This is a genomic window from Serratia sp. MMO-28 (assembly GCF_037199905.1).
In the GTDB taxonomy this organism is placed as follows: Bacteria; Pseudomonadota; Gammaproteobacteria; order Enterobacterales; family Enterobacteriaceae; genus Chania; species Chania oryzae.
Genome location: NZ_JBBCVB010000033.1, coordinates 1 through 57,671 on the forward strand (window position 1 = coordinate 1; position 57,671 = coordinate 57,671).

At 46.8% G+C, this 57,671-nt stretch carries 37 protein-coding genes and 4 pseudogenes (1 of these 41 running past the window's edge); 32 read left to right on the forward strand and 9 right to left on the reverse strand.

All coding sequences use genetic code 11. From position 1 onward, the window contains the following. From WG891_RS22675 to WG891_RS22695, 5 genes are all read left to right on the forward strand, one after another. Nucleotides 1-247 (forward strand): diguanylate cyclase regulator RdcB family protein (locus WG891_RS22675; RefSeq protein ID WP_337264566.1); only part of this gene is annotated, 247 nt, incomplete at its 5' end. Further along, on the forward strand, nt 244-1,320 hold the full coding sequence (locus WG891_RS22680; RefSeq protein WP_337264565.1) for a patatin-like phospholipase family protein: 1,077 nt from the start codon (nt 244-246) through the stop codon (nt 1,318-1,320). The genes WG891_RS22675 and WG891_RS22680, both read left to right, overlap by 4 nt. After that, nucleotides 1,317-2,630: a hypothetical protein gene (locus WG891_RS22685; protein ID WP_337264564.1), complete on the forward strand. Its 1,314-nt coding sequence runs from the start codon at nt 1,317-1,319 to the stop codon at nt 2,628-2,630. Before WG891_RS22680 ends, WG891_RS22685 begins: the two co-directional genes overlap by 4 nt. A 1,491-nt stretch (nt 2,631-4,121) precedes the next feature. After that, entirely contained in the window at nt 4,122-4,733 is a 612-nt protein-coding gene (locus WG891_RS22690) for an inovirus Gp2 family protein (RefSeq protein ID WP_337264563.1), read from the forward strand. Between the two features lie 282 nt (nt 4,734-5,015). Then, on the forward strand, nt 5,016-6,440 hold the full coding sequence (locus tag WG891_RS22695; protein WP_337264562.1) for a YfjI family protein: 1,425 nt from the start codon (nt 5,016-5,018) through the stop codon (nt 6,438-6,440). 82 nt (nt 6,441-6,522) lie between these two features. Here the strand turns inward: WG891_RS22695 and WG891_RS22700 are convergent, their stop codons facing one another. The 6 genes and pseudogenes from WG891_RS22700 to WG891_RS22725 all read right to left on the reverse strand — a co-directional run bounded on the left by WG891_RS22700 (nt 6,523) and on the right by WG891_RS22725 (nt 12,260). Beyond that, on the reverse strand, nt 6,523-6,969 hold the full coding sequence (locus WG891_RS22700; RefSeq protein WP_337264561.1) for a helix-turn-helix domain-containing protein: 447 nt from the start codon (nt 6,967-6,969) through the stop codon (nt 6,523-6,525). A gap of 422 nt (nt 6,970-7,391) precedes the next feature. Further along, nucleotides 7,392-7,541, reverse strand: a pseudogene (locus tag WG891_RS22705) (ATP-binding protein); the annotation flags it as partial. A 31-nt stretch (nt 7,542-7,572) separates the two neighbouring features. Next, nucleotides 7,573-7,771 (reverse strand): annotated as a pseudogene (locus WG891_RS22710) (hypothetical protein); the annotation flags it as partial. Between the two features lie 162 nt (nt 7,772-7,933). After that, a complete protein-coding gene (gene dapA / locus WG891_RS22715) occupies nt 7,934-8,809 on the reverse strand; it encodes a 4-hydroxy-tetrahydrodipicolinate synthase (RefSeq protein WP_337264560.1) in 876 nt (291 codons plus the stop codon). A gap of 950 nt (nt 8,810-9,759) precedes the next feature. Continuing rightward, entirely contained in the window at nt 9,760-10,989 is a 1,230-nt protein-coding gene (locus WG891_RS22720) for an MFS transporter (RefSeq protein WP_337264559.1), read from the reverse strand. Then, nucleotides 10,986-12,260, reverse strand: a complete 1,275-nt coding sequence (locus WG891_RS22725) for an ATP-grasp domain-containing protein (RefSeq protein WP_337264558.1) — start codon at nt 12,258-12,260, stop codon at nt 10,986-10,988. The genes WG891_RS22720 and WG891_RS22725 overlap by 4 nt, the downstream gene beginning before the upstream one ends. Nucleotides 12,261-12,949: 689 nt before the next feature. On the opposite strand from WG891_RS22725, the gene WG891_RS22730 reads away from it, so the two are divergent. The 5 genes from WG891_RS22730 (at nt 12,950) to WG891_RS22750 (ending at nt 25,758) form a co-directional block, all read left to right on the forward strand. Further along, nucleotides 12,950-18,976, forward strand: coding sequence for an AMP-binding protein (locus WG891_RS22730; protein ID WP_337264557.1), 6,027 nt, complete (start codon nt 12,950-12,952; stop codon nt 18,974-18,976). Nucleotides 18,977-18,986: 10 nt separating this feature from the next. Beyond that, nucleotides 18,987-21,176, forward strand: coding sequence for an amino acid adenylation domain-containing protein (locus WG891_RS22735; protein ID WP_337264556.1), 2,190 nt, complete (start codon nt 18,987-18,989; stop codon nt 21,174-21,176). Nucleotides 21,177-21,198: 22 nt separating this feature from the next. Then, a complete protein-coding gene (locus tag WG891_RS22740; RefSeq protein ID WP_337264555.1) occupies nt 21,199-23,580 on the forward strand; it encodes a beta-ketoacyl synthase N-terminal-like domain-containing protein in 2,382 nt (793 codons plus the stop codon). A 125-nt stretch (nt 23,581-23,705) separates the two neighbouring features. Next, nucleotides 23,706-25,031, forward strand: coding sequence for a M20/M25/M40 family metallo-hydrolase (locus WG891_RS22745; RefSeq protein WP_337264554.1), 1,326 nt, complete (start codon nt 23,706-23,708; stop codon nt 25,029-25,031). Next, on the forward strand, nt 25,015-25,758 hold the full coding sequence (locus WG891_RS22750; protein ID WP_337264553.1) for a thioesterase domain-containing protein: 744 nt from the start codon (nt 25,015-25,017) through the stop codon (nt 25,756-25,758). The genes WG891_RS22745 and WG891_RS22750 overlap by 17 nt, the downstream gene beginning before the upstream one ends. 114 nt (nt 25,759-25,872) lie before the next feature. Here WG891_RS22750 and WG891_RS27120 read toward each other — a convergent pair. Next, nucleotides 25,873-25,983: pseudogene (locus WG891_RS27120) on the reverse strand (helix-turn-helix domain-containing protein); the annotation flags it as partial. A 577-nt stretch (nt 25,984-26,560) separates the two neighbouring features. Here WG891_RS27120 and tssL point away from each other — a divergent pair. The 20 genes and pseudogenes from tssL to WG891_RS22855 all read left to right on the forward strand — a co-directional run bounded on the left by tssL (nt 26,561) and on the right by WG891_RS22855 (nt 54,952). Continuing rightward, nucleotides 26,561-27,241, forward strand: a complete 681-nt coding sequence (gene tssL / locus WG891_RS22760) for a type VI secretion system protein TssL, short form (RefSeq protein ID WP_337264552.1) — start codon at nt 26,561-26,563, stop codon at nt 27,239-27,241. A 148-nt stretch (nt 27,242-27,389) separates the two neighbouring features. Then, the gene (locus WG891_RS22765; protein WP_337264551.1) at nt 27,390-29,771 is read left to right on the forward strand and encodes a type VI secretion system Vgr family protein; all 2,382 of its coding nucleotides are present in this window, start codon (nt 27,390-27,392) and stop codon (nt 29,769-29,771) included. Between the two features lie 10 nt (nt 29,772-29,781). Next, the gene (locus tag WG891_RS22770) at nt 29,782-30,807 is read left to right on the forward strand and encodes a DUF4123 domain-containing protein (protein WP_337264550.1); all 1,026 of its coding nucleotides are present in this window, start codon (nt 29,782-29,784) and stop codon (nt 30,805-30,807) included. After that, the gene (locus WG891_RS22775) at nt 30,804-33,542 is read left to right on the forward strand and encodes a T6SS effector BTH_I2691 family protein (RefSeq protein ID WP_337264549.1); all 2,739 of its coding nucleotides are present in this window, start codon (nt 30,804-30,806) and stop codon (nt 33,540-33,542) included. Before WG891_RS22770 ends, WG891_RS22775 begins: the two co-directional genes overlap by 4 nt. Before the next feature lie 12 nt (nt 33,543-33,554). Continuing rightward, nucleotides 33,555-34,661: a putative type VI secretion system effector gene (locus WG891_RS22780; RefSeq protein ID WP_337264548.1), complete on the forward strand. Its 1,107-nt coding sequence runs from the start codon at nt 33,555-33,557 to the stop codon at nt 34,659-34,661. A 517-nt stretch (nt 34,662-35,178) separates the two neighbouring features. Further along, complete coding sequence (locus WG891_RS22785) at nt 35,179-35,583, forward strand: hypothetical protein (RefSeq protein ID WP_337264547.1); 405 nt, start codon at nt 35,179-35,181, stop codon at nt 35,581-35,583. Nucleotides 35,584-35,655: 72 nt separating this feature from the next. Further along, nucleotides 35,656-35,925 (forward strand): PAAR domain-containing protein, encoded by a 270-nt coding sequence (locus WG891_RS22790; protein ID WP_337264546.1) that lies wholly within the window; start codon nt 35,656-35,658, stop codon nt 35,923-35,925. Nucleotides 35,926-35,930: 5 nt separating this feature from the next. Continuing rightward, complete coding sequence (locus WG891_RS22795) at nt 35,931-37,073, forward strand: hypothetical protein (protein WP_337264545.1); 1,143 nt, start codon at nt 35,931-35,933, stop codon at nt 37,071-37,073. Then, entirely contained in the window at nt 37,070-40,384 is a 3,315-nt protein-coding gene (locus WG891_RS22800) for an ImcF-related family protein (protein WP_337264544.1), read from the forward strand. Before WG891_RS22795 ends, WG891_RS22800 begins: the two co-directional genes overlap by 4 nt. After that, nucleotides 40,384-42,147, forward strand: coding sequence for a type VI secretion system baseplate subunit TssF (gene tssF, locus WG891_RS22805; RefSeq protein WP_337264543.1), 1,764 nt, complete (start codon nt 40,384-40,386; stop codon nt 42,145-42,147). The genes WG891_RS22800 and tssF overlap by 1 nt, the downstream gene beginning before the upstream one ends. Then, entirely contained in the window at nt 42,111-43,196 is a 1,086-nt protein-coding gene (gene tssG / locus WG891_RS22810) for a type VI secretion system baseplate subunit TssG (RefSeq protein ID WP_337264542.1), read from the forward strand. The genes tssF and tssG overlap by 37 nt, the downstream gene beginning before the upstream one ends. A 65-nt stretch (nt 43,197-43,261) precedes the next feature. Continuing rightward, nucleotides 43,262-43,777, forward strand: a complete 516-nt coding sequence (tssJ, locus tag WG891_RS22815) for a type VI secretion system lipoprotein TssJ (RefSeq protein WP_337264541.1) — start codon at nt 43,262-43,264, stop codon at nt 43,775-43,777. A 10-nt stretch (nt 43,778-43,787) separates the two neighbouring features. After that, complete coding sequence (locus tag WG891_RS22820; RefSeq protein ID WP_337264540.1) at nt 43,788-44,705, forward strand: hypothetical protein; 918 nt, start codon at nt 43,788-43,790, stop codon at nt 44,703-44,705. A gap of 366 nt (nt 44,706-45,071) precedes the next feature. Beyond that, nucleotides 45,072-46,559 carry an ATP-dependent nuclease gene (locus WG891_RS22825; protein ID WP_337264539.1) on the forward strand — a complete coding sequence of 496 codons (1,488 nt, stop codon included), beginning with the start codon at nt 45,072-45,074 and terminating at the stop codon, nt 46,557-46,559. A gap of 155 nt (nt 46,560-46,714) precedes the next feature. Beyond that, complete coding sequence (locus WG891_RS22830; RefSeq protein ID WP_337264538.1) at nt 46,715-48,652, forward strand: SIR2 family protein; 1,938 nt, start codon at nt 46,715-46,717, stop codon at nt 48,650-48,652. Nucleotides 48,653-49,104: 452 nt separating this feature from the next. Beyond that, nucleotides 49,105-49,599, forward strand: a pseudogene (locus tag WG891_RS22835) (transposase); the annotation flags it as partial. 210 nt (nt 49,600-49,809) lie between these two features. Then, nucleotides 49,810-51,462 (forward strand): ATP-dependent nuclease, encoded by a 1,653-nt coding sequence (locus tag WG891_RS22840; RefSeq protein ID WP_337264537.1) that lies wholly within the window; start codon nt 49,810-49,812, stop codon nt 51,460-51,462. After that, complete coding sequence (locus tag WG891_RS22845; protein ID WP_337264536.1) at nt 51,459-52,574, forward strand: UvrD-helicase domain-containing protein; 1,116 nt, start codon at nt 51,459-51,461, stop codon at nt 52,572-52,574. Before WG891_RS22840 ends, WG891_RS22845 begins: the two co-directional genes overlap by 4 nt. A 103-nt stretch (nt 52,575-52,677) precedes the next feature. Further along, nucleotides 52,678-53,703 carry an IS110 family transposase gene (locus WG891_RS22850; protein WP_337264535.1) on the forward strand — a complete coding sequence of 342 codons (1,026 nt, stop codon included), beginning with the start codon at nt 52,678-52,680 and terminating at the stop codon, nt 53,701-53,703. Between the two features lie 337 nt (nt 53,704-54,040). Then, nucleotides 54,041-54,952 (forward strand): IS5 family transposase, encoded by a 912-nt coding sequence (locus WG891_RS22855; RefSeq protein WP_337264534.1) that lies wholly within the window; start codon nt 54,041-54,043, stop codon nt 54,950-54,952. 758 nt (nt 54,953-55,710) lie between these two features. Here WG891_RS22855 and WG891_RS22860 read toward each other — a convergent pair. Continuing rightward, a complete protein-coding gene (locus WG891_RS22860; protein ID WP_443006280.1) occupies nt 55,711-55,953 on the reverse strand; it encodes an AlpA family phage regulatory protein in 243 nt (80 codons plus the stop codon). Nucleotides 55,954-56,357: 404 nt separating this feature from the next. Here WG891_RS22860 and WG891_RS22865 point away from each other — a divergent pair, with 404 nt between their 5' ends. Both WG891_RS22865 and WG891_RS22870 read left to right on the forward strand, forming a co-directional pair. Next, a complete protein-coding gene (locus tag WG891_RS22865; RefSeq protein ID WP_337264533.1) occupies nt 56,358-56,642 on the forward strand; it encodes a hypothetical protein in 285 nt (94 codons plus the stop codon). Next, nucleotides 56,642-56,890: a hypothetical protein gene (locus WG891_RS22870; protein ID WP_337264532.1), complete on the forward strand. Its 249-nt coding sequence runs from the start codon at nt 56,642-56,644 to the stop codon at nt 56,888-56,890. The genes WG891_RS22865 and WG891_RS22870 overlap by 1 nt, the downstream gene beginning before the upstream one ends. A 3-nt stretch (nt 56,891-56,893) precedes the next feature. Here the strand turns inward: WG891_RS22870 and WG891_RS22875 are convergent, their stop codons facing one another. Then, nucleotides 56,894-57,671, reverse strand: partial view of a tyrosine-type recombinase/integrase gene (locus WG891_RS22875; protein WP_337264531.1) — the 3' portion only. 425 nt of this gene lie beyond the right edge of the window; only the last 778 of its 1,203 coding nucleotides appear in the window; its start codon lies off the right edge, out of view; it ends in the stop codon at nt 56,894-56,896.

Consider the following 57,671-nt stretch of genomic DNA (forward strand, 5'->3'; position numbering starts at 1 on the left):
GCTGCGGGATGCTGACGTTACGGCATCAGAACGTAAGAACAGCGATTTCTGGTTGGCTGTTCCTGATACCCATTTCGGTGAAGGCCTGGCCTATCTGGGAGACTGGTGTGACTCTCACTATCACCCCGTCGTGTCTGCCATCACACAAACCGATCAGGTGCTTCCACTGGGAATGCCCACTCGCAGCACGGCAGAACGGTTGGCGAGCGCGATGGTTGACGAAGTCTTTGGAGGTGTGCAGCCATGAGCCATGTCGGTAAAACAGGGTTGGTTCTGTCGGGGGGCGGTGCGGTCGGTGCCTATCAGGTCGGGGTGATAAAAGCCCTTCATCAGTCGGGCGTGGCGATAGACCTGATTTCCGGTGCCAGCATTGGCGCATTGAACGGGGCCATTCTGGCTTCGGCCCCTTCAATACAGGCCGGGATCGAGCGGTTGGAAGAGGTCTGGCAAACTCTGGCCAGTACCTCCCCACTTCGGGGGAATCCCTCTGTATACCTCAATTATCTGCTGTCAGCCGGGGTGTTATTGACCGGAGGACGTCAATGGACGTTATTGGTCAAAAGCATCGGTACCTTGGCGAAACAGGTGAATCTCACACTGCCCGCTTTTCTGCAGCAGAATGAGGGGCTCCTGTCGGAACAGCCATTGACGCGTTTGATGGATCGCTATCTTGACCTGGATGCCTTACAGAAAGGGCTGCCGCTGTATGTGTCTGTTTACGAAACGCACGGGGGAACAGTGGATCTGTTTAATTACCTGCTGGCAGAAACCGGTTTGCGGGATACCGCACCGTCACGTTTTCTTCATGTGCAGGCGGTGCCGGTAGAGCAACAGAAAGCGGCATTATTGGCCTCGGCAGCATTACCGTTGCTGTTTAAATCCCAGGAGGTCGGAGGCAAACGCTACAGTGACGGCGGTATAGGGGGATGGCAAAAAATGCAGGGTAATACCCCGGTGACACCGTTGATCGAAGCCGGGTGTGATCGGGTGATTGTCACGCATTTGAGGGACGGCTCGTTATGGGATCGGCATGACTTCCAGGAAGCCACAATACTGGAGATCCGCCCACAGTCGACTCTGGCACGCAGCAAAGGTGCCTTCTCTGGCGTGAGGGATCTGCTGGGATTCCACCCCGACACTCTCGCAAGCTGGATTGAACAGGGATACCAGGACACGTTGAAAAGCCTGGAGAAGATCATTGCGGCCTTGCAGGCATGTTCTGCGCTGGCGATGGCGGAACAGCAACTCGAACTCAGCATGCAGAAAAATGCGCAGGTAGACGAAACCCTGGCCACAACGTTATCAAGATTAAAACCATGAGTGCTCCACAAACTTCTACCAAGTATGACGAGTCTTCAAACATCAAAAAACATCAAGGAATAGGTATTATCACTATGTTGATTAAAAAAACCATTGGCGTCTCGGTAGCATTATTACCTTTTATTTCTCGTCCGAAGACATTAACAAGTACTTTTATAAAAAATACAAAGCAAATAAATAACGTACCTTTACGTTTAGCCCTACCCTGTTTAGTGCTTCTAACAGGATGCGATGGAGATATTAACACTGTCAAAAAGCAAGTCTATCCTCAAATAGATGCATCCATGACTATTGGTCAGGCACTTGAAACAAGAAAAGACTGTGAAAACGGAAGTTGGGACTCCTACAAAGATGACCGTGGGCGAAAAATAATTCAGTATACCTGCAACTTACCACAGAGATATCTGGACATGTTCAAAAACTCTGTTTCAACCAAGTATAATCTTGCCAAGGATAATGAAAAACTACAGCAAGACATTGCTATACTTGAAAGCAGAAAGAACGATGTTCCAACATTGCTGTCTTATATCAAGCTTAACTACAGTGATTTTAAGAATCTGGATACTGTTGATAACACCACCTTTAGCGAAGCGTTAAATACGTTTAGTAATCTCTCAACATGGTCAGAAACCACACTGACTGTCCCATCGAAAGAAGACGTCTGCAGAAATCGAACTTCGTGTGAGCCCTATTACTCCACAGTGGTATCAATATTCACAATGTTTAATAATTTTTATCAGCAGATCGGTTACAACAAATCCTGGAGTTACCCATGGAGTTACCACCTTGTCCCACTACCATCAGATAGCGATATCCGTGACATAGTAGGCGACGGTTACTCTGTAAAAAAAACTGAAATAACGCGTATTTTTTCAAACTTAGTCCTCCAACTGAGTCCGCACGACAATCAATACTACCCTCATCTATCATTTGATGACATTACAGCACACTATTCAGCACTTATTCCTAAAATTAATACTTTACTTGACGAAGATATATCGAAAAGAAAAAACAAGTTCGATACGTGGGCGCAAAAAGTAAATCAATCTATTGATGATGCAAATTACTCATCAGTCACAGAAAAGTTTTATTGGTACCTAGACAATAATGATTTCCCGGCAGAGAATGGTGGTACTCTTACTTTTACCAAAAATGGAAAGTCAGAGAGTTACCTAATGAAAAATAGCAGTCACTACCTCTCCGTCGCTTACCAAAATATAGCGCTAGATGAAATACCCAAGATCTACATGTCTGCTATGGGAACTCACTACTACAACACTTGGCTGATTACCTCCGGTGGAGGGATCTAAATCAAGAAGTTTACTTAGGCGAGAGAGCCATTAACGCTTTCAGTAATGGGAATTATAATTATGACATTAATTTTACAGAAAATAATAACAATGAACTCAACAATCTTGATGTCCCTAGAGGATAAGTCCATCGACAAAGAGGATTATAATGAAAGCATGGATTGAACAGTTATAATAAAGTCAACGAACTCTGGTCTATTAGGCCAGGGTTCGATAAATAAATCTTTATCTATCTAACAGTGTACACATTTACTTATTACAATCGAAATAAGAGCGTATGATAACCTTCAATTAATCAGCACATGATACTGGTTAATAATGCTAAATTCATTTAACATCTCCTGAAAAAAAATAAGAGACATGTCTGGATACTCATGTATCACACCTGACTTTTAATGCTTATTTTTTAGTATTAGCAATAACTAACTCGAGAGTACTTTATTGTATTTTTTTGAGCATTAACTCCAGAGCAAAATCAATAGCGGCGTGCAATACAGAGAAAAAACCAATAAATATCACCATGAGTTATATGTCGGTTTGTTTAATATATATTATATATACCAAGGAGAAACATTATTAATAAAGAGTAAGTTTATTATATGAGTGATTAAGAATACGTTTACAGGTAAAGTTGTTAGTTTAAATTAAATCAACATATTATTTTGATATAGATTATCATACACCAATAAAAATACTTATATAAATCCAATTATATAACTCATCAAACACCTAACTAAAATAAAATCACAATGTATGCTCTTACCAACAAAATTGGTTAGATAAAACACAACAAGCTAATTGCTAATATTTATAAAAACATTAGCAATTAGCTATTCTTGAAGTGAATACAACCACATTAATTACACTCTAGTAATAGCTTCCAATAGTCATCTTTCAACAATTGTGACTTCTAACATAGTTTTTAAATGTTTATATTTATTATATGTGCATTGCTTACTTTCAGTAATTTACCACTCCTCTACTTTTTGTTTTTCATGTCTGTAAAGGGATTGTTAGCATCATCCACCAGGATAATATTAAACGTAGATAACAGATTAGGCCAGATAACAAACCCATATATTAAAACATTACCAGTAACTCTCTAGACGTTTACCTACTGACTGGTAACACATTCTTTCTTATTATTTTAAACTGCTCTACGTGGCGTACAACGCGTTTAAAGGCTATAGCGGCATTATACTCTGTTTAATGACTTCTGATAGAAGGTATCAATAGGTAAATTTATAAGAGAGAAGTTTAATGAACTGTGTGAATTAACTCTTTTATACATTCACATTTTACAACTCCCAACACTTAAGTAACGGAAATCAGACTCACTGAAGCCTTCGTATTATCCGGCTATCGCCTATCCAGCGATTACAAAAAAAAATTCACAACCACAGTCTTTAGTCAATAAATGATTACTGTGCTGTGATAGTCATAAGTCCTCCAACGTTAATAACCCTATTCAATCATTAAGGAATAAGACAAATGAGATTAATTACCAGCCATGGCCCTCTGTGCAAACATTATCTGGATAGACTCGAACACATTATCGAGAAAGCCCTAGAGTGCCATCATCGTATATTGGCGGTACGTGTTGATTTAAGACTACCGGATACTGACATTGATATCGATACAGACGCGGCCATCGACTCGGCGATGATATCCCGCAATATGGCGTCATTAAAAGCTCAAATTAAAGCTGACCTGAATAGGAAAAGAAAAGCTAATAAACGGGTTCATCCTTGTATCCTCCACTACGTTTGGGTCAAGGAAATTAACCAAGAAGGGAAAAAGCATTACCATGTTTTGCTATTGCTTAATCGAGATGCTTACGCTTTCCTTGGCGATTACCGCAAAGAAAACGGCACTTTATCTTCCATGATTTGCAAAGCCTGGATTAGTGCATTGCGATTAGAATATCCAGAGAACAAATCTTTAGTTTATTTCCCTCAAAACCCTTGTTATTACCTTGACTACCAAAAAGCATTTAGCGAAAACCCATTTAGCAACATTATCTATCGCGCAAGTTATATGACAAAATTTCAGTCTAAGTGCCGAGGAAAAGATGAACGTTCATTTGGTAGCAGCCAGTTTTGATTGAAGATATTCGATGGTAAAGACAGAGTAAATACTGTCGAGTTAACATATTGAATCTTTGCCTTGTTCAAGCAGGCATTGACAGTTGCCGATAGAGGAAATTGATTGAAATGCCAGGAAAGTACTCTAGTCAATGACGGAAGGAGGTAAATTCCCATTTAAACGACATCGCCTCATTTAGTCCAAAGAAAACTAACTGCCTTGGGGTGTATTGACGGCATAAAAATATAAAAGTAAGTTGCTCCTGTTGCTCCCCGTCCGGGGACTTAAATGGAGTTTTTTATGAATTATATGCCCGAAAACACCGATTTCCCAAAAGAGCATTTTCCACCGCAACTTAATGGTGTAACTGAAGTCATCTCTGGCAGGACTCAGGCTCCTGTTGAGTTGATTATGGGGACATGCTTGAGTGCGATGTCGCTGGCATCTCAAGCATTGGTTATATTTCAGTATAGCGACGGACGAGTAAGTCCGGTCTCACTGTATAATGTTGTCATAGCTGAATCAGGGGAGAGAAAAACAGCCGTTTTTAATCAAGTAATGAAACCCATACTTGATTTTGAAAAACAAGCACAAAAAGCGTATTTAGAACAGGTTAATCTGTATGACGCAAACTTGCAGGCATGGAAGGCTATCAATAAATCAATCATTAAACTTATCAGGAAAAATGAAGAGCAAAGACTTGATAATACTGCTGAACAAGAAAGGCTAAGAGTACACTATACAAAGAAACCAGAACCACCGAAGCTTCCTAAATTGATTTACAATGATGCTACATATGAAGCTATCGTAAAGGGACTGTCAGAGAACATAGGGTCTGCAGGTTTATTTTCAGATGAGGGTGGTGGGGTTTTAAATGGGAGAGCACTTAATAATTCACCTTTCTTTAATCAACTATGGGATGGTGCCTCATTTGATATTGAACGTAAAGATCACCGACTTGTCATCAACGACAGTCGGTTTGTAATGCTAATATTAACGCAATTAAATGAGTTTGACAGCTTTATAAGAAAGCGAGGAGAACGTACCATAGGTAATGGTTTCTTTGCTCGGTGCTTATGGTCAGTAACAACATCGACACAAGGGCAGCGGAATTATCAGTCAGGAATTAAAAGTGATGATGACGACCTGGAACATTTTTATAAGCGGATTAATGAGCTATTAACTTTAACAGCAGAAAATACGCCACCAAAGATTTTACATTTCTCACATGAGTCGGAGGTTTATTTTACTGAGTTTCAGCGTCATATTGAAAACCAAATTATGATAGACAAAAATAAACACAATGCCTTACCTGGCATACTATCTAAAATACCGGAGAATGTCGTCAGACTAGCTACCCTTATTCACTTCTTTTGTGAGTTTGAAGGCAAAGAGATCGATAAATGCACATTGGAACATGTCATTTTTGCTGTCAAATACTATTATGGCCAGATTGTAAATTTATTAACTCAAGTGGTTGGTAAAGAAGATAGAGATGCAAAGATACTCCATCATTGGTTATTAAAAAACCCGATAATTCCAGGAAACGTTAGTCAGTGTATGGCTAAAACACGAGTCAGACGTTATGGACCGTATCAGCTAAGAGATGGTACGCGTCTTGACAGGGCACTGAAGATACTTGAGGAACATGGGCATATTTCTATTAGTAGAGAAAGGAATCACAATGGAAGCATTACTCAGATGATAAATATAAACAGGGATTGATTTTATTATATATTATACCCTGCTATTTTCTGCTACGAATAGCAGAAAATAGCAGGAATCTTAACAGATGAAATTTTGAGAATTAGCGACCTTTTGGTTTATTCAGCGGGCCGATAATGAGATCTGGCTTAAACAAGGCGTTAAGCCCCCCCTGCTTAAAGGCCGCAATAACACGAATTTTATCGTCACTTGTCAGTGCATCTGAGATACAACACCACCACTTCGCAATTTCTTCATCTGACAGGCGATTTGCATCTTGACTCTGTTTATCGCTGTACTCCTCCCCCTCTCCAGAAATGAGCCAGGTCAGCGAGCGACCAGTATGCTCTGATATAGCGAGAATGTTATCAATACCTGGTAACGTACCTGCTTTGAGGTACTTCCTGACGGTCGCTGCCGAAACATGGCATTCTCGTGCGAAAGATGCGATGGATTCATTGCCCATCACGCTTTCGAGTCGTTTACCAAAATTTTCTACACCCAATGGGGTCTGAGGCCATGACGGAACAAGAGAAATGCTGTCTTGCATAATTTTAACACTCCAGTGCATTTCAGAACAAACCATGTACTTACTTTAGCCTCCCTGACCACACACAACGCCAATATAAAGTGTGCAAACAAGGGTGAATTTATGCCAAAAACTCTCTTTTTCGTCAACTAAAGTGTGGATTTCTTATTTTAAGCGGCACTTTAGCTCTCAACCTCATCATATATCTGGTACCATTTGACTACATTACCGATGTTCTACCTACCAGGGAACAGGCTGGAAGGTCGCGAGTTTGCGCAATCAATCTGCACGAGTTTCCCTCTTGAGTGATGCCTGTGGAGTAGCCCTTAACAAATCGTTACCTACAGGTATTACCCCCATACTTGTAGTCTCACCGCTAAAACCTATGTACTCAGTGTCACCTCTCTTTTCCCTCTGTTTCAAAATGACGGTCGTCAATTATGTCAAAACCAACGACAGATGAGCCTTAGCCAGTTGTACATGACTTTCTTTGATAACATTCCTGCCTTGCGCTTTTCTTTCAGACGATAACTTTCTCCTTTGATATTCAGTGTCATCGAGTGATGCAGCAGACGACCCAGTATCACCGACGCTGAACAATTGAAGTCACCGCGGCACTAGGAGTGCCCTATGTGTCAGGCCGAAAATCCGTTTCAGCATCAATACGGTGGTTATGGCATATTGGAATAATATTGCGGGCGACCCCGCAAAGACGATGTTGCCGTGCCCGGCATGGCATGGATTGCCGCTTCATCTCCCCTAAAGTGATAGAGGTCTTGTTGTAAGCCTTCCAGTTGGTGATCTTGAACTTTTGCTTTGCCACGGTATTTCGTTGTTTTATCTGACAGAAGGAGCGAGGTCAGAGCCAATTTAACAGCAAAAATTCGATTTATCCCGCAAAGTCGATTCTTACATTACTTTATTTGTCAACAACACGGCCTAATGATCTCCCCTTTACGGTCTTATATCTGTGTTGCTGACATATTTACTCGTCAACGAGTCTTAGGGCTTTGTCTATCGCTATCTGGGCCGCTGGAGTCACTGGAGTGAGAGGCCCGCGTAATTCGTTAGGGCATAAACCACGACGTGACATTGCATACTTGATTCCGCCTGGGCTCGGTTCAAGGAAGAGGGCTTCGTGTAGCGGCATCATGCGATCTTGTATCTTACATGCAGTGGCAAAATCCCCCTGAAGAGCAGCCTTGATCATTCGCGCAAAGAGACCTGGGATCACGTTGGCAGTTACTGAGATACAGCCGTGCCCGCCGTGTGCCACATAGCCTAATGATGTGCTATCGTCCCCAGATAAGAAGGAAAATTGCTTCGAAATTACGCGTCGTTCCTGAGTTACACGGGCCACATTGCCAGTTGAGTCTTTTATACCGCAGACATGGCGTAATTCTGAAAGTGCAGCAATTGTTTCGACTTGCAGTTCTTGACCTGTGCGTGAAGGAATGTTGTATATGATGATTGGCAATGACACCATCTCGTCAAGCGCACGGAAGTGCTCAATTACTTGTGATTGTGTCGGTTTATTATAATAGCCAGTAGCGTGTAGAATACCACTCGCACCCGCATTCTGGGCACTAACACTGAGATGTATTGCTTCAGCAGTGCAGTTGGACCCTGTACCCGCAATGATCGGCAGACGTTCTCGAGCCATCTTTACGGCATGAGCAATTATTTCGATTTGCTCTTGATGACTGAGAGTCGGACTCTCTCCTGTCGTCCCACATATGACTAATGCTGAGGATCCCTGCTCAACATGCCAATCGATCAGATTGTTTAGGATGGTAGTGTTCAGCTTGCCATTTTCCAAGGGAGTTACAAGTGCGGGGATAGAGCCATTAAATTGGTCCATAGTAATCCTCCTATCGTTTGATGTTTTAACTCAGTGTTAAGGTATGTTCTTTAACATAAAAATCGCTTAAAAATAACTTGTTAGAATCCTATTTAAGCATGCTCAAATAGCTTCTGTCAGTTTTTTCTGGACGTAGCGGTACGACGATTTTATCTAAATACCACAGCAACATTCTACAACACTGTGTGCTCTGTACAACATCGTGTAAAGTACTTACCCCATCACGACTGATTTTTTCGTTCGTTTTGAAAGAATGATTGATTTTATTCTTAGGTAGAAAATATTTTTGGCCTGAATAGGCTTTATCCGTTAATACAGCTTTCGAACGTAATTTCAGATTCCCACTTAAGCCACCCAATCTATTTGAACAGAGGCTCATGTATTAATTCTCATAAGCTCTCCCACCGCCAAGACAAAAACTCGGTGGTAATCCTACAATGTATATCACCAGATAAATTTAAGTACCTAAACAGGCCAGAAAGCCCCCTGCCCACTAACTCCTTTTCGTCCAAAATTTATCTCTCCTGAGCTTAGGCACTAATGAGAGTAGTTGTGAATTCTTTTCCATGTACGGTACCACCAGAGTAACCGCATGAATGCAACAATTTTAATCAACCAGGCCGGTATTCAGTCACACCTTGCCTGCTTAGAATTAAGATTGTATATTTAATGTTCTAAATTCGTTTTTTCATGCATTTGCCCTGACGGCACCACTCGGGCGAAGGGCAACCTAACAAAGCCCTAAAAGATCCCATCCGTCACCTGCCTATATGCAAAGTAGGAATGACTACCTCTGGAAGTGCCTTTTTAGGGTAGTATACGGGGTAAATCAGCACACATGCATAATAAGAGAAATCATAACGGATCAAATCAAAAAACTCCTGTAGTTGAAACATATATCAGATTGCACAAAAAAACAGTTAAGGGATATCTCTGCCTCGCTCTTATATCTATTGTCTGATCAAACGCAAAGTAATTTGGAACAAGAGTATTCCTATTAATATTGAGGTGCTAATAACGATGCCAAGTGTTCCAACATTAAAGTGGTCATTTAATGCTCCAATGACTATCGAAATGCTGAAGCCACATAGTGCAATTATAAGGTTCATGTTACCTATGTGCCGATATACGTGCGAAGAAGAGTTACTTTTACTAAGGAAGATCAATTTCGGGAAGAGCATAGCATGAAAGAAACCAAACCCAACGGCACCAAGTAATACGAATGCATGAGATACAGGCGCAAAAGCAAGCAAAACAGAGGCTAGAAGCCCTGCGCTCAACAGAGGAATAGCGTCGGAACCAAAGCGTATAGCTGGGAAAAAAGTCATTGCGACTCGTGCGATGACGAGCGTAATGGTGGCACATAAAAAGAATAACCCACTACTCAAATGGTCGGATATGACTTTAGGGGCTATAAATAGACTAATCAAATTACCAGCTACACCAATACTGATTGAGCCAATCAAGAACAACTGACGATGGCGGCTGATATGGCAAGATTCTTCCATATGAATATTGGCCGAGGGCTTCTGTAAGACTGGTTCTTTAGTTGAGCGTCTTAATAAGTTATTACTGGTAATTAAGAGTATCGCAGCTATGGTACAAAAAATGGCAAGTACAATAAAAAGATGAAAAACATCGGATCGCAAGAGAAGATACTCGGCAATGCCTGGACCCATTATGGATGCCAAAGGAATGCACAACGAGAAAATACCGAATGCAGACTCTCCACGTTTAGCAAGTGCTTGCCGCCCTAATATCATGACTGCAGGCACAAAGATGCCAACACACAGGCCCTGTACTACACGTGTCAATAGCATTGTCTGCCAAGACTGAATAGATACTGACTGTAGTATAAACATTGCAGCCGTCATAAGAGCTGCACCGCTCGCAAGCACTGCTGGGGAGCGTCTCTGGACGATTGCATCAAAGACTCGATTGCCAATAATGGCTGGGACAAAATATGCGGCAATCACAAAACCTTTGCCCCATTGCATATCAAGATAGCGTTGTAGGATTACATACAACAACGCATTAGCACTCACGCCTATGAACATGCAAGTACTAGCAATACCAACCAGCAATGCAGCTATTATTAGCTGGTGGTCAGAATAAAACCGAGTATTTGTGAGCGACTCCGGTACTGTGTTTGAAACAATTTGCTCAGACGAGTTCTTCATGGTGCAGTCCCTTCCTCGAGCTCTTGCCAATCAAGCTTCGCCGACACTGTATTTGCAACCTCATACACACGATTTTTTACTTCTGTTTCTGAGCCACCGCGAACAATAAATGAACAAATATTATCTATGCTTGCGTTTGCAGCATTGAACTCCTGAGGCAGATCCATACGAGTTAACTGAAATTGGACAAGGCCCTCAACAGTGATGCTGGTTGGTGCATGTAAAAGCCTGCCACGGCGCGGTGGTATCAACCCAAAACCGGCTAAATTATTACTTACATTAGACGGCAGTTCAGAAGGCAACCCGCATTCGACTGCTGCAACATATCGATCCAGATCGAAACCAGTAATGAGCTTTATGGTGTCGCGAATCCTCGCTCCTCCTGTTCGGATAGCTATTTCGCATAAGCTTATGTCACCATTCGGTAGTTCAAACAATTCAATATGAAACGATGCTATTGCGGGAAATGGTAATCCAACAACTAATTTATTAACATATGCTTGAGCGCGTGCGTAAGCTAGTGAATCACGATCGAGCATTACGCTACCCACGAAATCACCATCTTGGAATGCAAGACAACCATTGATATAGCGAGACGGAACAGCAAACGCCACACGACCATTCTGTACGATCCCATCAACGTGAAGCATCTCCCCTGTGACAAACTTCTCTACAATAAGAAAAGAAACGTCATCGAGCGAATGCAGAAACCGTGTTGTAGCGAACGTTTCAAGTTCTACCTCGTCATGGATTACCTGGACACCTATGGAACCTGCTCCCAATCGAGGTTTAACTACAATAGGGAAACCATGATGGCGGGCAAACTCGTAAATATCAGTATATGATGCAGCTTGGGCTGAGCAAGGTACACGTAGTCCAAGTTGTCCTACAACCTGCTTCATGATTAATTTATCTCGAAACAACACAGCAGCATCGGACCAAAGGCCTGGAATTGAGAGATATTTACGCAAACGTGCGGCACGCAGTATATCGAACTCACTCTGAGCGATAATTGCTTGTAGTGGATGAATTGAATTGAGGTCGATCACAATCCGTTCCAACTCACCTGTACTATCATAGTCTTTAAGAAAGTAACACTTTGCATATTTCGAACGGAGTTCTTCCTGATAACTATCACCAATACCCCACAGGTCAAATCGACCTGCATGGATAATAAGTGCAGATTCAGGCATCAACTCTGGGAACCACTCATGATATGGATTTGGAAACGCACGCGGTGGAACCCGTACTAAGAATACATATTTGATCATAGACAGACCGGAAGTGGTGATAAAATTTTAAATTGTCAATAGTAGACATCGGAGGTAAAGCCACCTCGATTATTTCCTACCACAGACGCCATAATGTCGGACATATCAGTAATATAATCATCTTGTTTCAAGTCATTTGAATCTCATAGGCAACCAACGTAACTAAAACATCTACTCCCCCAACTATCTGTCCAAATGAAAACTCTGCTTGTTCTTTTGCATATTTTGTGCAATAGCTCTCATTAAAAAGTAATTATGTTAAAAAATCACGTATTAGCTCAGTGACACCGCTATCTTTAGTACATTTTATTAACATAAAACAATCCATCGGCATCCATGTCAATAGCGAATTTTCTTTTTTCAAATACTCCAGCCACCAAGTTAACACTTCGTTAAAAAAAACCACGTCAAAAAAAATTCTCACCCAATTCAAATTACAATTAAAATTCATTAATAACAATTAGTTATAGAAAATTCATTTTCATCAAAGGCACTAATTATCACAAAATTTAATAAATAAATACATTTAATTAACATTTTTAATGGCGTTTTTTTGACACTATCTTCACTTTTAGATTATAAATTTCATTCTCTTTGGCCAATAAAACCCAAAAGCTCATTGTCTATTGCCATGCCTGTTTTCCAGATAACAACGAAAATGTATTCGATTATTCTATGGAGCACGCAGAATGCAGAACAAAAATTTGACTGCGCTAGTCGTTGACAGATGTAAAAATTTACCTGAGCAAAAAGCCTATACGTTTCTCAATGATGCTCTCGATGAGGAAGCGAGCTGGAATTATGGCGAGCTCTATCAACAAATCATTTTCTGGGTACGTAAATTCAATGCCATCAAGGATAAAGAACTCTTTCTTGCCTTTCCTCCAGGTCTCGATTTTATTGCGGCATTTTTAGCCTGTTCCTGTAGCGGAAAAGTAGCTATTCCTATCCCGTTACCGTCAAAACGCAACAAGTTGCGTTTTAAACAAATTACTGATATTTGTGCCTCAACAACATTGGTAACAACAATACAGAGCTACGCGAAAATTAAGGATGTCTGTACAGCCCTAGAAAGCAATATCAATATAATCACGAATGGTGATTATATTGATGAAGAAGAACCTGAGATAAATTTCCCTGATAGTGAAAAAACCGCATTTATACAGTTTACTTCGGGTTCGACATCCTGTCCCAAGGGAGTGAAAGTTACTCACCGTAATATTCTTGCCAACCAGAAAATGATCGCAGAATCTTTTGGTCACAATAGTAAATCACGCGTTCTCGGTTGGTTACCTGCAACCCATGACATGGGTTTAATTGGAATCATTTTGCAACCTCTTTACGCTGCGATTCCTTGTTGGCTTATGTCACCAGCGCACTTCTCCCGCATTCCTGGCGATTGGCTGCGCGCCATTTCACGCTACCAGATCACAACTTCAGGGGGACCGAATTTTGCCTATAACTTATGCCTAAACTTTCAACCAGATAATTCGCTCGATCTCTCTTGCTGGCAGGTAGCATTTAACGGTGCAGAACCGATTATGCACAACACGCTACAAAAATTTTATACGAAGTTCGGCGCGTATGGCTTTAGAGAGGAGGCCTTCCTTCCTTGCTACGGGCTGGCGGAAGCAACGCTTTTTGTTACAGGAAAAGGTTCCCTGTTACCAGTAGTTATGGAAAAAGAGGTTGTCGAACATGACGTTAGTCAGAAAAAATGTTGGGTATCCAGTGGCCGGTCACATCCATGGACGACCATAAAAATTATCGACTCGGTGACCAGACAAGTAAAAGCCGAAGGCGAAATCGGTGAAATTTGGGTTGCAGGTCCTTCGATAACCCAAGGCTACTATCGACTCCCACTTCAGCAGCAACCATTTGGCTATGTGCTGGGAGATGAAAAAAATCCCATGCTGAAAACCGGAGACCTGGGGTTTATCTATCACAACGAATTATTTGTTACTGGGCGCTTAAAAGACCTTATTATCATTAACGGAGTAAATATCTATCCTCAGGATATTGAGCATGCCATTTCCGATCTGGAAAACCGGGTCGCTTTCAATGCAGTTGCCGCTTTTGAATACGAGAATGATAGCCAAAAAAGCATTGGTCTAGCGATAGAAATCAGCCGCCAGTATCGCCATGAATGGCTGTCGATTGCACGTAACCTGCATCAGCAGGTTATTAATCTCACTGGTGTACAAGTCGGTCGCATTGTTGCCCTAGCTCCAGGGCAACTCCCACGCACTACAAGCGGCAAAATTCAGCGCCACCGTTGTCGTCAGATAGCTAGCGATCTCTGCCATTCCTTTATCGGCGTCTACCCGACGGACAAGGGGGCGATTCAAACCTCGTGTGAACCTAAACACATGCCACTTGATGATGCCACACAGATATTTCTCGACATTATTAACTCTTACACAATTGAACAGGTAGACCCTTCCGCGCTTCATAAAACCCTGCCGGAATTGGGAGTAGACTCTATATCAACAATGAAAGCGGCATCGGAAATCAACCACCGGTTCGGCACTTCTTTGACCAATGAGGTGCTGGAGGGCGATTCTACGCTGGGGGAGATGCTGAATAATATTCGCCGCTCTGGCGCGTCTATTCTTTCTCCCCAATCGGTTACAGACAATAAGTATTTCACCGGTTTGTCACGACTTCAACTGCGCTATGCGATGCTGGATCAGTTAGCGCAGTTGGCATCACCGCCCACTGTTAATGCCTCAATCCGTTTCACTGGCGACATTGATGAACGATTACTGGCACGCTGCCTGCTCAATCTGACCAAACGCCATGATGCTTTCTGGCTAAAATTCGAGAACGGCATGCTCGTCGATGGGGCAAGTTACCAAGAGCCCGAAACTTTGCCTTTTGAAATCATTCCTTGCGGTCCTGAAGAACAGCAGATACACAGGGAAGCGTTTCTTTCACGCAACTTCGACGCTAATGCTCCCCTCTACCGGTTCGCATTGCTTCAGTTACAAGGGAAAAGCACTGGTTCTGAACTGTTGATTTGTGCCCATCACATTATATTTGATGGCTGGTCGCTCGATATCTTGGTTAATGAGTTAAGTACAATGTACGATGCTGGCATGCGATTTATCCAGCCTAATCTTGCTCCTTGTACCTCGTATCAGATGTTCGAACCGTGGATCGAACAGCATTTTCCATATTCAAACCTGCGAACACAGTTTGCCTCTCTGAGCGAATTTACAAGTACCCCAGACCTACCTGGAGAAACGGATTATCCGGAAAAAAACGGACATTTTGAGTACATTTTACCGGATAAAATTCGTCAAGATGTTCTGGCGATAGCCAAACAGCTTTCCCTATCTCCGATGGTTATTTGGATAAGTCTATACGGTTTACTGATCGCCAAATTAAGCGGTCAGCAGAAGCTACTAGTGGGGACGCCATTAGCTCTAAGAGATGCGCCAGGTAGCGTCAATAATATTGGGCTATACTTGAACATTGTACCGGTAAAAATTGATATCACTACACCACGCCACTTTACTGATTATTGCCAAAACGTTGCCACCTCTATTGAAGAGATTAAAGCTTATGGCGGGTGCGACATTTATATCCCGGTAAATGACAGCGATGAAATCGGGCAACGGTTTAACCCTGAGTTTTTTTTCAACTATTTACCTAATTACCATCATCAGGGAACCTTCGGTGATATTCACTATCAATTGACTCCGCATCTGGCACAAACTGCTCATTTCGACACCACACTTTATATCATTGAAAAAAAAGAGAAAAGCAACCTTCTTCTTACGTGGAAAAAAGGTAAATTTAGTCAAGAAAAAGCCGCTCGCTTCATTGAACAATTACTCCAGCTTTTGCAATATGTCACCATGGACAGGCAGAAGTTGTTGGCTGATTGCACATTGATTCCGGCGACAATGTGGCAGCAGCCGGAACCTTGTATCTGGCAAGGAAGTGTTGTTCAACAAGCTTATCGGTGGGCAAGTGTAACGCCTGAGCGCACTGCTATTGAGTTTGGTCAATACCACATCAGTTGGAAAGCATTGGTCAATCAGGCCGACTGCATTGGTAAACAGCTAGTTGCACAATGCGTACAGCCCGGAGATATTGTCGCGATCATTGCCACTAGAACGCCTTCTTTGGTGACCGCAATTTTGGCAACGCTTCGCGTTAATGCGGTTTTCGCAATTATTGATGGTTCATGGCCCTCCGAGCGTATCGACAAAGTTTTATCGATAGCAAATTATACACAATTTATCGATCTTAGGGAAAACTCACCCTACGACACCCTTTTTTCCCCAGAAACATTCAAACGAGCCTTGGACCAGGATGAGTGCGTCATATCAACGCTACCACCTCTTGCGCATCAACCTGATGATCCAGCCTGTCTAACCTTTACTTCTGGGACAAGTGGAGTTCCGAAAGCAGTTTTAGGGTCGCATCATGGTTTGTCCGCTTTTCTGCCTTGGCAGGAAGCACAGTTTTCCCTCAACCAGAGTGACAGAATTTCGCTTCTTTCTGGTCTGGCGCATGATCCATTGCAAAGAGATATTTTCACCGCTTGGTGGACAGGTGCAACACTGGTTATTCCCGAGAATAATATCATTAGCGAAAGTTATTTGTTTAGTGATTGGTTCCGCAAATCGCGTATTACCGTAACCAATTTAACCCCTTCAGTCGCGCAGCTTTTCACCTTTGAAGCAAATAGCGCAACCTCTCTACCAGCACTCCGTTATCTGTTTCTGGTAGGGGAAACGATCACTCGTCAGCAAATTCAGCGTCTGGAAAAGGCCGCACCCAATGCAACGGTTGTAACACTATATGGCGCAACCGAAACCCAACGCGCTTTGATGCATGCTGTTTCCGATCGCAGTCAGCAAGGCCCTGTCACTCTGGGAACCTCCCCTCCAGGAATGAAACTTTATGTTCTCGATCCTGTTGGAAAGGTGGCAGCTGTAGGTCAGCCTGGAAAACTAGTAATCGCCTCACCCCACCTAGCAAAAGGCTATTATGCAAGAGGCGAACTTCTCCCACTACCCTCAGCCCATCAACCGGGGCAAGACTATGTGACGGGTGATTGGGGATATTACCTGAGCAACGGCGAAATCATCTGTACCGGGCGTAAAGACCGACAGTTGAATATCAGAGGCTACCGGGTAGAAGCTGGCGATATCGAGAGCTCCGCACTTAGCTTGCCCGGCGTCGCATTTGCCAGAGCGAAATGGTTTAATGACACACAACTGCTTGTACTATTTGTGCAGCTTGATGGCATTGATTGCGCACAGCTTTATACACATCTGCAACAGGCTCTTCCACAATATATGTTGCCTCAGCGTATCGAAGAAACCATCACCATTCCACTCACCGCAAACGGCAAACTCGACGAATCAGCCCTAACCCTCAACGATAGACCAGAGATGGAGATGCAGAACACAGTAGTGTCGCCGCTGTTTCTTTCCTGCATTAATGAAACGCTGGGTACTGTCTCTGTTAATCCGGACTTATCCTTCATCCAAGCTGGAGGTACGTCCCTCAAAGCACTACATTTGCAAAGCACGTTGCACAGCCAGTATCAACTTCTGATTCCACTTGCAACCATAATAAACGCCCCCAGTATTAGAGAACTGGTCATCGCGATTGTGGCATTAGTACCAAATGATGCAGAAAAAATGCCGATAATAACGGCCGATTCAGCACAGACTGACACACCTTTCCCGCTCAATGATATTCAATCTGCTTACGTTGCTGGCCGCCAGCAGGCAATAAGCCAGTCAAAAATTGCTTCTCAGTCCTATTACGAGTATCAGACACACAATCTCAATCTTTCTCGTTTCGAAGCGGCATGGAATAGAGTTATTCGTCATCATGCCGGGTTAAGAACCCGTTTAGTTGAAGGATGGTTACAGCAGTCTCCTGCTGAAACACCATGGTATGATATTCACGTGGACGATTTGAGCCATCTTTCGGTTGTTGAACAACAGGAGAGACTAACAAAGAAGAGAGACAAACTGGCAAACGAGCAGTTTGATTTAATGCTCTGGCCTTTATTCTTGCTCGAAGCGTCCGTACTCAGTTCTGAGTTAACCCTGCTACATTTTCGTATAGATTACGTCATTGCCGATGCTTGGAGTTGGAATATCATTCTGAGCGATCTACACGCTTTTTATTCGGGCCAAACAGAACAACTCTCCCACAGCGAAATTCATTTTCGTGATTACGTCCTTGCTGAAAGAAAGTGGAAACAAAGCCCGGCATACCGTGAGAATCTTCGTCAAAAAGCTCAGTTGATTGGGCAATATTTCAATGCGCCTCAGTTACCTCTTATCAAAACCATTGAGAGCATCACCACGCCTCATTTTAACCGACTATCACACACTTTACCCTCCTTGTCATGGTCACTGATACAGACTCACGCTAAAGAGGCCAATATTACGCCCACGGTGTTGTTGGTGACATTATTGGGGAAAGTTATCTCGCACTGGAGCACTGATAAAAAGCTAACGTTAAATTTAACCACGTTTGACAGAAAAGGCTGGCATCAGGATGTACCAAATATCGTCGGTGATTTTACCTCGCTGCTTCTCCTGCCGATGGACTTTTCCGGCGACCATAATCTGCGTACGCTTTGCGAGATAAACAAAGCCCATCTACTAGAAAATATGGGAGAAAACCAGCCTAGCTGGCATCGAAATAATCAGGGAAATAAATCAGAATGCAACTGATGAAGATGGGATGCATCTTTTCCCTGTGGTATTTACCAGTAAGCTGGGAATTCGCCACTCGTCTGAAGATCTCCCTGACTGGCTGGGCAATAAAATCTATGGTATTTCAAGAACGCCTCAAGTCTGGCTGGATTGTCAATGTGAAGAAGACCAGAAGGGAAATTTACTTCTCTATTGGGATGTTCTGGAAGATCTGTTTAATCCAGAAACCATTGACCAGATGTTTACTTGTTTTACCAAAAAACTGGGGCAACTCACACAAGGATTCTCTGAATCCTCATTACATATCGGGCTAAGTGATACCGATCAGGAGATGCAAAGTCAGGCTAATAGCTACCGCAAAACATTTGCCCTTGAGACACTATCATCTCCACTTACCTTACAGTGGTTCAGGCAACCGGATGCTCCTGCGATCGTTAGTGCAAACGGTTATATGTTGACCTGGCAACAGCTTCAGGAGCGGGTTTACACCTTTACACGCCAGATTCCTGATACGCTTGGTTCCGGCAGCCCTGTCGCTATCCTGCTGGACAAATCCGGTGATCAAATTGCAGCGTGCATAGCCTGTCATCTGAAAGGTTGCAGCTATGTTCCTATAGATATTCACCAGGGAACAGAACGTATAGCAAAAATTCTCTCACTCACTACCTGTGAGTTCGCGTTCGCTCAATCCCACGGACTTGCCGCTATTTGTCATGAGCAAAATGTTCGTGTCACAGTGACCTCCGGTAGCGATTTATCTTATTTGTTCTCTGAATCCTCATCAACCCAGTCTTCTCTTTACGATCTTGCTTATATCATTTTCACCTCAGGCTCGACCGGGGAGCCCAAAGGTGTGGCGATAACGCATGCAGCCGCAGCCAATACAATTTACGAAATTAACGATCTTTTCAGTGTTGATGAGAAAGATGTTGTTTTTGGTATTTCATCACTGAACTTTGATCTTTCCGTTTATGACATTTTCGGCGTCTTGGCAAAAGGCGGTACTCTGGTTTTACCCGATCCCGCACACCTACGCGATCCTGCTCATTGGCTAACGTTACTGGAAAAATATCAGGTCACTATCTGGAACAGCGCCCCTGCGTTGATGCGAATGCTGATGCAATATTGCTTTGATAACCATCTGCGGTTACCTGCCTCACTGCGCCTTATTATGCTCAGTGGGGACTGGATTCCAGTTGATCTTCCTGCACAAATCCGGCAGATAACGTCTGATTGTACTCTAGTTTCGCTGGGCGGCGCGACAGAAGCGGCGATTTGGTCGAACTATCACCTGATTGAAGAACGCAAGTATGAGGTCAGCATTCCTTATGGTCGCCCACTGGCAAATCAGACTATGTATATTCTTAGCGAAAACATGGAACCATGCCCCTGTCTTACCACCGGCGAAATCTGGATTGGTGGTGCGGGGGTTGCCATGGGATACTGGCAAAATCCCACACTGACCGCACAAGCTTTCATTACACATCCCGTTACCAGCGAGCGATTATACCGCACCGGAGATCTTGGCCGCTGGTTACCCTGCGCTGAAATTGAATTCCTTGGCCGTAAAGATTTCCAATTAAAAATCAATGGGTATCGAATTGAACCCGGAGAAGTTGAGCATCAACTCATGCTGCTTCCCAATGTGAAGAATGCCTTAGTGATTGCTATCCAGCAAGGCAAAAAAGGAAAGCGGTTAGTGGCTTATCTTACCACCTCTGATAATACACAGCCGGATGTTGACGTTCTTCGACAGGTACTTCGCAGCAAACTTCCTGATTACATGGTCCCAACACAATTCATTATCTTGCAGCAATTTCCATTGACACCAAATGGTAAAATTGATCGCAAAGCTCTGCCCTTGCCAGCCCCCACAATGACAAATCGCTCTTCGCACTCACAGAACTGGTATCAAAGTTTTATTTGCCAAACCTTTGCTGAGATCATCGCGATCCCCAAACCGGATATAAAAGCGAATTTCTTCGATCTCGGTGGAACCTCTCTCGAAATTATTAAGCTACAAACTCGCATCAATAACGAATTTGGGACAAACATACAAGTCGCCGATCTTTTCCGTTACGCTACACCGGAACAGCTTGGTCGTTTACTTGAAGAAAAGATGACGAGGCAAGAGAACCACTCCGTGCCAGATATGAATACATCTGAAACAGCCAACCGTCGTCTTCAGGCCCGCCAACGTCGTGGGCAAAGAAGATAGTTTACGCTTAAAAGGATAATCAATGAAACAGGATAATGTGGTAAATGAAAGTATCAATGATGATAATGCCATTGCGATTATTGGTATTGCATGTCAATTCCCTGGGGTAAAGGATTTTTCTGCTCTTTGGTCGGTGCTAGCAAATGGAACAGAAACCATTCAGCATTTTTCTGATGAAGAACTTCTGGCAGCTGGCGTACGTTCGGATCGCTTGTACGCCAAAAATTATATTAAATCAAAGGGGGTTTTAACAGATGTAGAATACTTCGACCATGAACTGTTTAATATCGAACCTGAGCGTGCGATATTAATGGATCCGCAACATCGAGTTTTTATACAAAAATGTTGGGAAGCGTTGGAGGATGGGGGATATGATCCTCATCGCTATCCTGGTGCAATTGGTTTGTATGCAGGTTGCGCAATTAATACTTATGTTCTTAATAACCTACGCCATGCCGATCGGAGTCTCTCACACCGATTCAACTCAATTGAATATCTGGTGATGACCGATAAAGATTTTCTGAGCACCCAAACATCCTGGCTACTGGGATTGACCGGTCCCAGTATGACAGTACAAACAGCATGTTCCACCTCTCTCTCCGCAATCCATTTAGCTAGTGAAAGCCTGCTAGCTAGAGAAAGCGATATGGCGCTGGCGGGTGCGGTTACCATCTACTCACCGCAAGTGAAAGGCTATTTATATGAGCCTGATAGTATTATTTCACCTGATGGCCATGTCAGATCGTTCGATGCCAATGGCGGCGGAACCGTTTACAGCTCTGGAGTTGGCGTTATATTACTGAAGCGTCTGACCGATGCATTACGGGATAACGATAATATCCATGCAGTAATCCGCGCTACAGCAATCAATAATGACGGGAATCGCAAAGCATTGTTCAGAATGCCAAGTGCAGAAGGTATCGAGCATGTTTCATCCGTTGCACTCGAACTTTCGCAAATCCCTGTAGAGAGCATTGGTATGCTAGAAGCTAATGGCTCTGGCACCCTCTTTGGTGATCCAATAGAAGTCGCCGGGTTAACTGCCGCTTACAGCCGCTATCAACTCAAGCCACAGTCTATCCCATTAGGATCAGTAAAGAGTAATATTGGCCATATGAATGTTACAGCAGGAATGGGGGCAATATGTAAAACCGTAGCGGCCCTAAAAGAAGGACAGGTTCCACCATCAATTAACTATAGTACGCCTAATCCTGGTATTGATTTTTCACGCTCACCGTTCTTCGTTTGCGATCGATTAATGCCATGGCCACACCGTAATGGTCCCAGACGCGCTGCAGTAAATATTTATGGTGTCGGCGGAACAAATGCTCACGCTATTCTTGAGCAAGCCCCGGAGAGTAAGAGTGCCGAAGATCACCACCAATATCATTTATTGATGCTTTCAGCTCACTCTTCGAGAAGCCTAAAGGAAAACCAGCAGAAATTGCTGAACTTTATTCACAACAAGACCGCGCATCCAGGGGATGTCGCATTTACATTAAACCAGGGCCGCCAGCAGCTTAGACTGAGAAGTTATGCGATTGTCGGGCCAGACGGGAAGATGAGTGATTTTTCCACGTCTCATCAGCTAGTGGAAATTGCGACACAAGGTCTAAATTTAGTGCTGGTTCGCGACAATACTTCAGTAACAAAACTCGTAGCATTTTATAAAAATAATAGTGTTCTACGAAAAAAATTGGACGACTATATTACTCAAGTACCAGAACTACATGTCGCACTTCATGCTAATGAGTCGTCGACAAAACTGGATGGTTATTTACCTGAACTCCTAGTGCTATTTAATGATGCATGCCTCGCTCAATATATCATCGATAGCGGTATAGTCGTTACAGATATTCACAATACCAGCCCGGCAACATTATTGTTATTAAACAACATCCTCGATGTGAAGGATATAGTTGAACTATTCCGAATCATTCATTTTTATGGTGGCATAGATAGTCAGGATAAAGTACTGGAGTGGTTGAAACATTCTGAGATTAAAATATCCCCGCGTGATTTTTACTCTTCTGCTCTTGAAAAAACGATTTGTACTGGGGAGAAATTAACAGCAGCGCAGATTTACCAAATCATGACCAGTGAATATCCGAATAATAACCCAGATACTTATCTGTATAATAAAGCCCCATATACTGTAGTTTCTTCCAATAATGCATATACCTTTGAGATAGGCCTAGAAGATTACTACCTTAATCCGGAAAAAGCCATCTTGGAACTTGCAGCAAAATTGTGGTTAAACGGATTTAATATTGATTTGAAAAAATGGTATTACGAAAGTCCTCGTAAAAGGATTTCGTTACCGACCTATAGTTTTGAGAAACATCGTCACTGGGTTGATATCCCTGTTGAGACCCGTTCATCAAATTATGATGTTGCACTATAATGAACGTTAGAAAAAATAACAATGATGTTTATCATTCGAGTTTGCTGTAACTCATGATAATACCCCCACGGACGGGGAATAAAAATTGCAGCCAGCAACCTAACAAGGATAACCACTGTATAAACATGTCTACTACTAACATCGATGTAGTTAAAATAGCTCAGGATCTGATCCGTATCCCAACCATCAACCCACCCGGTAATGAAAAACCGGCAATAGACTATATTCAGAACTTACTCAATAACTACGGTATCAAGAGTACGATATGCGCTCTTGACCAGCAGCGACCAAATCTGATCGCCAGAATTAAGGGGAACGGGAATACTTCACCGGTGCTTTTATACGGGCACGTAGATGTAGTCCCTGTGGAAGATGAAAAATGGACATACCCACCTTTTTCAGGAGAAATTCAGCACGGCTTTTTGTGGGGAAGAGGTGCACTTGATATGAAAGGTGGTGTCGCTATGATGCTTGCTGCATTCCTTGAATATCACAAAAAACCGGGGAGCTCGGATATTATTTTAGCCATAGTGAGTGATGAAGAAGCTGGTGGAAAATACGGCGCAAGTTTTTTATGCGATAAACATCATGATCTTTTTACCGGTGTTAAACATGCAATCGGCGAGTTTGGCGCATTTAGCTTTTATATTGCAGGACAACATTTTTTACCCATCCAAGTCGAAGAAAAAATCCACTGCTCCGTAGATATTACACTTTTCGGAGAAGGAGGACACGCTTCGGTCCCCTCAAATAACAATGTCATATTTCGGGCTGCAAAAGTTTTGGATGCAATTAATCATCTTAAGCCAAACTACTCTATCACGCCCAGCGTAAAAATGATGATTCAAGGGTTAAGAAATAAACTCAAAGGAATACCACGATTTGTTCTTGGACTTTTACTACATAGAACCACCATCCCGTTAGGACTAAAACTTCTTGGTTCCCGACGTCGCGTCTTTGAACCTTTGTTACGAACGATGATAACGCCAACCATCATACATGCGGGTCTGAAACGAAATGTTATCCCTGATTCGTTGACGATCGAATGTGACATCAGGCTACTGCAACCAGGGGATGAGACCATCCTGCTTAAACAACTCTCTCGCTGTGGCGTCAAACTAGAGGAGATAACCTTCAATATCACGGCCGAAAAAAAAACCTCTCCAGAGATGAGTCAATATGAATCACTATGTAGGATCCTTAAGGAAATGGTTCCTGATGCTCATCCTGTTCCTATGCTGCTACCGGGCGTCACAGACGGTAGGCATTTTTCCCGGCTGGGCATACAAACCTATGGTTTTTTACCGATGATTATGCCGCCAGGCATCGTTTTCAATCAGTTAATACACGGTATAGACGAGCGGATTGCAACTGATACGCTTATTCTCGGTAGTAAAGCCATTTATCAGTATATAGCAACCTATGGAGATGGGTATGTTGCGCCAGCTTAGAAGCTCAGAAGGTAATATTTATGCATTGATTTTTTTTCCTTATGCAGGTGCAAAGCTGGATCTGTTATATAAACATCGCCATTTTATTGATAATCAATTTGATCTATGGAGTTATTCTACTGATATCCAGAATATTATCCCCTCCATTGAGCAATTATCACAATCCTTGGCAAGTCAACTCATTGCGAACCAGGGAAAAAAATTCATTATTGTTGGATATAGTTTTGGCGCATGGCTAGCTAAAGCCGTAACACAAAAAATTAGCGACATCGATCAACAACGCATCAAACATCTTTTTTTATGCGCCTCCAGCCTTTTTCATTCTGAAAAGAGAAATCCCCTACGAGTTTCTCATTTACCAAGCCATTTAATGCTAAAACATCTAAACGACACCTTTGGTTCACCGGAAGAAACTGGAATTATTGCTGAAAACCAGAGGTGCAGAATGAGCATACCTCTACGTTATGAACTTGCTATGATGGATTATTACAGACCGCGACATCATTACGTTGATGTCGCGACAACATTAATGCAAGAAACTGAAAATTTTCAAATCGACTTAGTTAATCAGTGGAGTAAACTTTTTTTACTCCGTGAATCTTTTTTATTTGATGACGGACATTTTTTTTGTCTTCATCCACAATCTCTTTTTTGGAGTAAATTAAATGAATTGGCACTTCAATTTGTAAAAGAGAATATTTCCCCTCCCACCACATCAGTTTACTAACCGGTTTTCATAATGTGGATTGGTTTAAAACCTTGGAACTGACGCCCCGGGTGTTGCAAGTACTGGTTCGATACGGTTTGCGACCATATATCCGGCGTCATAAGTAGGTAAAGGGTACCGCCTGACAGTGCGCTCAGAACACCCCACCTGAGTCGCAATATCGACAATGTATGCACCTTGCTTGCGCATTTGCTTTATCATGTAAAAGTCCTCTCTGCTCAGCATGCTGATGTCCTTTCTGGTGTGAGAACCTCAAGGAAACAACATGTTGGGTGGAGCGGACAATCCAAATGGTGAATTACTGTCTTATATCATTGGCGCTAACACCTGCAAACTCAGTGAAACGTGTTTTCTTTAACGCTGTATTAAGTTAACTCACAGTAAAAGCCTTGTTCATATTAAAATCAACACCATCGGTCAGTATGCGCCAGATGATCTGGGTGAGTTTATTTGCCAGCGCTACGGTGGTTTTCAGGAACCCTCGCCGGGCCTCGAGCCTTTTCAGCCACAGACCCAGGCTATCATCGCGTTTTTTCACACAACGCATCACTGACCGTGCGCCATGAATGATTAATGTTCTCAGGCTGCGATTGCCGTTTTTTGTCACAGTAAAAGTATGGCACCGGCTACGTTATGGAGGGGCGTCCATCACATCACTACATACCCAGTGTTACCTCTCTTTTCCCTCTGTTTCAAAATGACAGTCGTCAATTATCTGAAATTAAGGTTAACGCTGCTTATGTTATCCTCTCAGCACACATGGTAATCTCTTGGTTTTACTCTGGTATGGTCGGATTTATTCATGGACAGTATGGCTGACAATCCCGTTACTCTCATCGATACCCTGCTGCAGGACACATGGTTGTTTGTGTTAAGGGTAAGAAATGATCCCTCTGCGTTTGTCAGTGACGCGTCTCATCAGCAGGCGATAACGCTGGTGGAGAATGTGCGTGCTGTACTCACTGAACGGGGTGCCTCAGAACGCCATATTGACGCTATTACCTACGCACAATGCGCCTTACTGGATGAAACTGTCCTCACCCGCTTGAGTCCGGGGATACACGGCAAAGACAGTACGATCAATCTCGCCTGGCATGCATTGCCACTTCAAGCCCGTTTCTTTTCCACTCTGGATGCAGGTAACCAGCTTGTGGAACGCATCAAGGCCCTGCTGCGCGAGCCCGCCCCTGACAGGGCTGTGTTGACCTGTTACCAGCGGGTGTTGAGCCTGGGTTTTCATGGGCGGTTCAGCGAGAATTCGCCAGAACGCCAGACGTTGCTGGATTCACTGAATGCATTGGTGCCTGCCTTTGAACATCCGATGCCAACCCCCATTATTGTGCATTATCGCCCACGCGCTCGGGATACGTTGCTGCATTCCCGTGTGCTGTGGATAGCCCTCTCCGCGATGGCGACCGTGGGGTTAATCATTGGGTTGCAGCTTTCGCTACAGCAGTTATTGCAATCCGCCCTGCCGGGGTAAATGTAGACTTCTACAACATCCGGCTGCGCAGGTTTGGCATACCGGGTAACACAGATGACCTGATGCGCCTGCGGGGTTAACGGCGATGGGCGGTAGCGTGCTGCTTTTTCAGGTCAGTTAATGTTGGTTTTCTGAAAAGGACATCACTATGACCACTTTACCACCGGTACTCACCGGGCTGACCTTGAACCGTTATCATCTGCTGGTCAAAGGCAGCAATGCGCCGCTGGACGTTGAGTCCTTTGAGGGCCATGAAGGGTTAAGCGAGCTGTATCGTTATACCCTTATCCTGACCAGCCCAGAACAGGATATTGATCCGGCAACGATGCTGATGAAGGATGTCTCCTTTGTGATGCAGACGCTGCCGCAAACCGCGTTTCACAGCACCACTGCCCCCGAAGTTCAGCGTACCGTGCATGGGGTGGTCACCCATTTTTCCCGTCTCTCGGCTTCCCGTGACGAAGCCGTCTACCGTATTGTTTTCCAACCCCGTTTTGCCCTGTTGGATAACACCCGCCGTACCGCCATCTATCAGAATCAATCCGTGCCGGAGGTGGTGGAAAAAATCCTGCGGGAAAATCACAACTGGCCGGGCTGGTTGTACGACTTGCGTTTAAGCCGTAATTACCCCAAGCGTGAGTTGATCACCCAGTTCATGCAGTCGGATTTTGAGTTTATCGACAGCCTGCTCAGTGAAGTCGGTATCTGGTTCAATTTTGCCATGGACCACGAAATCAAACATGAAGTGGTGCAGTTTGGCGATTCTGGCCGCAACTGGCAGTTCAATGTTGACGTGCCGGTGGTCAATCCGGCGGGTATGCACGACAGCAGCCTGGAATCAGCCTGGGATTTACAGGCACGGCATCAGGTGGTTGAAAAATCCGTCAGCGTCAAAGACTACAATTACCGCACGGCAGGTCACCCGCTGGATGCACAGGCTGATATCACCCATGATGATGACAAAACCACCTACGGTAATGACTATCATTATACCGACGGTTATCTGACTGACGGCGACAAAAACACACCTAATGACAGTGAAGCCGAAACCGCCCACTTCTATGCCCGTTTGCGCCATGAGCGCCAACTGAACCAGCAACACCGTCTGAGCCTGAAAAGCAACGCAACCTTTATCGCCCCCGGCCAGGTTCTTAAATTGACCGGCGAGACGACCCGTGCGTTTGCCAATGGCATGCTGGTCACCGCGTTTAGCTCTGCCGCATCACGCAGCTCAAGCTACCAGCTTGAAGTCGAAGGCATGGCTTACCGCGAAGGGGTAGACTATCGCCCTCCCTTGAAAGCCCGCCCACGTATCACCGTGCCGTTACCAGGCCGTGTCACCAGTATCACACCGAACGACACCTACGGCCATATCGACAAGATGGGGCGTTACCGGGTGAAGTTTGATTTTGATCAGGACACCTGGAAAACCGGTTATGAAAGCCCGTGGCTGCGTCTGGCCCGACCCTACGCAGGGGATACGTATGGTCTGCATCTGCCATTATTAGCGGGGACCGAAATATCCGTGATGTTCGATGGTGGCCATCCCGATAAACCGTTCATCGCCCATGTGCTGCACGACTCCAAACACCCTGACCACGTCACGATTGAGAACTACAAGCGTAACGTCCTGCGGACTCCAAGCAACAACAAAATTCGACTTTCTGATGAACGTCAGAAAGAGCATATCAAGATTTCCACCGAGCACTCGGGCAAATCTCAACTCAATCTTGGTTACAACGTCAACGCCAAACGTGAACTGCGCGGCGAAGGTAACGAGTTGCGCACGGATGGCCACGGCGTCTTCCGTGCGGCGAAAGGTGTCTTTATCAGTGCAGACGGTCAGCCACTGGCAGATGGCCCGATGCTCGAGATGCAGCCCGCGCTGGATGAACTGGAAGCGGCCCGCCAGGAAGCGGCGGGTCTGCGTGCGGCGGCAGAAATGGCCAAGGCCGAGTTGGCCGACATCGAAAAGCAGGCCAGCCTGATGAACGAGACGCTCAAAAACCTGCAACAGCGGGCGCTACTGCTCTCGGCTCCGGCAGGGATTGCCCAGGTGACACCGGGTAGCCTGCAATTGTCGGCAGGCCAGAACCTGATCGCCACCACCGGAGAGGATGCCGATTTCAGTATTGGCAAAAAACTGCGTATCGCAGTGGGCGAAACGCTTAGCCTGTTTGCCAAGGCAATGGGCATCAAGATGTTTGCGGCAGCGGGCCGCATCCAGATCCAGGCACAAAGCGATGCGCTGGATATGTTCTCGAAAAAGGACATGACGATAGCCAGCAGTGACGGCAAGGTCACGGTCAGCGCCAAAACCGAACTGCTGCTGGAGTGTGGTGGCGCATTTGTGCGTATCAAGGACGGCAAGGTGGAAATCGGTGGCCCCGGTAATGTAGCGATTAAATGTGCGACGCTGCAAAAAGTGGGCCCTGCCAGCCAGAATGCGGCGTTGTCCCTGCCAGAACACTGTGCGTCAATGATTGACGCTGCCGCTTCAGGCCAGGGCTCAACCGTAGCGCTGAGTTAAGGAACAAAAAATGACCACCCCCGAACACACAGACACCCTGGTGCAGTTTGACTATTCCGACGCCGCGATTGCCCAACAGGCCGAGGCGATGCTTGCGCCCCTGACCGCACAACTGGCCCACAGCGGGGAAAACGTCTTTCTGCTTATCGACCCGGCGAAGCTGGAACTGAACGCCAGTTCACCCTGGATCCAGGCACTGACGGAACGCCAGCCGGAGCCTGTTCCGCTGCTGCACGGTTCAATCCCCCAGGCATACTACCCGTGGCTGGTCACGCTGGATCTCAACCAGCCTGATGACGTCCTCGTACTGAAAGAGAGTCTCATTCAGGCGTTGCAGGAAACCGACCCGGCAAGACTTATCGCGGGGACCGGGCGCACGGTCTGTGGTTGGCTCACCAGCGCACACCCTGCCCGTGTGGTTGCCCGGCAACTGGGCAGCACTGCCATTCAGACCCTGTCCGGTGGTGGCACTATACTGCTGCGTTACTTCGACCCGGCAGTCAATACGCTATTGTGGACGCAACTGAGCCCCTTCCAGCAACAGCGACTGATGGGCGTGATATCCGGTTGGCATCTGCTGAACGGCGATGGGCAACTTATCTCACATTTGCATGCCGCTGCCGCGTTGCCGTTGCTGACCTTTTCTCTGGGGATAGCAGAAACAGACAGACCCCGACTGGAACAGATCGCGGTGGTGAATCAAGCGATGCAGCAATACCGTGAGCAGACCAAAGCGATACCACGCCAAAACGAAAGCCGGTTGCAAAGTGTCGCACAGCAGGCCCTGCAACGTATCGCGCACTCGTCCCTCCTCACCGAGCATGAGGAACGTGTCATGTTTGCGTTTCATGCGTTGTACTGGCACTCACATATCGATTTACACCCGGAGTTTCAGTACCTGCTGTCGCTGGAGACGTACCCGGCTGAGGTCCGTTACCTCGAGCGTATAGCCGGATTGACCGAACAGGACTGGCAGCGATTTGCCGATGAATGCGACCACCTAGTTAGCCACCCAAGCAAGGAACTGCTGCCATGAGCCAACCCACTCCCCTGATTTGTACCCGTTGCCAGCCCTGTGGCCCGGCCATATTACCGGTACGTTACGCGGCTATTCCTGAAACGATATCACCAAAGCTGCCCGGTTGGGCCACCCCCGAAACGCCGTTCCCGAAAACCGGGGGCTATGACTATGCGCTACGGGCCATGCGGGCAGGGTTCCTGTATGTCTATTACGAACAGAACAAAACCTGGGCCGCCTGGAGTATCAGCCCGGATGGCGGGTTATGGAAACAGCTCAGTGCGCCTGCTGCCCAACCGAAATACAGCTCGGACTGCTCCCGAGGTATCCATAAATCCGCCAACATCGAATTTATTGTGCTGGATGAGATTGCGCTGAGGAGCACGGTCTGGCTCGCCTTCTCACCGTATAAATGGAACCCGGCGCTGTTTAATTTATATGGCAACGATGCGGCACTGCGCAAGAAACGCATGCAGCAGGTGGAATACTGGCACTGGACCGCCCCGGAAGAAGAGCATGGCATTGCGCAAGCCACGGAAGCCAATCTGAAAACCATATTGGATTACCTGCCTGTAGGACCAGGCTGCCCGGCAGGTATACTGCCTTATGATCGTACCCCTTCGCGTATCAGTCTGATCAGTGACGCCTCTCCGTATTACAGCTTTGCTGCTGATGCCCTCCGACCACGCGCCACACTGTATCCATGGAGTAGTGCCAGAGCGGGGAAAAGCAGCGAGACCATAAAGGCATTGCAGACGCGTGGCATCAAACCAGACGGTACCCCCATCAAGCCGTTAATCATGGCAGTGAATGATCCGATAGGTATCGCCCACGAACTCACTGGCTGGTGTGACGATATGGCACTGATGCACAAGCGTTACTGTGATGAACTGGCGGTCGAATATGCCACCTATTACAACATGAAGGGATTGGAGAAAGTGATCAAACAGGCTGAGGAACAATCGTTTGATCAACGTAACGGAGAGCGTAACAAGCAGCGCCAGATCCAAATGCAGATGGATGGCTATATTGCCGATCGCTACAGGGACCCGCTGGAAAAAACCAAACCCTCCCCTGAAAAAATAGGCAAGCATTACGATGAAGTCATGGCAGCCAATAAGGTAAAAGCAACCAATGCTGTCTGGGAAAAATATTCTGATAAGTTTAATCAAACCTGGATAACGGCGTTTGAAGATAGCGACCATAAGCTTGGAAAGGCGATAGGTGAAAGAAACAAAATCCTGATTGACTTAAGACTGCTGTGGCTAAAGCACCCGCTCTTTATTGCGTGCATTGAAGATTTCCATTCCAAGGAAACCCAGGATCACCTTAACTATCGCGAGGCAGTAGGTTATGCACTGGCCTCCATCAATTTATCCGAGTCAGGTAAGAAACAAATCACAGCCTGGATCGACAGCTATTCAACTCAGGATAATAAAAATCTGGTTTGGCGTTATCAGTTCTTCAACTGCCCAGAGGTGATGGCCTCCGTTGCCGGACTGTTGCAGCAGATAAAGTCACAAAAGCAGCCTTCCATGGGTGAAGAGATAAAAAGTGATACACAGAAAATCCTGGATAAGTTATCGGTCTATGCCGATGCGGCCGACCGTGCCTTAAGTGCCATGATTGCGAGTAGCCAGGGGACACAATCGCTGACGCAGCGAGTAATGAGTTGGGGTGACCGGACCCTAACTACCATCACCAATGAAGCGCTGAAAGGCACCGTCGTCGAATCATTTCAAGGTAAAGCCCTGCGAGCAGTCTTCCTGCTGGACTCCGGGGTGACAAAAGTAGAATTAGCCAAAATGATGAATGAGGCCATCGTTTATCCAGAAGGGAACAGCATCTTTGCGACTGATGCACAGAAGAATATTCAAGGGATTATTAATAATAAACTGAACCATGCAGAAAGAAATAGCCGCAGTAAACTAGAGGATTATAAAAATAGATATAATGAGCTAGTCAAATTTTCTGAGGATAAAGAGAGTGTCAAAGCATTTCGTATTAAGTCTCTGGGTGTAATAATATACTCTGTGTTCGCATTAAGCCTGACTGAAAGCAGTAGTGGTTCACTTGAAGACCGTATGAAGTTAAGTGTTCCCCTTTTGTTCGCCGCGAGTTCGCTAGCAGGATTGATAGAGGAAGCCTATAAAAGTGTTATTGAAAAGGAGGCTCAGGCAAGACTGTGGAAGTGTGCAGGTTCCAGTTTAGGCAGTATCGCCGCCGGGATATCAGTCATTCTTGATACCAGCGATGCGATAAGTAAGTTTGAAAAAAAGGGGATTGGTTCATGGTCCACCATTCTGGCAGGTGCCAAGTTACTATCGGATACAGCGTTTACTATTAGCACTGTTGATGGATTACTAGAGGTGTTGGGAAAACGCAGTATTGAGAGTGTTGTTTTCTCAAAAGCTATAAGTGCTGGTGCAACACGGGTTATCGGAATTCTTGCAAGCTGGCAAGTGATGGTAACTATTACCATTGTGCAAGTATTGTATGAATCGTTTCACGATAATGATATTCAGACCTGGTGTGAGCAGTCGGTATTCGGGCAGGAGTCAAAAAATCATAACACCATGATTCTAACTGCTGGCTTAGTTACAGCATTATTGCAAAAGCAGGACGAAATATTGCAAAAAGCAATACAGGAAGTCTTCAACCTTCCCCAGTCAGATGAAGCAAAAAAGAGTGCAGAAGAGAAAAACAATAAAACATTGCAGGATGTGTACAATCGTCGCAGGCTTAAATACTGAAAGGGATCAGACATGGAAAATGAAACAGACAGTCAATTATATAATTACACCAGTTGCTTGCGCAGTGAGTACAAAGATCCTGCTCGACTAGAGGGATGCTTTCGTAGTTTGAGAATTTATCTAGAAAATCGTAAAAGACAAATTAATGAGTATGACAATAAAGTTCACTCGTTAAAAAATGTAGAACCGACCCAGGAGAAGGATGAGCGTGAATATATTGAGGAAACGAGACTTCGCGTTGTCAGAGCGCAGGAGTATATTAAACAGGTAGAAGCAGAAAAAAATAGCTTCCCTCCATTCCCTGAGCTGCCGCCAACCAAGCCCTTGTTCAAAATTAGTGGTGTCCTAGAGGAAGTTTCCTTCAAAAAGGTGATTGGCTACTTTGAGGCGAGTCAATACAGCACGGAGATACAACGCGCGGAAGAGAAGCTTAAGCGGGATAATAAAGGGGCTGTTTTCTTGTTATTGGCGCAGCTTTTTGCTGGCGCAACACCTCTCGCCAGACTCAATGATGGTAGACGGAAGCAGTACAAATGCCTTTACGTTAAGGGAAGGATTGGCGGTAAGGTATTCTCTGGTTGGTTGAATAAAACCAATATTCAGGTGGGTGATTATTTGGAGATGGCAGTAATGCCAGATGGGGATGAGTATAAAATGTATGCAGTTGCCAATCCTCAACAAGGAACCATATCTACCACACCAGGAAGTAATGCAGGTAGCCAATCTTTTTCTTTCAAGCAATCATTAAAAATAAGTGCTATTTTCTGGTTATTATTCGCTGTACCCATTGCCATCTTTGGCCATCCTGATGCACAAGAATGGCTTCATTTAATATTATCATATATTGCTCTTACAACAGCTATGGCATACGGCATGTACCGCATGGCGGTGAACGAAAACAGAGCAACTGGCGATTTATTTGAAAAAATCTGTTTTGCACTTCAAATTCCTGATGGGAAACACCTTGATTTAGATAAACATACGATAAAAGTGATAAAGAGTAAGGAGAAAAAAGGTGAACGCACCTCATCTAAGAATGAAACAATCCCAGTGCCACGCGGCGATACTGTGGAGAATGTTGACTTTTATTATTACCCAAAAGCAAACAACATGGAATAAAAAATCGTTATGCGAATGTATTCAGAGATAATATTCTTAGCAGGCAGCGCGTGGCTGCACACCGACCAGTCTGGTCGAAATTCACGCACTTATGCGGTTACCCTGGGTACGTTATTAATACAAAAATTTATTCATTGACATTTACAGTTAAAAGTAAACCTCAGAGACTCGAAGAAACACATTTTTAACCAACCGTGTATACAGAGGTGTTTTTCACGATGCTTTCAAAACTTCGTTCTGGCTGGGGCTATATTTACTCATACCCTATTGTTCATATTACCATTAAAAAAACCTGAGCATTCATTAATAAAAAATGGGCATGGACAAATACCTTTACCATCAGAACAGCTTTAAAAAAATCATGCTGAGTTTTTTCTTCGCCAGTTCGTTTTTTGTGTTATCTGCCTGGTTTCTCTCATTTCTTCTTTTGGGAGATCAACCTCTTTCATCGATGAAATCTCGTTATAGGGGAATAGAGACCAATGGGTAGTTTATAGTTATCACCTTGATACTTATCATGTATTTTATCATTGCATTTATTCATAATTTAAAATACACCCTATGGGTTTCAGAAACTCAATTCTACATCCGTACAGCACAGAACATCCCCAACTCAGCGTTATCCACGTCTGATATGTATTTTAACTTTACTGATTTAACACCTAGTGATTCTGGTGAGTTTGATATTTGTTGGGGAAAGTGTTTTGGCTATGATGGTAAAGTGCACAATGTGTATGAAGGTCTTCAGTTTTGGTTCGATGGACAGCGCCTGGTCAGTGCAGATCACTTAACGACATATTTGGATATTCCAACAAAATTTCTTGATGTGTTTGTTGGACAGGTCAGGATTGTACGCCCTGATCTGACCATCTCACCTGATGTTCTCAGCCGTCTGAGTCCACCTGCTCTTCCAAATGAATAATGCACACTGTATCGTCACCTTCGCCAGGCGGTTATCGCCTGGGGTAAGGCTCAAATAAATGGATAACCCGTTATGCCAAAAGGAATTATTCGCTTAGGCGACAAACTGACCAGCGGTGGAGAAGTGATTTCGGCCTCCTCCACCATGGACATTGAAGGTAAAAAAGCGGCACTGATTGACGATATCGTCACCTGCCCGATTAAAGGCCACGGGATTAACCGTATCGTCAGCACGGCCCCAACCTGGCTCTCCGACGGCAAACAGGTAGCTTTCGATCAGGCGGAGTGTGCCTGTGGCTGCAAAGTGATTTCCAGTCTGCCCACCACCAGTATTGAAGGATAAGCCCGATGGCCTGGGACATTCCTCAACCGTATACCGTTAGCCATCCTGCCCCACTGGTGTGGGCGGGATGGTGGCGTCTTTTTTCTTCGCTTACCCTGTTGTGTGTGGCTATTGGTTGCGGTCTGTGGTTCTGGCTTAAAGAGCCGCGCTTGCTGCTGGTCACCTTTGGCGCGGTGATAATAGTCGCACTGCTGTTTATCGGCATTGCGGGCTGGCGGTTGTTCAGCTACGGCGTTAATGCCGAGCATGCCGAGGGGATAGCGGCGCAAAACGACTGGCATCGGGCCGAGTGGCAGGCATGGGCACAGTCAGGCCTGGATGTGCTCGATTACAGTGTTATTTTCCCTGTTGACGTACCCCACCCCGTTGAAGAACGCGTTGAGGTCAATGGCGAACAGGCTTTTGCACTGGGTGAATACCCACCTATCAATTATCTGTTTGAAGAGTTGCTGGCCCCACTTGTCGCCTCTTTAACGGCACTCCGTTCCCCGGTGACGGTGTATCTCCCCCATCATGGTGACGAGGCAACCCAAACAGCCTTCCTGGTGGCTTGGGAAAAACTGGGCCTGCCTGCCTCGCGTATTACTGGATACATCAGCGGTGCCATGGCGGTCCCTTTTGCAGAACAGGTAACTCACTGGCTGAATGAGCCAGATGGGCACGCCAAGCTGATGATGTTCACCCAATGGGCAGAAAACGATGCCAACCGTCAGGCCACTGATGGTGCCGTGGCCTGGTTGATTGCCCCTGGAATGGAAACCGGGCCTTACCGTTGCCGTCTGCATCGTCCAATGACCGGGTTACTGGACACAATAGAACAGGATGCGATGCAATTCCTCACCTATCAGCCGATTGCCCTGAACACCGCTGACCTGTGGTTTAATGCGTCCGCCCTTACCGCCAAAGACCGGCTGGTGGTGGAACGCTGTCAGCGCCTGCGTGCGCAGGACCCTGCCGCCAATCCGGGTTCACCGACGCAGCAGTTTATTCCCCACTGGCTGGGCAAACCGGGCCCCGCCACCGAGTGGTTTACGATAACCCTGATGATGATGATGGCCGAACACCACCGTGCCCCACAGGGATTGGTACTTGCGCAAGAAAATGCGTTGTTGTTGGCCACCGTATCAGCAGGAGTCAGTACGTCATGAGAAATCCGTTTTCATCCCGCCCTTCCGGGGCCAGCCTGCTCATGATGGTGTTCGGTATCCTACTGGCCGCTGTGCTGCTGTTCTTTGGTGAACGCTGGGGGCTCAGCCCGTTGTTGAGAGGCCTGATGTGGGCCACCGGCATGGCAGTCCTGTTTGGTGGGATGGCGATATACCGCAATTATCGGCAACAACCGCTCAGCCAACTTCCTGACACCTCCCGGCAAAAAGCGCCTGCGGACGTGGCATTGCCGTTTGTGCAAGAGCTGCGGGATTATCTGCACCACCGTTACGGGCGTCTCTGGCGCACCAAAGTGCGCTTCGTGGTCCTGCTCGGGCACAGTGGTGTGGTGGAAAAAGCGGTCCCCGGCCTGATGGGCAGCCAGTGGCTGGAAGCCAACGGTGTCGTGGCGCTGTGGGGCGGTAACGTGACGTCTGCCGCCGACAGCGGACGTATCCTGGCGTTGCGTAAACTCAAACGCCGTCCGGTCGATGCCCTGGTGCTGGTCTATGACGCCGCCCTGCGTCAGGCGACACAGGGCGATACCGTGGCCCGACAGGTGAATGAACGTTATAAAATGCTGGGCTGGAAGGTGCCACTGTACCTGTGGGAGGTGCAACAGACAGACTGGCCGCAGGTCGGACGCGAGACGCAACCGGTGGGGTGCCTGTTACCCCCACGCTGCACCCCGGATGAACTGGTGCAGGCGTTGAAAAGATTGCCCGCACAATTAACCCCGCAAGGCGTACAGCAGGGATTAGGTAATGCCCGTTTCGATTTTCTGCTGCGCCTGTCTCAGCAACTGCGCACCGGTATGGCGGAACAGTTCAACCCCCTGTGTACGCCGTTACTCAGCGGCCCGTATGCCGTAGCGCTGCGCGGGGTGATGTTCAGCCCGCCCGTGGCGGTACGTGAAGGGGCGGATAAACAACGCTGGCTACCGGATAATGCCTGGCAGACCATTCTGGAGGATTTACCTTCGCTGCGTGTGCAGCGTGTCGGGTTGGCCTGGGAAAAATCCCTGACGCAGGCAGTGCTGGTGCTGCTCGGCCTGACCTGTGCCGGGGTGGGGTTCTCTTATCATATCAACCGCCAGGCCATCAACGAAGGCCAGCAACTGGCGCAAACGGCGGGAGACACACACCAGTCTGTGGAGCAGCGCCTGATGGCGCTCGATGAGTTGCAACGCCGTATTGAACAGTTGCAGTACCGTTCACACCAGGGGGCTCCCTGGTACAGCCGGTTTGGCCTGAGCCAGAATGACCCTCTGCTGGCCGCCCTGTGGCCGGAATATGCCCGCAGCGCCCTGCCGTTGTTGCGTGATGCTGCAGCAGCCCAGTTACATCACCAACTGACCGCCTGGAACAGCCTGCCCGCCGACAGCGAGCAACGTGGTGCCTTAAGCAAAGAGGTGTACAGCCAGTTAAAAGCGTATCTGATGCTGAACCGCCCGAAAAAAATGGATGCACCGCTTTTCGCCTCAACCGTGATGAGCATTTGGCCGCAACGTGAACAGGTCAGCCCCGGTCTGTGGCAGAGCCGGGGACCGACGCTGCTCACCTTTATGGCACAGAGCCTGCCTGCCCACCCAGAGTGGCAGGTGGCACCGGATGCCCCGTTGGTGTCCGCCACCCGCAGTGGATTGTTACGGGTGATTGGCATGCGCAATGCCGATGCGGCGTTGTACCAGAAGATGCTGGCACAGGTAGCCCGTAACTACGCTGACCTGACGCTGAATGACATGACCGGTGATACCGACGCCGGAAAGCTGTTCACCACCGACAATGTGGTACCGGGCATGTTCACCCGTCAGGCCTGGGAACAGGCAGTGCAACCGGCGATTGATAAAGTGGCCAATCAGCGCCGGGATGAAATCGACTGGGTACTTAGTGACAACACCACCCCAGTCACCCCAGACACCTCACCGGAGGTGCTTAAAGCCCGCTTGACCGAGCGCTATTTTACCGACTACGCCGGGGCCTGGCTGAGTTTCCTCAACAGCCTGCACTGGCAGAGAGCCGCCACCCTGTCGGATGCGATTGACCAGTTGACCCTGTTGGCCGATGTGCGCCAATCCCCGCTGGTGGCGCTGATGAATACCCTGAACACCCAGGGGAGAGCCGGACAGGAGCAGGAGGCCCTTTCTAATACGCTGGTGAAATCGGCACAGAACCTGTTGCACAGTGAACAGCGTAGCGCCATCGACCAGAAGGCCGGGCCACGCGGCCCGCTGGATGTGGCCTTCGGTCCGTTGCTGGCCCTGATGGACAACAAAAGTGACAGCAATAATGCCATGAGTCTCCAGACCTTCCTCACCCGCGTTACCCGTGTGCGTCTAAAGCTCCAGCAGGTCACCAATACCGCCGACCCACAGGCCATGATGCAGGCGCTGGCACAGACGGTCTTCCAGGGTAAATCGGTGGATGTAACCGACACCCGTGACTACGGCAGTCTGGTGGCGGCGAGTCTTGGGCAAGAGTGGAGCGGCTTTGGTCAGGCGGTATTTGTTCAACCGATGGACCAGGCCTGGCAACAGGTGTTGTCCCCTACCGCGCAAAGCATCAACAGCCAGTGGCAGAATGCCATCGTCAGCGACTGGGAGCACGACTTTAACGACCGTTACCCGTTCGCGGAAAACAAACAGAGTGAAGCCTCCCTGCCCCTGTTGGCGCAGTACCTGCGTAATGACACCGGGCGCATCACGCAGTTTGTGAAATCCAACCTCAATGGCGTACTGCGCAAGGAAGGTCGTCACTGGGTACCGGATGCAATTGCCGCACAAGGGCTGCATTTTAACCCGGATTTTCTCAAGACACTCAACCAGCTCAGCGAACTGTCGGATGTCGTCTTCACTAGCGGTGATGCAGGCGTACAGTTCCAGTTGATGGGCAAACCGTCACGGGATGTGATGAAGACCAATTTCATCCTCGACCAGCAGACGATGGATTACCACAACCAGTTAGAGAGCTGGCAGGATTTCACCTGGCCAGACAGCCAGTGGAAACCCCGTACCACCTTGAGCTGGGTCAGTGTCGATGCCGGTGAACGTCTCTACGCCGACTACCCCGGCAGTTGGGGGTTTATCCGCCTGCTGGATAAAGCCCAGGTGACGATGGTGGATAACAGCACCTACAAACTGGCCTGGAAAGCCCCGGACGGTAATCTGCTGAACTACATGATGCGCACCAACTCGGGCCAAGGGCCACTGGCCCTGCTGACAATGAAAGGGTTCCGCTTGCCCACCCAGGTCTTTGTTGAACAGGCCTCCCCCGTTGCGGCTGACCCTGTTGCCGATAATCACGGGGAGCCGTAATGGAAGACTTGACCCTGCGCTATTTCGACGCCGAAATGCGCTACCTGCGCGATGCCGCACATGAATTTGCCCAACTGCACCCGGCACAGGCCGCCGAGATGGGCCTGACGACGCCCGGTGCAGCCGATGAGAGCATCGAACGTCTGTTCCAGGGATTTGCCTTGTTGATGGGACGAATGCGTGAAAAGCTGGACGATGACTTCCCCGAGTTGACGGAAGGGCTCATCAGCCTGCTGTGGCCGCACTACCTGCGTCCGGTGCCTTCGATGAGCGTGGTGGAAATCGCCCCCGACATTCAGGCCCTGAAGCTCAGTGAACGCATTGAGGCACATACCGACGTGCTCTCCCGTCCAGTGGGGGATGACCGCCTGCGCTGTCGCTACCGTACCGCGCACAGCCTGATGCTTCACCCGGTGCAGTTAACCCGTGCCACCCTGTTGACCGAACCGCACGGCAGTCATGCCATGCGTCTGCGATTTGAATGTGGGGCCATGGCGGACTGGCGGCAGGTCAATCTCACGCGCCTGCCGGTCTACCTCAACGGGGAGGCTCCGCTGGCCTCATTGTTACACCTGTACCTCACCCGCCGAACCGGGCCGATGTCTTTGCGTCTGCCGGGAGCGATTGACAGCCAACCGTTTGAGGGCCGGTTTTGTGCGACGGGCTTTGAGGACGCCGCGCATCTCTGGCCGGTGGAGAACAGCAACTACAGCGGTTATCAACATCTGCTGGCGTATTTCACCTTCCGTCAGAAGTTTATGTTTGTGGCGCTGGAAGGCCTGGAGCGGGTGAACTGGCCAGAGACCCTGCCCTGGTTTGAGCTGGACATCCCGCTCACCCACCCCTGGCCGCGTGATTTCCCTTTTGATGAGCAGCACCTGCGCCTGCACTGTGTGCCGGTGGTGAACCTGTTCCGCCTGGATGCAAAACCGTTGCGCATCAATGCACAGCAGACGGAATACCCCCTGCGTCCGTTGCGTGACGACGACCCGCATACGGAAATTTTTGCCGTGGAGCGCGTGGCCACCTCGTTTCTGGAAGACGCCGCACTGTACACGCCGTTTCGTCATTTTCAGCATCACGGTGGCATGCTGCGCTACCAGCGTCCGGTACGTTACTACCACACTCGCCTGCGGCGTGGCCCCTCGGGCAGAAACGAAACCTGGCTTATCCTCGGCGGCGAAGCGTTTGAGCGTGAACGCCACTTGCCGGAAGAGTCGCTGGCGCTCAGCCTGATTGGCACCAACGGCATGCTGCCGCGTAAAACCGTGCAAGACCTCCAGTTCGACAACCTGGTCAGCACCACCCAGACCCCGGTCACCGTACAGAGCCTGTGTACCCCCAGCCTGCCCTGCTACCCACCGAACCGTGACCGTTTTCACTGGAAGCTGTTAAGCCAGCTCGGCAGCAGTTTTCTGTGGATGATGGATAACGCCGAGGTACTGCGTAACACGCTGGCGCTGTATGACTGGACGGATAACCCGGATAACCAGCGCCGACGTGAGGCGATTACCGAGGTGAAACACCACCGCTTGCAGTACTTCAAACACGGGGGGTTACAGCGAGGCGTGGATATTGAAGTCACCGTGAACACGGACGGCTTCGCCGGAGAAGGCGATGTCTGGCTGTTTGGCAGTGTGCTGAACCGCTTTTTTGCACTCTATGCCGACATCCACCTGTTCAACCGTTTAACCCTGATACAGCACCCTTCGGGACACTGCCTGCGATGGAAAGAGAATCACACACCACGTATACCCGGCTGAATGACCACATCGGTGAGCGCCTGCCTTACATCAGCTTTTACCGTTTTCTGCAGTGGCTGGAGCAAACGCACCCGGAATACCCGCCGCTGGGCAGCACCAGCGCCCTGCGCAATGACCCGGTGCGTCTGCGCCCCCATCCGGGGATGGGCTTTCCAGCCAGCGAGTTCAAGGGGTTCGAACTTCACCCTGATGAAAACCCGACCTCAGCGCCCACCGTTCGCACCACCTTTATGGGGTTGTACGGTGTCGATTCACCGCTGCCGACCAGTTACATCGACGACATTGCCCAACGCCGCGAGGGGCATGACACGATTGAGCATTTTCTCGATATCTTCAACCACCGTATCCTGACGCAGTTCTACCGCATCTGGCGCAAACACAGCTACCCGGCCACCTTTGAACCCGGTGGCAGCGACAGGATTTCCCAAAGCCTGCTGGGGCTGGTGGGGCTGGGCATTTCCGGTACGGCAGAACAGATTGACACCCCACTGTCACGCTTTCTGGCCCTGTTGGGGGTCATGCGTCAGCCTGCACGCACCGCCGAAGGCCTCCAGGCGCTGGTGGGCATGGTGGCCCCCAACACCCAAGCGACCGTGACACCTCACTACCCAAGACGTATTCCGGTGCCAGAACTCCGCTTTGGCGAGGGTATCGCGCTGGGGGAACGCCCGGTCATGGGCGGCGTTGGTCATGACATTAACAGCACGGTGAAAATCGACCTGTTTACCGAGGACAAGACCGAGGCGGCGGGTTGGCTACCCCCGGCGCACACGTTGTATAACGATTTACTGACCCTGTTGCGGGTGTACCTGGGCTGGCGACTTGATGCACATATTACCCTGACACTGCCCCTCAGGCTGTTGCCTGCGCCGCGCCTGAGCACCCGGCACGGCGAGCACAGTGTGTATGCAGGGTACACTGCCGTCCTCGGCCATGAACCTGACCATCCAGACCCAGACATGCCGCATACCCTGACGGTATCGCTGGGCACCTATGAGGGCCTGCGCCCCAACCCGGTACAGCGTGACGTGACCCACGTTGATGAATGACACTCAGATTCAGACTCACACCACGACAATACAATGATGAAAACGACGTTGATGAAAACACCAAGATGAAAAACAGACTGATATCCCCCCTGCTGCTCGCACTCTTGCTCAGTGGCTGCGGCCTGACCCAAAGCGTGAGCGATGGCACCAAATCGGTAGCGAAATCCATCTTCTACAAGCAGGTGAAAACCCTGCATCTGGATTTTGTGGCCCGTGCCGAGTTAAACCCGGATGACGATGGCACCCCGCTGGCCACCAATGTGTGGGTCTACCAGCTTAAAGAGCCTCAGGCCTTCGAGAAGGCGGACTACACCACGCTGCTGAGCAACGCCAGCAATGTGCTGAAAGCCGACCTGCTGGCCGAGAAAGATGTCTGGATACGCCCTGGCAGCAATGCCTCCGTGACCATGCCCATGGAGGAAAACGCGCAATTTTTGGCGATAGTGGCCCAGTTCCGCACGCCGGATAACCAGAAAGGCAGTTGGCGGATTATCCTGAAGCGCAATGAGCTGGACCCGGACAAGGCGCGGGTGATTGAGCTTGAGAAGTCGGCGATGAGATTGTTGACTGCGGATAAATAGGAGAAGACGGATGCGTATCGTGGATGACGACTATCGCCGTTTTTTACCCCCCACGTTGTACGATGAAGCCGAGCGTCTGCTGGCCTATCTGACGGATGCGCCTTTTAAGGAGCCAGATGAATGCCCCTGGTGTCAGCACAACAGTTTTAAAGTCCGAGAAAGAGCGGGGCAAAAACCGGGCTATACCTGTTTCCGTTGCCGGAAAACCTTCACCCGCACGACGGGAACCCCCTTTAGTAACACGCAGTACCCTGAACTCTGGGGGGATTATGTGCGGTATCGTTTCAGTGGACTACCACTGAGCAAAATCGCGCAGAAATTGGGGATCACGGATTACGCCTGCTGTTTTCGGGACCGTATCGTGAAAGGCATCATGCAACGTGAATATCCGACGTTGTATGACTGGTGGCAGGCGCATCAGGAACGTATCAGCCGGGAGATGACACCTGAAATAGAGGCGCAGCGGGCACAGTTTCAAGCCTGGCTGAACACGATCCTCACTTGCGAACGTGCCGCCTGCCCTACGTGTGGCTACAGTAGCCGTCGTGAGGGACGTAACCGGCATCGTCCCTGGTTTTTCTGTAACCCCTGCCGCAAGGGATTCAGTCTCCTGACGGGGACGCCACTTGCCGGAATGCTGTATACCGAAATATGGGCGTCATTCGTTGACCACATGATAAGTGGCGACAGCATGTGGCAGTTACAATCGCAGTATCACATTGGCACAGGCACACTGCACCGCTGGCGCAAAAGTTTTCTAGCGATGATGGCGGACATGGGACTGGATGGATTGGTTGAATGGGCACAGTGGCAACGAAGCCGAGGCTACAATGAAGCGCTCAAAAAGCGGCGTTCAGATGAAAGCCTACCCCGTCCGGGCAAGTCTCGCTTTAATGGGCGTGGGCAGCTTAAACATCCGTCAACGTGATGAAGGTTTTTAAAACAATTAGATAAACGCAGGTTGTGCCGTGGTCTGGACAGGAAATGTATACATTATGCTGATTTGATCAGTTCACGTACTTCTCTGCCTGGCAGTGTCCCTTAACTTCCACACATGTTTAGGGAAAGGTTGGGAATCTCTTTAAAAATGCAAAGAAAGATGCAATACCTAGCATTTTTAAAACAATCACTAAAACTTCAAGTAGATTTTTAGTCGCTATAACGATACTAAATTGAACAAAGAAGTCACTAAACAAGACCTAGCTCAGTTTATTTTAAAAGCAGTTTATGCTTGAAAAACTCATGAATTAGCTCTGTTTATTCTATATTCTTTAAATGAAACTAGAGGCTAAGTATGAAACCGTCACCAAACGAATTACAAGTGGAAATGGATAAGGTCAGAGATAATAGATTCAGTAAATATGTCAAAAGGATTTCGTTGAAAAACATTAGAGGATTTAGTGATGAAGTTATAGATTTTAAATCTCCAGTGACAGCCTTAATTGGAACTAATGGTGGAGGAAAATCAACAATACTTGGTTCAGTTGCTCTTGCATATAAAACGATTAAACCAAGTCAGTTTTTCCCCAAAGCATTTATTGGTGACGAATCAATGAGCGAGTGGGAGATAGAAATTGAGTTAACAGATAAAGAAACCACCCCAGATAGAAATATTACAAGAACAGCGAAATTCAAACAATCTAGATGGCGTAGAGATAGCTTCCCCAACAGGCAGGTCCAATATATAGAAATACAAAGAACTGTACCTGCTGGCGAGTTATCTAAGTTCAAGCAATTCATAGCAGGAAATAGAGACGATTTTGATGAATTAGCGCTGAATGAGAATACTATAACTTACGCCACAGCAGTTTTGGATAAGAATATTAGCAATTATAAAATAATAAGAAAAAGATCTGACCAAACAGCCAAAATGTATATAGGAACAGCTAATGGGGTTACAGGATACTCTCAGTTTCACTTTGGCGCAGGAGAGGCATCCATTATAGAAACCATTGATAGAATAGAAAATTCCGCCGATAACTCATTAATTTTAATTGAGGAGTTAGAGAATGGTTTACATCCAGTTGCAGTAAGGCTGTTTGTTCAATATTTACAAAATGTTTCTAAAAGAAAAAAACTTCAGATAGTTTTTACAACACACTCTCAAGATGCAATAAATGAACTTCCTCCGGAGGCAGTATGGGCATCAATAAATAAAAAAGTATGGAATGGGAAGTTAAGCATTGAAAGTTTAAGAGCAATCACGGGGGAGGTAACAAATAGGAAGATAATATATGTTGAGGATTCCTTTGCAAAAGAGTGGGTTGAAAATGCAATTGATCGCTATATTCCTGACTTGGCCCCTGGTATAAAAGTTCATACCGCAGGAGGTTATCCAAATGTATTAAAGGTAAGTGAATATCACAACTCAAATCCGACGATATCAGTTCCATCGATTGCATTAGTTGATGGTGATATATCTGGTCGCCCTGGAGTAAAAGAACTTCCTAATAATGCAATGTATCTTGGTGATACATACCCAGATGTCACTGTTTTTCATTATATTGCAATAAATAAAGACAAACTGGTATCAGTATTGAGACAGCGATGCCTCTTAACACGCTTTACTGTTGATAGAATTAACTCTGAGATAGATAGTGTTATGAACTCTGCTTGTGACCACCATTTGTATTTTTCAAATCTTAGCAACAAGCTAGACTTCACTTCTGAAATATTCCTCAGAGGTGGGATGATTGATATTTTTAATGAAGAAAACGAGATTTTTTGGAGTGATATAATAGAGTTTATTAAAAGAGAGTTCATAAGCACTCATCATAATTGATTCAAAGTAATTGCGTATTATCGTGAAGGAGATCGGTGAGTAATTGAGCTATCTCACTCACGATAATACGCAACTTATTGACACTCTTTTGGGTGGTTTGAATTACTGGATAATTAAGACATAAATAACACTTCTGCGCAGCCGGAGAGAAAACAATGGAGATGGAGCACTGGTGGTTTGGCTGGGAGGGATTCACGCCCGAACGGCCCTGCCCAGGCAAGGTTGTGTTGATGGTCGGGGCTGGGATTTCCATAGAGTCCCCCACGCACTTACCCGGCGGAAACGCACTAACAGAAGCGCTGCTCGACCATTTGCTTGACAGCAGCGCAGCCTCAGAAATTAAAACGGTGTTTAGCCAATGTAAGCAGTGGATGGGGCGAAGCCTGCCGCGCTTGGAACACGTGCTTGATAAAGCGTTTGAAACTTCAACCATTGAAGGCGTCGAGCGTAGCGATGCCGCACGCGAACTGCTGCGCATTTTTTCCAAGCGTCCCCCGAATGCTAATCACCATCTGATTGCCGATTACCTGCTTGAGCACCATGGCTGGTGTATTACCACCAATTTTGATGACTGTATCGAACAGGCGGGTCGTCATCAGATCCCTGTGCACGTTATCGACCCTGAGACCAAAACCTTAGACATCCTGTACCGGGAATACGGAGAAGACTGGGGCATCATAAAAGTGCACGGCACCATAGAGCGCGACTTTGCGTCGCTTGGTGCAACGCTTGCAGATCTGGAACACGGACTGCCGGAGGTGATCAAAACGTTGCTCGAACAGGTAACCGTTCAGGCAGATTTAATGGTGGTTGCAGGCTACAGCGGTACCGACCATTTCGACATTAATCACTGGATCCGCCAGCGCTGGAACGGGGATCACGCAACTCGGTTGGTATGGATTGATCACCGTTCGAGAAAGGAGAAGGAGTTCTGGCGGCTGAGCGAGCAGGAAAATAGCGAGCCGAAAGTCTACTGGCAGGGAGCGTTTGGCGGTATGAAGGTTCAGTACGGGCCAACATCAGAGCTGCTGATTGCCCTGCTGGGAATTTCCCGTAGGACATTGGTGGAGCCCGGAGACGGTAGCGACTGGTGGCGAACTGCCCTGGCAGAATATTACACCCCAACAAAGAAAGAGAAATACCTTACCGGTGCCCGGCTGGCCAGCTCTATGGGCCTTGGCCAACTGGCCGAGGAGCAGCTTCGCCATTTGAAGCGCCTGCTGGGAAATGACGATTTGTTGACGCCTTTTGAAGCTGAAATTTACTACTCCCGAGGGTTTATTGCCAGGGCGCTATTGGTACAAAACTATCTAAAATCACCGAACGAAAAAGTCAGCAAAGTGAACCGTACAGGCCTAATTCGCGCTAAAGATAAACCTGCAAAAGCGCTTTTATTTTATCTTGTGCGGTGGTTAAGGAACCCACTCAAACTCTCACTTGATGAGCAAATCGACGCGTTTGGCTGTTTGCTCGATATCGCTGAACGGTGGCAGCGATGGTGCCTCTGGCAGAGCAAACCTTTGCGGCGCCTGGGCGAAAAGATCTGCACCATGTTCTATCAGTATTTCATGAAGCTCGAGAATGAAAAACTGCCTCTGTATCTGCAGGGGAGTATGGAAATGCAGTCCATTCGCCATGCCGCTCTTTTTTATGATGAAGAGGTATTTTCCTTCGGCGAGGTCTGGAATTTGCTCTACCGGGAGAGCAGTCCGCCGAATCTTTATACCCGGCACGGCCCGGCAATCCACGGTTTTTATCTTATTGAACGTAGTACTGCCCGTGAAGAAGACCGCATCGCAGACCTGGTGCTGGCAAATATTAATTACGTCAATATCCTGCTTTCCGCGCTCCGGCGTCGCTGGCCTAAGGGCAGCCAAAGCCTGCTGAAAGAAAGGCAGCGGAGTAAAGGATATCTGGATTCGGGGGACTATGTTGTTACGTATATCGTGCAGCTGTTAACCGAAAGTACACAGCTCGTCAGCGCTCTGAACGCCCAACATTTGCAGATTCTGATTGCCAGAGCGTGGCTTAGGGCGGATAGCATTTTAGGCGGTATCGAATACTGGAAGCAACAGCGTCTGTATCTCGCTTAATAATGGCACGTTATGCTACGAATCGATATAGCGCAACACTGTTTTCACCGCTATTTCACGGTAGTGGTCGATGTGCTTCGCTGGGATACCGCCTTCTTCGAAGAGCCTGGATAAGGTGTAACTGTTGGCAACGTAATAAAGCAGAAGTTGTTTATCAGATGGTGAACGTCTTTGGCTCTGGCCGTGCGGCTGAACAGCAGCTTCATTGCAGTTAATTGAAATAGATTGGTTCTCTCTTAGCGTCCTGTCACTCCGTGTCTGACACTTTGTGCCCAGGCTGTGTGAAAACGTTGGTTAAAGTAGGCGTTGGATTGTACAAAAAATAATTACGGGACACACCCTAGCTAAAAACGCAACGCCAATCAATGAAGATGAAATGGCGGAAAGCGGGCAACAAAAGTGATCAAATAGCGGACATTAAAAATGGCGAAAAACAGTCATAAATCTTGGCGTTGACAGTCGTGAGTGAAATCATCAAAACCTATTACGAACGAATCGAAACGCTGTTTGACACATTGCCAGACGCGGGGCTGTTCAAATCACTTCCGGGCATGGGGCCGTGAATGGGTCCACGGATGCTTGCTGCACTTGGTGATAACCGTGACCGGTTTAACAGCGCTGAAGAAATTCAAAACTACGCAGGTATTGCACCGGTGACAGAACGAAGTGGCCAGAAATCCTGGGGTCACTGGCGATGGCAGTGTTGCCAAGTTCGTCAGGCAGACCTTTGTTGAATGGGCTGCCAAGACGGTTAATTCATCATACTTGCCAGACTTTATTATCAGGCACTGCGAGAAAAAGGAAAATCTCACCAATCTGCAATCCGGGCTCTGGCATTCAAATGGATAAGGATCATTTACCGCTGCTGGAAGACCAGAACCCAGTACGATGAAGCAAAGTATTTGTTGGCTCTCGAAGCGCGACACTCGCCCTTACTTAGGCCATAAAAAGCTTGTCGAATGTCTCAGGGCGTGAAGCGGAAGTTCACAATTATCCCAACAGTTGGTAGAGGCATTACTAACATTGGCGTATTTTAATCAAAAGGGAATGGGTCAATAGCTCGGTTGATAGTGAACTTGCCGCCATAAATACCTATCCACTTTTCATCAGGAATATTTTCCTGAATTGAATACGTATAATAGACAATGGAGATGTTGATGGTTATCACAAAGCTAATTGTTGAGGGTTTTAAAGGTTTCAAAGACCGATTTTGCATCGAGTTCAATGAGTCAGTGAACATTATCGTTGGCGATAATGAAGCTGGGAAAAGTACTATCCTTGAGGCGATCAATCTGGGCTTGACGGGTTTGTATGCGGGGAAGCCTGTTAAGAACAACATTAGCCAGTATCTCTTTAACGATCAACTAGTGAGGGAGTATATAGTCAGTCTTGCAACCGCAGCTAAATTGCCACCGCCATCGCTGTTCGTTGAGCTCCACTTTAAAAAAACGCCTGACACCGTTTTTCTCGAAGGAGACGGTAACTGCCTGAAGTCATCCTCAGTGGGAGTTGTGTTCAAAATCAAGTTCAACGAGGACTATAAGGCTGCCTATGAAGCACTCTTAAAAGCAGGTGATATAAGAACGTTACCTATCGAGTATTACGATATTGAGTGGAAAGGCTTCAACAGGGAGTCACTTTTATCGCGCAACATCCCCCTCAAGTCTGCATTTATCGATTCATCCTCGGCCAAAGGCAGCAATGGATCAGATGTTTACATCAGCAGAATAATCAAGGATTTACTGACGGACGATGAGGTCATTAGCATTTCTCAGTCGCACCGTAAGATGAAAGAAGCTTTCATATCAGACAAATCTATCGAAACCATCAATAAGAAAATTATCAGTGCAAGCAAGATCACAAGTAAAAAGGTCACTATCTCGGTTGAGCTTTCCTCTCAAAAAGCATGGGAATCGAGTCTGATTACCTGTCTAGATGATGTTCCGTTTAATTACATTGGAAAGGGCGAGCAAAACATTGTGAAGACAAATTTGGCGCTTTCACACAATAAAGCGAAAGAGTCGAATGTTATTCTGATTGAAGAGCCTGAAAATAACCTATCGCACACCAAGCTTAATCTGCTCATCAAAACCATCAAAGACAACTGTGAAGGTAAACAGATCATCATTACAACTCACAGTAGTTTCGTTGCGAACAAACTCGGTCTTGGTGATCTGATTTTTCTCTCAAACCGCAAGACGACCAAGCTGGCTTCGCTAACACCAGGCACGAAAGAGTTTTTCGAAAAGATTGCGGGCTACGACACGCTTCGAATGGTTCTGTGTAAGAAAGCGATTCTGGTTGAAGGCGACTCGGACGAGCTTGTGGTTCAGAAGGCCTACATGGATGCGAACCACGGACGACTGCCCGTAGAGGACGGAATCGAAGTCATTTCAGTGGGGATTTCGTTTCTGAGATTTCTGGAAATAGCCGCGATTATCGACAAGCCCACTCGCGTTGTAACAGACAATGATGGTGATAGTGCCGCAATCCAGAAAAAATACAGCGCCTATCTGGGTGCAAATAAAAAACCACACATTGATATCTGTGCTGACCCAATTGTTGATACCGGTACGCTGATGGTGGGTACAAAAAAATACAATTACAATACGCTTGAGCCTAAATTACTAAAGGTGAATAGTAGGGCAAACCTTAATGCCGTTTTAGGGACTGCACATACTTCTGATGATGATTTACGCATTTACATGCGTGCGAATAAAACAGATTGCGCATTGAAGATATTTAACCATAAGAATACTGCGGCGCTCAGGATACAGTATCCGCAGTACATTCTGGATGCAATCAAATGAACAAAGTCATCATTGCCTCTGCTGGAGCAGGTAAAAGCACCTTTGTGGTCAGTGAAGCATTAAAAGCAGCCACGTCAGGCAAGCGTATTCTGATTACCACGTTCACCGAGGCATGCCGGGATGAAATAAATGTCAAAATCATTAAAGATAATGGATATGTCCCGCCTAATTTGTACGTAGTCACCTGGTTTTCCTTTCTGATTAAGCACTGGATAAAACCCTATCAGGGATGTTTATTTGACCATGACGTCAAAGGCATGCTCCTTTGCAACAGCAAATCCGGTGTAAAGCCTTATAAGGCAGCGGGGAGACCCATCTACTGGGGGGAGAAAGATTTCAGGCATCACTATTTCAGTTCTGATTTTAAACTTTACTCCGATAAAATAGCCAAACTCTCCCTTCGCTGTGATGAGAGTTCGAATGGCAAAGTCATCGCTCGGCTAGCGTCGTGCTTTGATGAAATTTATGTGGATGAGGTTCAGGATCTCGCTGGTTACGATCTTGAAATTCTTCAAACACTGTTCAGGTCCCCTATTAAAATCACTTTGGTCGGCGACCCGCGTCAGGCAACTTACAGTACCGTCAATACCGAGAAAAATGCGAAATACAAAAAAGCTGCCATCGTGAATTTCTTTGATGACAAGGCGGCAGGAGTTACAGTCGATGATAAAACGCTGAATGAGAACTTTCGATGCTTTCATGAAATCAATGATTTTGCCAACAAACTTTATCCTGCTTTTGCCCCTTCAGCCTCTAACGTTCGTGAAATATCTGGTCACGACGGAGTCTTCCTGCTGCCTGCAAAATTACTGAGTCATTACCTAGAAAAGTATGCTCCCGTGCAGTTGCGCTGGGATAAAAAACGCGCTGTTGATGAACGTTATCCTGTCTTCACCTTTGGTACATCTAAAGGTCTGACATTTGAACGTGTGATCATCTTTCCTACCGAACCTATGCTGCTCTGGTTTCAGGATAATAACGCTGCACTCACCAATGATTCACGAGCCAAGTTGTATGTAGCCCTCACTAGAGCTGTTAAAAGTGTTGCGATTGTCTTTAATGGTGGTGCTGCTTTTAACTCTAATGGGATTAAAATTTACACTTCAGGGTAGGAGCATGGGGGTCTCACAGGGCTTTGTTAATGGAATGGTCGCCTCCCATCTCTTGTGCCACAGTGGGACGATAAATCGTCACTAATTGAACGGAGCGGCCATCATGAACGTTAAAACTATTGGCATCGATTTGGCAAAAGACGTTTTCCAGATCCACGGGGTTGACGAGCACGGCAAACGGTTGTTCAACAAACAACTCAGACGGGCACAAATGACCTCCTTTTTTGCCAACATCCCTCCCTGTTTGATCGGCATGGAGGCCTGCGCATCTGCTCATTTCTGGGCCAATAAACTGATGTCGATGGGCCATAACGTCAAACTGATGGCCCCTCAGTTCGTCAAACCCTATGTTAAAACCAATAAGCACGATGCTGCAGACGCAGAAGCTATTTGTGAAGCCGTCACTCGACCTAACATGCGTTTCGTGCAGGTCAAAACCGCTGAGCAGCAAGCCGTATTGGCACTTCACCGGAGTCGTCAGAGTTTCATCAAACAGCGGACCGCGCAAGCTAATCAAATCAGGGGGTTATTGGCCGAATTTGGCATTGTAGTACCCCGAGGGATCCAGCAGCTACAGCGACGGTTACCTGAGCTCATGGAAGATGCGGATAACTCATTACCCGCCCTGTTTCGTACACAACTGAGTCTACTACAGCACCACATGGCGTACCTGTTCGATGTCATCGCTACACTCGACAAGCAGATTGAGCAGTGCTATCGACAAAATGCTCTATGCCAGCGTATCGGCAAGATCCCTGGTATTGGCCCTGTTACCGCCAGCGCGCTGATTGCGACCATTGGTAACGCCAATAATTTCGAGAATGACCGACAACTGGCTGCCTGGCTCGGATTGGTTCCACGTCAGCACTCCAGTGGGGGTAAGCAAGTCCTGCTCGGGATAAGCAAGCGAGGCGATACCTATTTGAGGACATTGCTTATCCATGGTGCCAGGGCGGTGTTGCAGTCGGCCAAACGTAAACAGGATGCCGTATCGAGCTGGGCTAACCGACTAATGGCGCGCCGGAATAACAACATTGCCTCGGTAGCATTGGCTAACAAGAATGCGCGGACTGTGTGGGCGCTCTTGGCCAAGGAGAGGGAGTACTGTGCGCCAATAATAAGCGCTTAAGCGTCTTAGTCAGTAAGACAGAAACAACACCATCGATTGCCTAGGCAAGCATGAAGTGATGGCAAGACAGGTCAGACCGCGATGGGGAAAACCCGGTTTATTCAAGGCTCCTGAAAGAGCGCTTTGTTGATAGAGGCCTCCATCAGCGTATTCCATCAGGGACAGAGGTGTTTCACATCACCTCGGCAAAGTCCGGATCTATGGCTGCAATCGATGACCAGTAAAGCCACCACAACATATTTAGCTTGGCAAATAGGAGGCGACCATCTATGAATAAATCGAACCTTCAGAAGATTGGCGGATCTGAGCGCTACAGTCGTTTCAGCATCGGGTTCCCATGGCAAAGCAAAAGTTTAAAATCACCAACTGGTCAACTTATAACAAGGCACTCAGGCAGCGTGGTTCACTGACAGTCTGGCTTGATGAGTCTGCCATTGCCGCATGGACTGACAGTACACAGCCTGAAGGTCGTGGCCGACCGCTTCACTACACCGATATGGCGATTACCACTGTCCTGATGATGAAGAGCGTGTTCAACTTGCCGCTTCGGGCTTTACAGGGCTTTGTTGACTCGATTTTTAAGCTGATGGCTCTGCCGTTGCGCTGCCCGGATTACTCTCTGGTCAGCAAACGGGCAAAGAACGTTAGCATCAGCATAAAAACGCCAACCCGTGGTGAAATCTCTCACCTGGTCATCGACGCTACCGGCCTTAAAGTCTTTGGTGAAGGCGAATGGAAAGTGAGACAGCATGGGGCTGACTGGCGTAAGCTTCATCTGGCCGCAGACAGTGCGACGCACGAGATTATCTGTGCGGATTTATCGCTCAGCGGTACGACAGATGCGCAGGCATTACCAGGGCTGATTAACCAGACCCACAGGAAAATCAGGGAAGCCTCTGCAGATGGCGCTTATGACACACGCTACTGCCATGATGCGTTGCTGAGAAAAAATATCAGACCGCTTATCCCACCACGAAGCGGTGCGCAATACTGGCCTGATAAGTACTATGAACGTAACCACGCGGTGGCGAATCAGCATCTGACTGGCAGCAATGACGCCTGGAAAAAGAAAGTGGGTTATCACCGCCGGTCAGTGGCAGAAACGGCCATGTTCCGTATCAAGACCTTGCTGGGTGGCCATCTGAGCTTGCGGGACTATGATGCTCAGGTGGGTGAAGCGATGGCGATGGTCAAAGCGCTAAACCGGATGACGTTGTTGGGTATGCCGCACAGTATCCGGATCGCATAACAGGTGTGTCAGAGCAAGCCATCCTGTCGGCTAACTCTGATTTATTCAACAAAGCCGTCTCACAGTCTTACTCTGCTGATATATCCGCTTCACGCACAGGCTGTGTGAAAACGTTTTTGAACGCAGAAATGGCCAAAAACAAAGCTGAAAAGCGTGCTTATACGTAAAATTTGACTCTGCTGACCAGCCGTTCAATTTCAGATTTTGTATAGCCTCATGCATTTAAGCTTTTGCCCAGAGTTTTCACACAGCCTGTGCCAGAAGCGGACATTGCTAACATCAAAATGTATTAATCAACCGGGAACAAGGTTAAACCTTCAGTTCACGCTAACAGCGGGGGCAGATATTTCGTTGCCCGCACCAAATTATGTTGGCGTTTCCACCGTCGTGACACGACGCTGAGTGTTCCCAAACACATAGGAAACAGAAAATGAACGTGAATACTGAGATTTTGAAACTCTGGCTATCCAGGGGAGAAAACGAGCGCACCGGATCCGATGCTGAAATGATTGCAGACATTGCCTGGGAACAAGGGTTACGGCTTCACCTCCAGCGAAACACTCACCATGACAGATGAAGTACCTCATTGGCCATCGCAACATCGGCTAACCCATACAGGCCGCGCATGCGGCCTTTATAGTCTAGAATCTCGAAAAGACAATGCTTAACAGGGCTTATATGCGAAATTTCGCATTTAAAAAGCAATTTCACTACTTGCTTAAACTTGTGGTGAGATTCAGGGGCATGCCCTAGCGTGGTTAAAACTCCCGGAGGTACTCCCTCCGGGCCGAACTTTTTATTTCCTGTGTCGAATCCACTGTTCCAACTCTGACTCCAGCCAGCCAGCCAACAGACTTTTGGCCTAACTGGACCTGTCGGGGAAATGTTGGATCATACCGTGGTGATTTAGGATTGATCCAATCATAAATGGTTGAGCGTGCTATACCAATTTTTTGTACGACAGCACGTAAACGTAAAATCTTCATTGTTTGTAAAGACATAGATGATTCCTTTTGATCATTTTAGGGGGTAGCTAGAGATTACAAGAAGCTAAAACATCATACGACCCGTCAACTAAAAGTATTTTTTTACTGTAAGCACTTCACATTCACTTTTTAGGTAATGCAATGAAAAAAACAAGTTTGATATTTTATTTGAAGAGCTTTTAGATGAATTTAGAAACCGCACAGATGAGATTAAAAAATATGAATTCTACGAAAAAATTGATTATGAAAATTGCATTAACCAGTATACAAAAGATGCTCAAAATCTTGTCGAAAAATATAAAAATGGTTATCACATAGATAATAATGGTAAGCGTGTCAACGATAAAGGTGACTTAATATATGAAGCAGATAAGAAAGATGAACGTAAAAAAGTAACCGTGAGCTACACAATATATACAATGGATAACTATGTAGAAGAGGTACAAGGTAACGCATTTTTCCGGGGAGATACTCAAACTTACCTTCCACTTTCCTTTGTGTGCTATCAATGGGGAATACATTTATACCATAAGGGTGAAAGCACTAAAGGTCGTAATTTTTTGATTAATGCATTAAAACTTGTAAATATGTGGTCAGGCGCGACGGAAAGTTTAATAGCCATAGAAGGCAAAGAGCTATATAAAGAAAAAAAATTAATGCTGCCAGAGAAGGCGGTAAGAAAAGGGCTGAATCGTACACTATAGTGAAAGATGAACTTATCAAAATACTCAATAAAAACGTGCCTGATGGTGGCTGGAAAACAAAAACTGCAGCGATTAACGCCGTGGAAGAATATATCATTAAATTTATTAAAGACAAAGGCATTAAAATATCCTTGGAGAATATTCCCAAAACAATTAATGACTGGTCCCGAAATGACAATATCGTTAAGGCTACCTTCGATGCAGTGGTACAGAAAAGAAACAAGAGCGCCCCGAAAGGCGCTAAGTAGACGCTAGCCTACTGAAGACAACACATAGTCCGCCCAAGTCTGCATCATTGGGCGGCGTTGTTCCAACAGATCGGTTCGATGATAAGCAGCCTCCACTTTGTTTTGTATGGTGTGCGCCAATGCGCGTTCAGCCAGATCACGAGGGTACCCCTGTTCACTACACCAGTCACGAAAACTGGAGCGGAAACCGTGTGCAGTTGCTACCCTACCCGTTGTGTCGCTGGGAGCATTTGTTTTACGCAGAAATGCAGTGAGCACCATATCTGATAATACCGTTTGCTTCCTGGGAGAAGGAAATACCAATTCGTCATGCAATCCCCTCATCTTTTCAAGTACAGCAACAGCCTGCTGAGATAAAGGAACCCGGTGAAGCACCCCTGCTTTCATTCGCTCCCCAGGTAGTATCCAAAGACGATTTTTGAAATCAACTTCATCCCATCGCATGGCACGCGCTTCACCGGAACGGGAAGCGGTCAGAATAACAAACAACAGTAGGCCACGAGTGACACTATAGCGCTCATCACTATAAACGTGCTTGTTGATATATAAGGGAAGTTCCCGCCATGACATGGCGGGCTGATGTTCGGTACGTAGATTGGCGCTGATTTGCTGAGGCAACAAATGGGTAACCACATCAACCGGGTTGGCATTGCAGTAACCATGAGCCCATCCCCACTGCATCACCGCATGGATACGCTGTTTCACCCTGCCAGCAGTTTGAGCCAGACTTAACCATATAGGCCGTAAGACTCCAGCAATATCCGCAACAGTAACGGTATCC

Excerpts from the sequence above, each read along its gene's own strand:
- WG891_RS22680 (WP_337264565.1), top strand. The coding sequence starts at position 244 with ATGAGCCATGTCGGTAAAACAGGGTTGGTTCTGTCGGGGGGCGGTGCG.
- WG891_RS22685 (WP_337264564.1), top strand. The coding sequence starts at position 1,317 with ATGAGTGCTCCACAAACTTCTACCAAGTATGACGAGTCTTCAAACATC.
- WG891_RS22690 (WP_337264563.1), top strand. The coding sequence starts at position 4,122 with ATGAGATTAATTACCAGCCATGGCCCTCTGTGCAAACATTATCTGGAT.
- WG891_RS22695 (WP_337264562.1), top strand. The coding sequence starts at position 5,016 with ATGAATTATATGCCCGAAAACACCGATTTCCCAAAAGAGCATTTTCCA.
- WG891_RS22700 (WP_337264561.1), bottom strand. The coding sequence starts at position 6,969 with ATGCAAGACAGCATTTCTCTTGTTCCGTCATGGCCTCAGACCCCATTG.
- dapA (WP_337264560.1), bottom strand. The coding sequence starts at position 8,809 with ATGGACCAATTTAATGGCTCTATCCCCGCACTTGTAACTCCCTTGGAA.
- WG891_RS22720 (WP_337264559.1), bottom strand. The coding sequence starts at position 10,989 with ATGAAGAACTCGTCTGAGCAAATTGTTTCAAACACAGTACCGGAGTCG.
- WG891_RS22725 (WP_337264558.1), bottom strand. The coding sequence starts at position 12,260 with ATGATCAAATATGTATTCTTAGTACGGGTTCCACCGCGTGCGTTTCCA.
- WG891_RS22730 (WP_337264557.1), top strand. The coding sequence starts at position 12,950 with ATGCAGAACAAAAATTTGACTGCGCTAGTCGTTGACAGATGTAAAAAT.
- WG891_RS22735 (WP_337264556.1), top strand. The coding sequence starts at position 18,987 with ATGCATCTTTTCCCTGTGGTATTTACCAGTAAGCTGGGAATTCGCCAC.
- WG891_RS22740 (WP_337264555.1), top strand. The coding sequence starts at position 21,199 with ATGAAACAGGATAATGTGGTAAATGAAAGTATCAATGATGATAATGCC.
- WG891_RS22745 (WP_337264554.1), top strand. The coding sequence starts at position 23,706 with ATGTCTACTACTAACATCGATGTAGTTAAAATAGCTCAGGATCTGATC.
- WG891_RS22750 (WP_337264553.1), top strand. The coding sequence starts at position 25,015 with ATGTTGCGCCAGCTTAGAAGCTCAGAAGGTAATATTTATGCATTGATT.
- tssL (WP_337264552.1), top strand. The coding sequence starts at position 26,561 with ATGGACAGTATGGCTGACAATCCCGTTACTCTCATCGATACCCTGCTG.
- WG891_RS22765 (WP_337264551.1), top strand. The coding sequence starts at position 27,390 with ATGACCACTTTACCACCGGTACTCACCGGGCTGACCTTGAACCGTTAT.
- WG891_RS22770 (WP_337264550.1), top strand. The coding sequence starts at position 29,782 with ATGACCACCCCCGAACACACAGACACCCTGGTGCAGTTTGACTATTCC.
- WG891_RS22775 (WP_337264549.1), top strand. The coding sequence starts at position 30,804 with ATGAGCCAACCCACTCCCCTGATTTGTACCCGTTGCCAGCCCTGTGGC.
- WG891_RS22780 (WP_337264548.1), top strand. The coding sequence starts at position 33,555 with ATGGAAAATGAAACAGACAGTCAATTATATAATTACACCAGTTGCTTG.
- WG891_RS22785 (WP_337264547.1), top strand. The coding sequence starts at position 35,179 with ATGTATTTTATCATTGCATTTATTCATAATTTAAAATACACCCTATGG.
- WG891_RS22790 (WP_337264546.1), top strand. The coding sequence starts at position 35,656 with ATGCCAAAAGGAATTATTCGCTTAGGCGACAAACTGACCAGCGGTGGA.
- WG891_RS22795 (WP_337264545.1), top strand. The coding sequence starts at position 35,931 with ATGGCCTGGGACATTCCTCAACCGTATACCGTTAGCCATCCTGCCCCA.
- WG891_RS22800 (WP_337264544.1), top strand. The coding sequence starts at position 37,070 with ATGAGAAATCCGTTTTCATCCCGCCCTTCCGGGGCCAGCCTGCTCATG.
- tssF (WP_337264543.1), top strand. The coding sequence starts at position 40,384 with ATGGAAGACTTGACCCTGCGCTATTTCGACGCCGAAATGCGCTACCTG.
- tssG (WP_337264542.1), top strand. The coding sequence starts at position 42,111 with ATGGAAAGAGAATCACACACCACGTATACCCGGCTGAATGACCACATC.
- tssJ (WP_337264541.1), top strand. The coding sequence starts at position 43,262 with ATGAAAAACAGACTGATATCCCCCCTGCTGCTCGCACTCTTGCTCAGT.
- WG891_RS22820 (WP_337264540.1), top strand. The coding sequence starts at position 43,788 with ATGCGTATCGTGGATGACGACTATCGCCGTTTTTTACCCCCCACGTTG.
- WG891_RS22825 (WP_337264539.1), top strand. The coding sequence starts at position 45,072 with ATGAAACCGTCACCAAACGAATTACAAGTGGAAATGGATAAGGTCAGA.
- WG891_RS22830 (WP_337264538.1), top strand. The coding sequence starts at position 46,715 with ATGGAGATGGAGCACTGGTGGTTTGGCTGGGAGGGATTCACGCCCGAA.
- WG891_RS22840 (WP_337264537.1), top strand. The coding sequence starts at position 49,810 with ATGGTTATCACAAAGCTAATTGTTGAGGGTTTTAAAGGTTTCAAAGAC.
- WG891_RS22845 (WP_337264536.1), top strand. The coding sequence starts at position 51,459 with ATGAACAAAGTCATCATTGCCTCTGCTGGAGCAGGTAAAAGCACCTTT.
- WG891_RS22850 (WP_337264535.1), top strand. The coding sequence starts at position 52,678 with ATGAACGTTAAAACTATTGGCATCGATTTGGCAAAAGACGTTTTCCAG.
- WG891_RS22855 (WP_337264534.1), top strand. The coding sequence starts at position 54,041 with ATGGCAAAGCAAAAGTTTAAAATCACCAACTGGTCAACTTATAACAAG.
- WG891_RS22860 (WP_443006280.1), bottom strand. The coding sequence starts at position 55,953 with ATGTCTTTACAAACAATGAAGATTTTACGTTTACGTGCTGTCGTACAA.
- WG891_RS22865 (WP_337264533.1), top strand. The coding sequence starts at position 56,358 with ATGGATAACTATGTAGAAGAGGTACAAGGTAACGCATTTTTCCGGGGA.